This window comes from Actinocorallia aurea (genome assembly GCF_054783995.1).
Window position 1 is genome coordinate 1 of record NZ_BAAGPQ010000025.1, and the last position, 49,360, is coordinate 49,360.

Genomic DNA, 49,360 nt, shown 5'->3' on the forward strand with positions numbered 1-49,360 from the left:
TCACACCCCCACACCAAGATCCACCTCAGCCGAACACCAAGATTCACAGGACACGGCCTAGCGCCGCTCCGGCGCTGGGCGTATCGTCGCCGTACGGGCTTCGGCCCGCCCTGGCAGGGTTGAGCCCCCCGCACCTAGCTTGTGCGGGGGGGCTTCTGTGTGCGGCGGGTCGTGCATGATCGTCAGCCGCCGGTCGGGGCCGTCCTGACACCATCGACACTGCCAGGTCCGGTGCCCTCCGGTCTCGCGGGCGCCGTCACAGCGGCACGGCTTCCAGCCGACGAGCACCCGGACGGGAACCAGCCGGTGGCCGTATGGGCAGGTCAGGGGCGGGTTCACCCGGCCAGAGTATAGAACGGGTTTTCGATCACTCCTCTCGGAGTAGCCCGTACGCCCGCTCCGTGATCCCGATCCATCCGTCGAACGGCACTTCGGTCGGCTCCAGGCCGTCGGAGCGGGCGATCTCATGGAGCAGATCCTTCATCGCCTCCGTGAACACGCGCTCGGACCGAGCGACCCGGCCCGGCCACTCCCCCTCCGGCCGCGAGAGGTCCGGGAACTCCCAGCCGACCGCCGCGAGCTCGCGGCGGAGCGTCCCTGCGGCAGCGCGCGCACGGGCGACCGCCGCCTTGTCGATCGCCGCCGCGCTCATCCCCGGCCCTCCTGGAGCCGCCGGAGCCGCGCCTTGTCGAGTTCGAACTGGGCGGCCAGGAGCCGCTCCAGGTCGTCAATGCGGTCGGCGGTGAGGGTGGCGTGGAAGCCAGCTTCGAGGTCTTCGTCGAAGAGGTCGCGGTCCATGCGGGTCGCGATGAAGCACCCGGCCGAGTGGCGGATGTTCCACGTCGGGTACTTCGTCTTCAGGTCGTCGAGCGTCACGTCGCGCACCACTGCGTCTCCCGGTTTCGGTAGCGATTCGGTTGCGACCAGTGAACTTCCAGACGCGCAGACGCCTCTAGACGACAATGCGAGCCAGGACCCGACATTCGCGGATGTCGGAACTTGTCGGTAGGACGCGAAGGACCCTCATGGTCGACCTCACCCCATCCGTCGCCGAACGGCTCCGCGCCGAGCGCAAGCGCCGTGGCTGGGACCTCCAGCGCATGGCCTCGGAACTACGCCGAGCCTCTGACCAGCCGCAACAGATGCCTAGCCCGGTTTCACTCCAGCGGAACATCGAGCGGTGGGAGTCCGGACAGGTCAAGAAATTGACCGAGCGGTACAGGCTTCTGTACGCGAAGGCGTTCGACATCCCCGACATCGAGCTGTTCCCGCCGCTCGCGCCTGCGCCAGCATCGCCAAGTGCGGGTGACGATGAAGACGTGGAAAGACGTCACCTCCTCCAGTCCCTCGCCGCGCTCGGTGCCGTGTCGAGCCCCGCTCTCGACGCGCTCGCCGACATCCAGGCGAGCCTCGACCGCGCCGTCGGCGGCGGCCCCGAAGCCCACCTGGACGACTGGGAAGAGAACGTCGCCGAGTACGGGTACACCGTGCTCACCACGCCTCCGCACGAGCTCATCCCCCAGCTCGCCAGGGACCTCGTCACGGTGCGGACGACCATGTCCCGCGCCGCGAAGGAGACTCCTGCGTGGCGGGGGTGGTGCCGGATCGTGGGCGGCCTGTCGATGGTGTTGGCGAAGGCACTCTCCAGCGCCCAGCGGGGTCGTGAGGCCCGCACCTGGTGGACGACCGCCCAGCAGGCCGCGGACTCCAGCGGCGACGTCGGCCTGTCCCTGTGGGTCAGCGGGGAGCAACTCATCCACGGCCTGTACGAGCGCCGGCCGACACCGATCCTGCTGCGCCGCGCGGACGCTCTCGTTGAGCGCGTCGGTGAGAGCGACCACCGCGGCTATGTGACGGTCTTGGCTGCCCGCGCGCAGTTGCATGCGCTCTCGGGGCCGGGGCACGAAGCCGATGCGGCCGAGGCGATCGAGCGGACCGCAAGCCTTTTCGCCCGTCTGCCGACCTCCATCACCTCGGAGCGGCGCTCCATCGTCGGCTGGGGGGAGGAGCGGCTCCGGTATGCCGAGACGTTCGTCGCCGCCCATCTGGGCGATCTGGACCGGCTCGATTCGGCCGCCGCCCGGACCCTCACGCTGATCCCCTTGGACCAGACGCGGTTCCGGACCCAGCTGAAGCTCCTCCACGGGTTCGGGCTCGTCCGCGGAGGGGACCTCCGCCGCGGGATCGACTGCGCCACCGCGGCGGTCGAGGCGGACCCGGGCGCGCGGGACTCGCTCATGTCCGCGGCCATCGCGGGCGACATCTTGCGCGAGCTGCCTGCTTCGCCGACTCCGGAGATCGCGGGCTACCGCGAGCTGGTGGCGGGCAGCTCCAGTACGTAGAGGTCGTACCAGGGCTGGGTCTCGCCGGGCCCGCCGGGGGCGCGGCCGACCTTCTTCCATCCCCAGCGTTCCCACATGGCCTGAACCTCGGGCCGGGCAGGGTTCGTTGCGAGGGTCGCGCGCGCCTCGGGCCGTTCGGCCAGGAGCGCGTTCACGAGCCGACGCCCGACGCCCTCGCCGCGGTGGGTGGGGAGCACCGCGACATCGATGAGAGCGAATGTGCGGCTGCCTGTCTCGGTCGCCCAGCCGTCGGCCGGCGCAGGTTCCAGGCCGTGCCACCACGACGTCCCGGCGCTTAGGGGCAGCCCGTAGACGACGCCGACGAGGTGTCCGTCGTCGTGGGCGAGGACCGCGGCGAAACCTGGTGCGGAGGCCTGGCTGGTGGTGCGGGCGCGGTGGTCGTTGAGGTCGTATCCGGGGAACGCGGCGCTATAGACGGCCTGGATCTCGGGGAGGTGTTCGAGGGTCTGTGGTCCGTCGGCAAGGGTGAGGGCGGTCATGGACTTGCCCCTACCCCGTGAACAGGTGAAGACGCCCCTCCGGGTTTCTCGCGGCGGGGCGTCTCTCGTTTCCGCAGGTCAGTGCTTAGTGCTGTGGCCAAGGTGCTGGACCCGACCTTCGGCCCCAGCCAGGAGTTCATCAAGGTCGGCCCGCGGGCGAACGCGTCCCCGGCGGAGGGCGCCCAGTTCTTCGGGCACGTGGCCCTCAACGCCAAGACCAAGGCCCTCACCGTCGAGCTCATAGACCTGAACGGGGCGGTCCTCTACACCAGGACCCTCGCCGCCTGACCCCGACCCGGTGGGCCCGCCCCGGCAGGCGGGCCCACCGGGGACCTGCGCCGCCCTCACGCCGACCTGCGGTGAGGGCGCCGCGTCCGGATGCTTCGCGGATGGGTCAGGCGGGGAGCAGGCCCAGGTGGTGGGCGGTGGTGGCGGCCTCGGTGCGGGTGGTGGCATGCAGCTTGGCGAGGATGTTGCTGACGTGGACGCTGACGGTCTTGGCGGAGATGAAGAGGTGCTCGGCGATCTCGCGGTTGGAGCGGCCCGTGGCGAGTTCGCGGAGGACCTCGAGTTCACGGGGCGTGAGGCCGTGGGCGGGGGTGGCGGTGCCCAGCCGGGAGCGGAGGGCGGTGACCTCGGCGGCGAGCGGCGCGGCGCGCAGGGACTCGGCGAGAGAGGCTGCTTCGGCGAGGAAGCAGAGGGCCTCGTCGCGGTCTCCGGAGGCCGCGGCGTGCTCGGCGGAGCGGTACAGGGCCTTCGCCAGGTCGTAGGGGCGCGACAGGCTCCGCCACGCTTCCCGGACGGCCGCCCAGTCCTCCGGCTCGCGGCGGACCCTCGCCGCGTGGGCGTCGAAGGTGAGACGGTGCGCGCGCTGGAGCTCGCCGCGGACCTCCAGCGTCTCCGCTCGGGCGGCGAAGGGCGCGATCTCCTCCGGTGTCGCGGACGCCACTGCGGCGGCGACCAGGGCCGGCCAGGTGTAGCGGGCCTCGTCGGCCATGTCGGCGCGCTCGGTGAGCGGCGCGGCGGCGGCGAGGGCCAGGTCGGGGCGGCCCTCGGCCAGGCGGAGCGTCACCTCCATCTGGACCACCGGCAGATAGTCCTCGGCGCGGCGCAGCGGACCGTCCGTCGTCGTCGTCCACGCCGCGGCCAGCAGCGCCGCCGCGACGTCGAGATCACCGCGGGCCGTGTGCACCGCGCCCGCCATGAACCGCAACCCTGCCTGGTGGCGGCGCAGCGGACGGCGTTCGATGGCCCGCTCGATGACGGCGAGGGCCTCGTCCCACCGGCCGAGCGCGATCATCGGCTCGGCCACGTTGATGCCGAGGACGGTGCCGGTGGTGCGGATCAGCCCGTACGTCTCGGCCTTGGCGATGCCGAGCCGGGCCACCCGGATCGCGTCCTCGTGCCGGCCCATGCCCTCCAGGACGTGCGAGCGGGCGAGTTCCAGGCGCAGGACGTCGTCGTAGTCGTCGCTGCGCGGCAGGAGGGGCTCGATCTCGTCGAACATGGCAAGGCGCTCGGTGTCGGGGCCGGGGTGGCGGAGGCCCTTCGTGATCAGGGCGCTGACGACGGGCGTCATGTCGTCGTGCGCCCTGCCGATCCGCAGCGCCTCCTCGACCGCCGCGTGCGTCTCGGCCATGCCGCCCGACAGCTTGTTCAGGCGGACGGCGTACTGCGCCAGGGCCCGTGCCTTGACCCTGCCCTCGGGCAGCGCGGCGATCGCCTCGCGCATGTCGTCCATGCCCTCGATGCGGGCCTGGGCGAGCGACAGCAGGCCGCGCATCGCCAGCAGCTTGGCCCGCTCCGCCGGGGTCTCGGCCTCCTTCAGGGCCTCGGTGGCGAACTGCGCGCCGCGTTCCTCCTCGCCGCCCAACTGGGCGGAGTCTGCGGCGCGCATCAGCACGTCCATGTGGCGGACGGCGAGGCGCTGCCCGTCGGGCACCCTCTCCCACAGTTCCAGGACGCGTTCCAGCATGTGCAGCGCCTCGGCGTGCGCGAACTGCCGCTCGGCCTCGTCGGCGGCCTCCCAGGCGCTCTGCAGCGCCTTGGCCGGCTCGTGCGCGGCGTACCAGTGGTAGGCCCGCTCACCCGCGGCCCGGCCCGGCGCGACGAGCGACGGCCGCTCCGTCAGCGCCTCGGCGTACCTGACGTGCAGGCCGTTCAGCTCGCCCGGCAGCAGCTCCTCATAGACGGCCTCGCGGATGAGCGAGTGCCGGAAGGCGTAGCCCTCGCTGTCGGCGACGAGGATGTTCGCGGCCACGGCCGGGCGCAGCGCGCGACTCAGCTCGGCGTCCCCCAGCCCGGCGACGGCGCTGAGCAGCCCGTGCTCGAACCGGGTGCCGCCCGCCGCCGCGACCCGCAGCAGCTCCTGCGACTCCTCCGGCAGCCGCTGGAACCCGATGAGCAGCAGATCCCGCAGCGAGTCGGGCAGCATCCTGCCGTCGATCCCGGCGAGCGCCTCGGCGAACAGCGGATTGCCCTCGCTCCGCCGGAACACCTGCTCGACGACCAGCTCGTCGGGCTCCCGTCCGAGCGCCTGCTGGAGCAGCCGCCTGGTCTCGGCCCGGGTGAACCGCCGCAGCTCGATCCGCTCCACGACCGGCACCCGCGCCAGCTCCGCCAGCAGCCCCCGCAGCGGATGCCCCCTGTCGAGCGCGTCGCTCCGATACGTCACGACGATCAGGACGCTCCCGCCGAGATTCCGGATGAGGAACTCCAGCAGGTCCCGTGACGACCGATCGGCCCAGTGCGCGTCCTCGATGACCAGCGCGACGGGCCCCAGCCTCTCCAGCAGCGTCAGCACGGACTCGAACATCCGGGCCCTAGACTCGCCCCCGCCTTCCCCCACCTCCCCGAACTCAGGCAGCAACCGCCCCAGCCCCTGCACCTCAGGCAAAAACCCCCGAATCCCCTCGACCCCGACTTCCCTCACAAGTCCCCGCAACGCCGCCGAGAACGGCGCGAACGGCAATCCGTCCGCCCCGAATTCCACGCACCCCCCGCTGAGCACCCGAACCCCGGCCGCCCCCGCGAACTCCCGCACCAACCGGGTCTTCCCGATCCCCGCCTCGCCCCCGACCAGCACCACCGCGGGCGCCTCCCCCAGCGCCTTCCGCAACCTCCGCAGGTCCCTGACCCGCCCCACAAGCCCCCGATTCTCCACCCCCCAAGCATGCCACCCACCCCACCAAGATCCCACTCATTAACCCCGAAGCCCCCCAACAGGTAGAAAACCCCCGAACCCACCTGCTCCGCCACTTCCGTGCAACGCTCACCGGCGACGGCCTGGACGTGGCCGTGGTTTCAGCTCGGCGGCTCCGTGGTCAGCGACCGGGCTCAACGAGGGGCGGGGGCCGGCTCGCTAGCATGGGCTGTCATGGGCGGTGGTGCTGACCGGGGTCAGCGGAGGGCGAGTTTGGCGCAGTCGCGGTCTCGGGAGACCAAGAACGCGCTGCTGCAGTCGGCGATCGCGCTGTGGCGGACGAAGGGGTTCGCCGAGACCACCGTCGCGGACATCTGCCAGGCGGCGGGGGTGTCGAAGGCGCTGTTCTACTTCTATTTTCCGCGCAAGGAGGATGCGCTCCTTGAGGCCGGGTTCCTGTCCACGCGCGATGCGCGGCGGACCTGGCGGGCGATGGTCGAGGGACCCTACGAGCTGGAAGACGTCATCGCCGCGGTGCTCGCCGTCCTTGAAAGGACGATGCGGCGCAACCCGCCCGAGTTGATCATCGAGACGACGCTCGAGGGGTACCGCACCGAGCAGAGAGCGCTCGCCGAAGGGGAATCGGCCGAGCATCGGGCGGCGCGGTTCCTCTTCCTCGAACTGCTGACGCGAGCCCAGGCCGACGGGAAGCTGCCCGGCGGCCTGGACGTCGTGCACCTCGCGCGGGTCGTCCAGGCCGTCGTGGAGGCGGGCACCCGGCACTGGGCCGCAGGCGAGTACGGGGACCGCGGGTTCGCCGAGGTGGTCTCCCGCGACGTCGCCGCGCTCATCTCCGGGTACGCGAAGCCCTCCTGAGGCGAGAGCGGGCCGCCTCGCCTGCGGCCCGCCGCCGGTGCCTCAGGCGATCGCGCGGGTCGCGGCGGCGGTCGCGGCGAGGAGGGCGCTCGTGTAGTGCGCGATCTCCTCAAGGGTGACGGGTTCGGAAGGGCCCCAGAGGGTGAGGGTGAAGGCGATGGCGCCGTCGGGGGCGAAGACGGGGGCGCTCAGGGAGCGGAGTTCCAGGGAGGCGGGGAGGTCTGCGGGGTTGTAGCCGTCGGCGACGCGGGCGATGGCGTCGTGCAGGGTGTCCCGGGACACCTCGGGGGCGCGCTCGTGCAGGAGGGCGCTGACGCGCTCCAGGTTGCTCAGCTCGGAGTGGCCGAGGGCGATGGCGTAGCCGCGGGCGCGGACGGTCTCGGGGACCTCGCGCAGGCGCGCGAGCTGCTCCTCGGTGAGCTGTTCGGCGATCTTCGCGAGCCAGCGCCCACGCAGCGCCTCATCGCCGTGGGCGGCGTAGCAGCTGCCGAGCGGGGCGGCGAAGGGAAGTCGCTGCCCTACCCGGGTGGGGCGGTCGGCGAGTTCGGTCCGGCCGGCCGCGGCGGCGAGGACGAGTTCGTCGCGGACGAGGGTGATGGCGGTGACCTCGGTGCCGAAGAGGTCGGCGAGGCCCTCCATGTGGGGGCGGGCGAGGTCGATGAGGCGGAGCTGGTCGAGGAGGTCGGCGTCGCCCGCGGCGAGGGAGTGCGGCGTGAAGGAGCCGTAGCCGCCGCGGTGGAACAGCAGCGGCTCGCCGTCGCCGAGGTCCAGGTCGAGGACGCGGCCGATGACGAGGTCGTGGTCTCCTGCGTCGTGGACCTGCTCGGTGACGCAGTCGATCCAGGCGACCGCCCCGTCGATGATCGGCATGCCCTGGGGCGACGGGCGCCAGCCGATGTCGTGGAACTTGTCGGTCTTGCGGGTGGCGACGGCCCGGCAGACGTCCTCCTGGGCGGCGCTGAGGACGTTGACGCAGAACCGCTCGCCGGAGGCCCGCAGCGAGGCCCACGAGCTGGAGTTCTTGTCGGGCAGGAACGCCACGAGCGGCGGGTCGAGCGACACCGAGGTGAACGACCCGACCACCATGCCGACGGCGGTGCCTGCCGCGTCCCGCGCCGTCACCACGACGACGCCGGTCGGGTACTGGCCCAGCACGCGCCGGTAGCGGGCCGGTTCGATGGTCCCGGACTTCTGGACGGTCAGTGGCATGACGGGCTCCTCCCTGTAGTGATCGCTACAGAGCAAACCACGTGAACCCCCGATGTGACAACCGTCTCCTGGCAAAAGACCCGAAACCGGGCACCGCGCCCCTGCTCAGCGCGCGGACACCGCCTCCTCGACGATCGCCGTCACCATGGCCACGAAGTCGTCCGGATCGGCCTGCTCCTGGATCTGGTGGGCGAAGAAGAACCCGTCGGTCGCGGCCAGCACGATCCGGGCCAGATCCATCGCGAGCTCCGGCCGGCGGGCGCGCAGCTCGGTGTCGAAGTGCGAGGTGAACCAGGCCGCGATGCTGCTGGTCACCTCATCGCGAGTGGCCAGGAAGTACTGGCGCGCCTCAGGTTCGACGTCCCGGGTCTCCAGCAGCAGCATCAGGCCGATCCGCACGAAGTCGGGCGCGTCCAGCAGGGACCGCACCGAGCGCGAGAGGATCGCGCGCAGCCCCTCGGTGATCGTGCGCTCGTCGCGCGGGTCGCGCTCCCAGCGGGGCTGGCTGGAGATCCAGTGCTCGAAGCTGTGCCGCAGGACCTCGGCCATCAGGTGGTCCTTGTCGCGGAAGAACCAGTAGACGGAGCTGGCCGGCAGGCCGGACCGCTTCGTGACCTTCGAGATCGTGGTGGCCTCGTATCCGCTCTCCGAGGCGATCTCGGCCGCCGCCCGGATGATCCGCATCCGCGAGACCTCCTGGTCGGCGGGGCGCTGCCCGGGCTTCTCCCTCGTGCTCACGCGGCCTCTCCCAGCCACGTCAGGGCCTGCGCGTGCACGCCCGCGGAGACGAGATCGACCAGGCGGTCGAGCTTCCAGCCCCGGTCGGAGCGGACGCCCAGGTACAGCCCGTCCATGACGGCAAGATGGAAGCGGGCGAGCCGGGCGGCGACCGCGCGCCGGGCCTCGGGGTCGCCGGCCGGGAGGATCTGCTCCCACCACTGCGCGATGGCGGTCTCGGTCTCGCCGCGGACCTCCAGGTACCGCAGCCGCGCGGCCGGGACGTTCTGCCGGTTGAGCAGGCCGAGCATGAGGCCGAGCCGCCAGAACTCGGGCCGGTCGACGATGGCCTTGGACGCGCGCTGGAGCCTGTCGCGGACCTCTTCGGCAGGGTCGGCGATCCCGACGCGGTCCTGCCAGGTCGGGGCGGTCTCGCGCCAGCGCCGGTAGCTGTACTCGAGGGTCTCGGCCAGCAGCTCGTCCTTGTTGCGGAAATGCCAGTAGACCGAGCTCGGCGGCAGGCCGGTGGCCTCGGTGACCAGGGCGATCGAAGTGCCGTCGTAACCCCGTTCGGCGGCTATGGCGAGGGTCGCCTCAAGGATCCGCAGCCTCGATTCCTCGCCCTGCTGGTGGCGCCTCGTCGTCTTCCTCATCCGCCCATCCTTCCGCAACCCGCCGGGTGCCCCACCAAAACTCCACCCCTTCGGGGCTTGTGGCAGCCATCACATTGTGGGTACCTTCACAAACCGCGTCTCTGTAGCGATCGCTCCAATCACTGTAGCGATCAATACGGAATCCGCGCTTGGTTCCTGGTCACGCGCACCGCGTCGGTCAGCGAAACGGAGAAGGAACTATGCCCACCCCACGCACCACTCCCCTGCGGCGACGCCTGCTCGCCCCCGCCCTCGCCCTCACCACGGCGCTCGCCCTGTCCGCCTGCGGGTCCGGCGCCGACGGCGTCAGCGAGGCGGACGCCAAAAGCCAGGCCGCCGACCTGGTGAACATCCTCGGCATCACCGGCGACCTGGGCGCCGACGTCGAGTTCAAGCTCGGCGCGGCGCTCACCCTCTCGGGCCCGTCCGCCGCCAACGGCGCCTCGATGCAGAACGCGATCGAACTCGCCGTCGAGCAGATCAAGGCCGCCGGAGGACCCGCGCTCCAGCTCAGTGTGAAGGACGTCAAGGGGCCCGACCCCGTCGCCGCCAAGCAGGCCGCGTCGGAGCTCGCCGCCGAAGGCGTCCCCGCGAAGATCACCACGATGGGCGACGGCCTCGGCGCGATGCTCGCCGACACCGACAAGGACAAGATCCTCAGCCTCGACGGCGTCGGCGGCGCCCAGGTCTTCACCCAAGGCACCCAGTACTTCTACGGCACCCGCGAGGTCGCCCCCTCCGACGCCGCCCCGGGCGCGCTGGAGTGGTTCAAGAAGGCCCACCCCGAGGGCAAGACCGTCGGTCTCGTCGGCGTCGACCTCGGCCCGCTCAACAAGGCGATCCAGGCCGACATGACGGCGAAGATCGAGGCCGCGGGCCTGACCTTCAACGGCCTGTGGGAGACCGTCGCGGCGACCTCCCAGGACTACGCGAGCATGATCGCGAAGGTCAAGAAGAACGAGCCCGACCTCCTGTGGGTCGCCTTCGGCGGCGCCGCCCCCGGCGCGTTCGTCGCCCAGGCCAAGGCCGCGGGCGTCGCCGGCGAGCTCGTCGGCATCGAGTTCACCGACGAGGCCACCAAGGCGTCCAAGGGCGTGTTCGACAGCGACGGCTTCAAGTTCGCGATGGACTACTTCGACCCCGCGAACCCGGCCAACCCGCTGGCGAAGCTCTTCACCGACGCCTACCGCAAGGCCTACGACGCCGAGCCCGACTTCTACGCCGCCAACGCCTACGAGGAGACCCTCATGGTGTGGGACCTGATCCGGCGCGTCACCGCCGCGGGCGGCGACCCGAACGACAGCGTCCAGCTCAAGGCGGCGCTGGAGAAGGACCCGAAGTTCGCCTCCGTCTACGGCGGCGACGCCTCCACCGTCGGCTCCCTGGAGATCGACCCGAAGACGCACGGGGTCGCCAGCCGGCCGATGGGCGTCTTCGAGTACAAGGCCGGCGAGGTCAACCCGCTGGCCACCTACGACATCGGCGCGCAGGACTTCCGCCTCGCGGAGTGACGCGCACCTGAAGTCCGGGGGACGGCCCGCGCGGAGCCGTCCCCCAACCCTCGATCCGGAGGATCCATGCACGACCTGCTAGACGCCGACCTCTGGCAGCTGACGGCCAACGGCCTGATCCGGGGCGCGTTCTACGCCGCCCTCGGCGCGGGCCTCGCGCTCGTCATCGGGGTCACCACGCGTTTCCACTTCGCCTACGCGCTCACCTACACCGTCGCCCCCTACGCCGCCTTCTGGGTGATGGACGCGGCCGGCATGCCGTTCTGGCCGTCCGCGCTGATCGGGCTGCTGACCGCCGTCGCCGTCAGCGTGCTGCTCGAACTCGGCGTCTACGAGCCGGTCGCGCGGCGCGCCGCCGACCGGGCCATGCTCGCCGTGCTGGTGACCTCGATCGGGGTCAGCACCGCGGGCGTCGCGCTGCTCCAGCTGATGCTCGGGACGAGCAGCCTGCCGTTCTACGGGCCCTCGGTCGCGCTGCACGACATCGGGCCGGTGCGGATCTCGACGTTCGAGATCCAGGAGGCGGCCACCTGCCTTCTGCTCGTCCTCGGGCTCGCCGCCTTCCTCGCGTTCACGCCGCTCGGCCGCTCGGTGAAGGCGGTCCGCAGCAACCCGGGGCTGGCCGCCGTGCTGGGGATCGGGGTGCGCCGGGTCAACCTCGTGTGCTTCGCGATCGCCGGGCTCATCTCCGGCGCGTGCGCGCTCTGGTACGGGCTGCTCTACACCGTCCAGCCGACGATGGGCGACTCGACCGTCATCTACGGGTTCGTCGTCGCGTTCCTGGCGGGCACCCGGTCGTCGCCACTGCGGGCGCTGCCCGTCGGGATCGGGCTCGGGCTGCTGGAGCAGTGGGCGTCGATCTGGCTGTCGGTGCAGTGGGCGCAGACCGCGGTCTTCACCGTCCTGGCCGTCTACCTCGCCTTCCTCGCCGGGAAGGGCCGCATGCCCCGACTCCGGCCCGTCCGAACCGCCGCACCGCAGAAGGCCTGACGCCATGTGGATCAACTACCTCGACCAGGCGCTGCTGCTCGCGGCGCTCGCCGTCACCGTCAACCTGCTCGTCGGCTACGCCGGGCAGGTGTCCGTCGCGCACGCGGCCTTCGCGGGCGTCGGCGGCTACACCATCTGCTTCCTCGCCGGCGTGCACGGCTGGCCCTATCTCGCGGCGCTGGGCGTCGCCATCGCCCTCGCGACGCTGTTCGGGATCGTCGTCGGGCTGATCGCGCTCGGGCTGCCCGAGGAGTTCCTCATCCTGATGACGCTGGCGTTCTCGCTCGCGATCATCGGCATCTTCGCCACGTTCGACGCGCTCGGCGGCGTCATGGGGCTGACCGGCGTCGAAGGGCTGCGGCTGTTCGGGCTCTCCCTCGACGGGCCGAAGGACTGGCTGCTGCCTTCCGCGCTCGTGCTCGCGCTGGTGTTCGCCGTGTCGTGGCGGCTCGGCGAGTCCCCGTACGGGCGGGTGCTGAAGGGCCTGCGCGAGGACGCGGTCGCGACGCGGGCGCTCGGCAAGAACACCTTCGGATACAAGATCGGCGTCTTCGCGATCACCAGCGGGCTGGCCGGGCTCGTCGGCGGGCTGTACTCGGGCTGGCTCGGGCAGGCCACGCCGTCGGCGTTCGGGTTCCCGCTGGCCATGGCGGTGTTCGCGATGGTGATCGTCGGCGGGAACGCCAACCTCATCGGGTCGGTCGTCGCGGGCGTGGCGCTGACGATGATCGAACCCGCGCTGCGCGAGGGGCTCGGGCTGCAGAGCACCCAGGCCTCGCTGGTGCAGCTCGTGCTCTACGGGGTGCTGCTGGTGCTCGTCATGATCCTCCGGCCGCAGGGCCTGTTCGCGGAGCGGTTCCGGCGGGTCGCGCCGCCCGCCGCGCGGGCCCACGTGGTCGTGACGCCCCGCGAGCCCGTCGCCTACGCGGACGCCGAAGTCGTGCTGCGGGCCGAGGGGCTGTCGAAGCGGTTCGGCGGCATCACCGCGGCCAAGGACATCAGCCTGGAGCTGCGGCGCGGCACCATCACCGCGCTCGTCGGACCGAACGGGGCCGGGAAGACCACCGCGTTCAACCTGCTCACCGGCACCGTCGTGCCCGACACCGGATCGGTGACGTTGAACGGCGCCGAACTCGTCGGGATGCGGCCTGATCGGATCGTCCGGGCAGGGCTGGTCCGGACGTTCCAGGACGTGCGGCTGCTGGGCCGGCTCACGTGCCTGGAGAACGTGATGCTGGCCGTGCCGGACCAGGCCGGGGAGAAGGTCGGGCGGCTGTTCGCGCCGGGCGTCGGGCGGGCGGACCGGAAGGTCGCCGCCGAGGCGATGGAATGGCTCGACTTCGTCGGCCTCGCCGACCAGGCCGCGACGCCGGCCGACGCCCTGTCGTACGGGCAGTCGAAGCTGGTGTCGCTGGCGCGGGCGCTGGCCACCCGCGGCGACGTCCTGCTCCTCGACGAGCCCGCCTCCGGCGTCGACGCGACCTGGGTCGAGACGATGCTCCAGATGGTCGCCGCGGTGCGGGCAGAAGGGCGCACCGTCTGCCTCGTCGAGCACAATCTCGACGTCGTCCGGGAACTGGCCGACCACACCTACTTCATGGAACTCGGCGAGATCACCGCGTCCGGCACCATCGCCGAACTGACCGGCTCGGCGCGGCTCGCCGAAGCCTACTTCGGCGCCCAGTGAGGTGGAGAACATGACAAAACATGAAGAAACGCCGCTGCTGGACGTCCAGGAACTCGTCGCGGGCTACGGGCGCAAGCAGGTCCTGCACGGGGTCTCGCTGCGCGTCGAGGCGGGCGAGATCGTCACGCTGATGGGGCACAACGGGGCCGGCAAGACGACGGCGATCCGGAGCATCCTCGGAGCACTCCGCCCGAAATCGGGCACCATCCGCGTCTCAGGGCGGGACATCAGCCGGGCTCCCGTCCGCAAGGCCGTCGCGGCGGGGGTGGCGCTCATCCCGTCCGAGCAGTTCGTGTTCCCCGACCTCTCGGTGCACGACAACCTGATGCTCGGCGCGGCCAACGCCCCCTCCGGCTCCGACGGCGCGGCGCGCCTGGCCACGGTCAAGGAGATGTTCCCGATCCTGGAGGAGCGCGCGAAGCAGGCGGCGGGCTCCATGTCGGGCGGGCAGCAGCGCATGGTCAGCCTCGGCATGGCCCTGATGGCCCGTCCCCGCCTCCTCCTGCTGGACGAGCCCTCGCTGGGCCTGGCCCCGTCCGTTGTCGAGACGATCTTCGCCCGGCTGCGCCACCTCGCCGACACCGAGCACCTCGGCATCCTCCTCCTGGAGCAGAACGTGAAGCAGGCCCTCCAGATCGCCGACCGCGCCTACGTCCTGCGCTCCGGCGAGGTCATCCTCGACGAGACGGCCGAGAAGATGCGCGAACGCCCCGACTTCTGGGACCTCTTCTGACAGGAGCACAAGAAAGGGGGAAGGCCGCTGACTCGGCGGCCTTCCCCCGACATTTCTATGTAAGAGCCATTTTCGGGAGGTCTTTCAACATTTAAGATCCCGTGGACGTGCGTTCCCCGTCGTTTCATCCGCCGAGAGGAACCTTCCCGCCCATGAAGAACCTGGCATCGGCCGCGTCGACCCTCACCGTGGCCGTCCTCATCCTCGACGGCGTCGCGAGCGGGGCGGTCGCCGCGCCTCGGCCTCCCCAGCGCATTCCGTTCACCGCGGCCACGGTCAAGGCCAACGGCGACGGGTCCTTCACCGTCTCCTGGAAGGCGCCCGGGGTGAAGGGGGTCGCGGTCAAGGCGGCCGGGAGGACCGTGGCGCGCGGGGCCGGGGCCGCGACCGTCACCGTCAGGGGGCTGCCCGCCTCGGACCGGCGGTGGTTCGACCTCGTCCCCGACCGGGGCGGCTCGCTGCGGCTCGCCGACCGGCTCGTGAAGCTGTCCGGCACCGTCAACTTCCGCGACGTCGGCGGCTACCGCACCGCGAACGGCAAGTGGGTGCGCATGGGGAAGGTCTACCGGACCGACGCGCTCAACAAGCTCACCGCCGCCGACCGGGCGAAGCTGAAGCGCCTCGGCATCCGGCTCGCCTACGACCTGCGCACCGGCTTCGAGCGCGCCCTCGCCCGCGACAGGCTTCCCTCCGGCGTCCGGCTCGTGATCGCGGACGTGTCCGGCGGCGGCTCCGGCCACACCCTGCCGACGAGCGAGAAGGCCGCCGAGCAGATGATGATCGACACCGAGCGGGCGATGGTCGCCTCCCCCAGCGGGCAGGCCGCCTATACCAGCGTCTTCGACGGCCTCGCCGGCACCGGATCCCGCGCCGTCCTCTTCCACTGCACCGCGGGCAAGGACCGCACCGGCTGGGCCGCCGCCGCCCTGCTCACCGCGCTCGGCGTCCCCCGCGCCACGATCATGCGCGACTACCTCGCCAGCAACCACTACCGTGCCGCCTCCGACTCCGCGACCCTCGCCGCCCTCCCGCCGCTGCTGGCCACGATCTACAAGCCCCTCCTGGACGTCCGCCCCGCCTACCTCAACGCGGGCTTCGCCCAGGTCGAGGAGTCCTTCGGCACTTTCGCGGCCTATGAGAAGGACGGCCTCGGCGTCACCGACGCGGAGCTGAGGCGGCTGAAGGCATCGCTCCTGGTCGGCTGACCCGGCGTCCTGTCCGTCACCGCCCCCGACGAGGACGATCGACCGCACGTCCGGCGGTGTGGCGGTTTCCCGGTGGAAGGCGGGTGATCGTCGGTAGCTTGAGAGTTTCGGGCGAGTGCGCGGGACGGGAGCGGGCGGATGGGGTTGCGGGAAGTGCTGGTGGAGCGGCTGGACGCGACCGGGGCGGACGCGGACGTGGCCGCGCTGATCCTCGGCACGTTCGACGGGCAGGGGGCGGCGGGAGGCCCGCGGGAGGGAGGCTTTCCGCGCGCTTATCTGGGGTCGGTCACCGTGGCCGGGTTCCGGGGCATCGGACGCGAGACGCGCCTGCCGCTGCGGCCGGGTCCGGGGTTGACGCTGGTCGTGGGGCGGAACGGATCGGGAAAGTCGAGTTTCGCCGAAGGCGCGGAGATCGCCCTGACCGGGACGAACTTTCGATGGCGGGACCTGCCCGCGGCGTGGAAGGGCGGATGGCGCAACCTGCACGCCGACGGCACGCCGCGCGTCGAGGTGGAGTTGCGGTTCGACGGGCGGTCCGCGCCGGTGACCGTCCGGCGGACCTGGCCGGGCAACTCCCTCGACGGGTCCGTCGTGGAGGTCGCGGACGGCGCGGCGCCCCTCGACGGTCTGGACGACCTCGGCTGGGGCGAGGACCTGACGGTCTGCCGGCCGTTCCTGTCGTACGCCGAGCTCGGCAAGATCCTCACCGGGCGGCCGAAGGACATGCACGACGCGATCGCCGGCATCCTCGGGCTGGAGCGCCTCGCCGCGACGGAGTCCGCCCTGGATGTCGAACGCAAGGCGCTGGAGGCGGCGGCGAAGGAGTCGACCCGCGACCGGACCGCCCTGCTGGCCGACCTCGGGGAAGTCGCCGATCCCCGAGCCGAGCGGGCGCTCGACCTCCTCCAGGCGCGGCGGCCGCAGGTGGCGGCGCTCGCCGAGCTCGCGGTGGCGGGCGGGCCCGTCGGCGACCTCGCGCCGCTGCGCAGGCTCGCCGCGTTGACGCCGCCCGATCGCGCGGCCGTCGCCGAGGCCGTCCGGGAGCTGCGGGAGGTCGCCGCGCTGCCCGATGCCGTCGTGAGCGAGGACGAGATACGGCTCGCCGATCTGCTGGAGAGGGCTCTTCCCCATCAGGGCGCCGACCGGTGCCCCGTCTGCCGGGGCGAGGCGGACCTCGGCGACGGCTGGGCCCGCGAGACCCGCGCCGAGATCGCCGCCCTGCGCGCCCGCGCCGCCGCCACGATCGAGCGCCGTGACCGGGCCGCCCGCGCCGTCGCCGCAGCCCACGCGCTGATCGCGCAGCCTCCCGCCGACCTGCCGGACGACCTGCTCGGCGTCTGGAAGGAATGGGCCCTCGGCCGCTCGCTCGGCGATCCCGCCGCGCTCGCCGGGCACCTCGACGCGCACGCCGCGCCCCTCGCCGCCGCCTGCGCCGCGACCGCCGCGTCGGCCGAGCGGCACCTCGCGGCGTTCGACGACCTGTGGCGTCCGCTCGCGCTGCGCGTCGCCGCATGGGCTGAGCGGGCGGGTCACGTCGAGGAGGAGGCGCCCGTGCTCGCGCGTCTGAAGGCCGCGCGGGCCTGGCTGACGAAGGCCGGGAACGAGCTGCGCACCGAGGAGCTGCGGCCGATGGCCGAGACCGCGGCGGCGATCTGGGAGCAGCTCCGGCAGGAGAGCAACGTGGCTCTCGGCCCCGTCACCCTGGCCGGGACCGGCGCCATGAAACGGGTCGAACTCGACGTCACCGTCGACGGCAGCGAGACGTCCGCGCTGGGCGTGATGAGCCAGGGGGAGCTGCACTCGCTGGCCCTCGCGCTGTTCCTGCCGCGCGTCATGGCGGGGCGGACGCCGTTCGGGTTCGTCCTCATCGACGACCCCGTCCAGTCGATGGACCCCGCGAAGGTGGACGGTCTGGCGAAGGTGCTCGACTCCGTCGCGAGGCATAGGCAAGTCGTCGTCTTCACCCATGACACGAGGCTGCGTGACGCGGTCGCCCGCCTCCGGCTCTCCGCGACCGTCCTGGAGGTGACGCGCGGCGAGCACTCGGCGGTCTCCGTACGCCCGGTGGAGGACGAGGTGTCACGCGCGCTCGCCGACGCCCGCGCCGTCGCGGCGAGCGTCGACCTGCCGACGCAGGCCGCGGCGACCGTCGTGGCGGGGCTGTGCCGGACGGCGCTGGAGGCCGCCTGCGTGCAGGTCGTCCGCCGCAAGCTCCTGGACCGCGGCTGGGCCCACTCCGCCGTCGACGCCCGGGTGCGGGCGAGCCGGTCGCTGACCGAGATCGCCTCCCTCGCGCTGTTCGGCGAGAACCGGCCGCGCGAGGACTTCACCGCCGAGGCCCCTGCCGAACTCCGCGCCGCGATCTCCTTCTGCAACCGGGGCGTCCACGGCGCGCACGGCAGCGGCGGTCTCGCCGAGGCGATCACGCTGGTGCAGCGCGCGGCCAAGGCGGTGCGCCTTGAGCGGTGACCTCCTGCCCCTCGCCGCCGACCTGCTCGGCCGGCCCGGCCAGTCCCGCACCGCGGCCTTCCTCCTGCGCCTCGCCCTGGAGCGGGAGGTCGACGCCTTCTGGCTCCGCGCGGGCCTGCCGACCGTCCCCCGCTCCCCCATGCGCACCCGGCTCCTCTGCCTGACCGCCTACACCGACCGCTCCGCCGCCGCCCGCCTGCACAGCCTCTGGAGCCAGCTCAGCCAGGCCTGCCACTATCACTCCTACGAGCTCTCCCCCACCTCCCGCGAACTCCGCCACTGGCACACCGAACTCACCGCCCTCCTCCCCCTCCCCCTCACCTCCCGAGCCTGACCGACCGAGGGGTCGGCCGGTCGAGAGGTGCCGAAGCCGGGCCGCCGCCCGTCTGCGGCGCTGGCCTCAGGCGTGGGAACCGATGAGTTCGAAGTACGGGTCGAACGTGTCGAGGAGGTTGGTCGGGGTCGCGTGCGCCGGCAGCCCCGTCCTCGCACCTGCTCATGGACGTGGTCGGCCCCGCTGACGAAGACCGCCGCGGCCCTGGACGACTCCCGTGGGCCTGGACGCCCGGTCGACGAGCCCGGGGGCGGAGTTCCGCGCCTACTGGGCGCCGAGGGTCATCCACTTCTCGGGATGCTCGAGGGGAGCGAAGCCGGACTTCGCGTAGATCGTGTGGGCGTCGGCGGTGGCCAGCATGAGGCGGCGCAGGCCGAAGGAGGCCACGTGGGCGCAGACCGCGTCGACGAGGGCGTGGCCCAGGCCCTTGCCGCGGCCGGCGCGGTCGATGTAGACGTCGCACAGCCATCCGAACGTGGCCTTGTCGGTGACGACACGGGCGTAGCCGACCTGGGCGCCGGTCTCCGTCTCGTACACGCCGAAGTTCAGGGAGCCGGCGATGGCGGCGTCCTGCGTCTCCCGGGATCGGCCCAACGCCCAGTACGCGTCCTCGGAGAGCCAGCGGTGGACGAGCTCCCGGTCGAGCCGCGCCGTGTCCATCGAGATCTCGTAGCCGTCCGGGAATTCACCGCTCATGGCAGCAAAGCGTATGAGCGGCAGAATTATCCGGCAAATCGCCTGGCCATGGCCGAGCGGGCCCCGGGGCGTGCCCCGGGGCCTGGCGGTGCGCGCGGTGGTCAGCGGAAGGTGTGGGTGAGTTCGCCCAGGCCTTCGACCCAGGTGTGCAGGGTCTCGCCGGGCTGGAGGAAGCGCTGGGGGGTCATGCCCAGGCCCACGCCGTCGGGGGTGCCGGTGAAGATGACGTCGCCGGGCATCAGGGTGATGACCTCGGTGAGCTTGGCGATGGTCTTCGGGATGGAGAAGATCAGCTTGGAGGTGCGGCCGCTCTGGACGGTCTCGCCGTTGATGGAGCAGCCCAAGGCCAGGTCGTCCTTGTTCGGGATCTCATCCAGGGTGGTGAGCCAGGGGCCGATGGGGGCGAAGCCCGGGTAGGACTTGGCGAAGCCGAACTGGGGGGCCTGCCCGACGAACTGGAGGACGCGTTCGGACAGGTCCTGGCCCACGGTCAGGCCCGCGACGTAAGACCAGGCGTCGGCTTCGGAGACCTTGTGGGCCTGCTTGCCGATGACCGCGACGACCTCGACCTCCCAGTCGGTGTGGCCGCCCGGCGGGAGGTCGATCTCGCCGTACGGGCCGGTGACGGAGGAGGCGAACTTGGTGAAGACCGGCGGAAGGTCCTTCGGGGGCTCGAATCCCGTCTCGGCGGCGTGGTCGGCGTAGTTCAGGCCGATCGCGACGATCTGGGACGGACGCGGCGAGGGCGACTCCAGCTTCGCCTTGTCCAACTCCACGTCCGCGACGGGGTCGGCGGTGGCGGCCCAGGCGGTGAACTCGGACCAGCGGTCGTAGATGCCCTGGATGCGGGGGCTGAACAGGCCCGCGGAGGCGGTGGCGATGTCGGCGGCCTTGTCGTCGGACAGGACGAGGACGGCGCGGCCGGCGTGGTTGGCGATGCGCATGGGATGGGTTCCTTACGGGCGGCCGTTGATCAGGCGCAGGAGGAGCCGCTCGAACTTCTCCGGGTGCTCGATCTGGGTCCAGTGGCCGCACTCGGCGAGCACACAGAGGTCGGCGTTGGGGAGGTGGTCGGCGAAGTACCGGCTCGCGTCCACCGGGATGATGCGGTCGTCGCGGCCGTGGACGCACAGGACGTCGTGGGTGACGGTCGCGAGTTCCTCCGGCGTGAAGAACCGGCGTGCCCCGGCGGGGTCGAACGACGCCTCGTGGGAGCGGCGGACGTCCTCGCGGGTCACGTACGCCATCCGCTCCTTGACCACCCGGTCGACGGTGTCGCGCAGCGGCTCAAGGTCGTAGACGAACTCCGTCAGCAGTCCTTCGAGGGACGCGGCGGAGGGGTCGGCGTAGAACTCGCGCAGGTGGGTGAGGCCGGGGCTGACCGGCATGTCCGGCGCTCCCCCGCTGCCCATCAGCAGGATCCTGCCGATGAGGGACGGCCGCGCCAGCGCCATGATCAGCGCGAGCTGGCCGCCCATCGAGTTGCCGACCAGATGGACCTTGGTGAGGCCCAGCGCGTCGACCAGGGCGAGCAGCGCGTCGGCGCGCAGCTCGTTGAACGGGCCCATGCCGCGTGGGGCGTCCAGCGGGTGGGAGGAGTCGCCGAACCCGATCTGGTCGGGGGCCAGGCACCAGAAGCGGTCGCCGAGGTCGGCGATGACGCGCTCCCAGTTCGACAGGCCGGTCGCGCCGGGGCCCGAGCCGTGCAGGAACAGCACGGCCTCGGAGCCCCGCGCGCCGGACTCGTGCAGCCGGAACACCAGGTCCCGGCCGCCGACCGACACCGCGACGTCGGACGAGGTGATCTCGGCGGTCACAGGTGCACCGCCTGGAGCTTCTCCGCGCCGAGGTGGCGGCCCGCCCAGGCCTTGGCCAGCGGGTCGCCGAGCAGGAAGGCGTGGCTGCTCGCGGCCATCGCGTCCTGGAACTTCGCCTGGAGGGGGTGGTCGATGAACGCCGACCGGCCCGAGGAGACCCGCATCAGCTCCTGCACGGCGTCGGTCGCCGCGTTCGCCGCGCGGGCGACATCCCAGCGCCAGAAGGCGCGCTGCTCCAGCGACGGGATCTCGCTCCCGGACGCCGCCTCCATCATCTCGTCCGCCGCGCGCCGCACCTTGAGGACCGCCGCGTCGAGCTGCCAGGCGGCCTCGGCCAGGTGGTTCTGGACGACGTGCTCCTCGCGCAGGAGCTGGCCGTAGTTGGTGCGGCGGGTGCGGGTCTCGGCGACCCACTGGTCGTAGAACCCGAGGGACGCGCCGACGGACCCTGCTGCGATGATCAGGTTGAAGACGACCGCCCAGGGCGTCCGGTAGAGGGCGCCGTCGTTCTTCTCCTGGCCGGGCAGCGGGATGCCGAGGCCGTGCGTGTAGTAGACGTGGGACTGACCGCGGTGCTCGGGCACGAAGAGCTCGTCGACGACGATGTCGTTGGAGCCCGTCCCGCGCAGTCCGGCGACCTTCCAGGTCTCCTCGATCCGGTAGTCGGGCCGGTCGAGGATGACCGAGGTGAAGTCGGGGTACTCGACGCCGTTCACCTCGCGCCGTCCGGCGATGCCGCCGAGGATGACGCCGTCGCAGATGCCGGAGCCGGAGGAGAAGCTCCACCGCCCGGAGACCCGGTACCCGCCGGGCGCCTTCTCGATCTTCCCGGTCGGGGTGTAGGAGGAGGCGATCTTGCGCGCCGGGTCGGCGCCCCAGATCTCCTCCTGCGTCTCCTCGGGGAAGAGGGCGATCTGCCAGGGGTGCACTCCGACGACCGAGGAGACCCAGCCCGCGGAGGCGGAGCTGCGGCCGATCTCGATCACCGTGTCGGCGTAGTCGGCGAGATGGACCTCGCCGCCGCCCCAGCGGGCGGGCTGGAGCGCGCGCAGCACCCCGATCGCGTCGAGGGCCGCGACCGCCTCGTCGGTGAGGCGGCCCTGCTCGGCGCTCTCGGTGTCGGCGGCGGCGAGGGTCGGCGCGGCCGCCCGCGCCTTGTCGATCATGCTCATGGTTCTGCTCCTAGCGCGCGGTCGCGAGGAAGTCCCGGAGGATCCCCTGGAAGCGCGCGGCCTGCTCGATCTGGGTCCAGTGGCCGCACTTGTCGATGACGTAGAGGTCCGCCTGCGGCAGGTGCTCGGCCAGGTAGTAGCTGCATTCGAGGGGCACGATGACGTCCTGGCGCCCGTGCACCACGAGCGTCGGCATGTCGATCTTGGCGAGGTCCTCGGGCGTGAAGGAGAGCATCTCCGGCCCGAACATGGCCCGGTGCCCTTCCTCGATCCACGGCCGCCGGACGATCTCCATCCGCTCGGCCGCGACGGCCTCGACCTTGTCGCCGAAGGCACTCTTGTCGTGCACGAACTCGATGAGCAGCTCGGCCATCGCCTCGACGGTGGGGTCGTCGAAGTAGGTGATGAGCTTGATGAGGCCGGGCGCGGGGGCGAGGCCGGGCATGCCGCCGGAGCCCATCAGGATGATCCGGTCCACCAGCTCCGGCCGGAGCTGGGCGATGCGCAGCGAGTACATGCCGCCCATCGAGTTGCCGACGAGCACGACCTTGTCCAGGCCGAGCGCGTCGACGAGTTCCAGCAGCGCCTCGATCCTGACCTCGGCCTGGGCGGTGAAGCCCTGCGGCTGCGGGTCGGGGTAGGAGGAGTCGCCGAACCCGAGGATGTCGGGGGCGACGCAGTGGAACGTGTCGCCGAGGCCCTGCATGACCTCGCGCCAGTTCGACGCCGCGGTGACGCCGGGCCCGGAGCCGTGCAGGAACAGCAGGGCGGGCTGCCCCGGCGTGCCGCTCTGGATGACCCGGAGGTGGCGGCCGCCGCCGATGGCGACGTCGCCGGAGCGCAGTTCGGCGGTCACTTGCCCTCCTCCGCGGTTTCGAGCGTGCGGAAGATCCCGGGAGGGCCGTCGAGGTAGGCCTGGGAGCGGTGGTGGCCCCAGATCGAGGGCAGGTCGTGCGTTCCGGCGACCCAGGTGAGGTCGTCGACGGTGATGCCGCCGTGGCCGTACTCGATCTGCAGCGAACTCGGCGTCTGCACGTAGATCGAGGTCATCAGGTCGTTGGTGTGGCGGCCCAGCGACAGGAGGATCTCGCGGTCGGGGTCCGCGGCGAACAGGTCGATGGCGGTGCCGAGGTCGTCGAACGACTCGACCTCCAGCATCAGGTGGTTGATGCCGGTCAGGCCGGGGATCTCGGCGACGGCCAGCGAGTGGTGGCGGCCGTTGCAGTGGTAGAAGCGCAGGTTGAAGATGTCGCTCTTCACCCGGTCGGAGAGGCGGAAGCCGAGGACGCCCGCGTAGAACTCGTCGGCGGCGCGGAGGTCGGGGACGATGAGGACGACGTGGCCGAGGCCCTGGTCGCCGGTGACGAAGCGGCCGCGCATCGGGCGGGCGGGGAAGAAGGAGTTGGGGGTGGAGTACTGGCCCCACACCAGCTCGTGCCGGTTGCCGAACGGGTCGGCGAACCAGTACAGCTCGGCGACCTGGCGCTCCTTGAGCACGGCCTCGTCGCCCTCGTGGAGCTCGACGCCCTTGCCGCGCAGCTCTTCGACGAAGGAGCGCAGCGACGTCTCGTTGTTGCAGGCCCAGCCGACGTAGCGGAGCTCGTCCTGCTCGGCCGGGTGGACGGCGATGCGGTAGCCGGCGTCGTCGACCTTGACGCGCACCGCGCCGTCGGAGCCGTCCTCGGCGATGACCGCGCCGAGGAGGCGGGTGGCGTAGTCGCGCCACTGCTCGGCGTTCGGGGAGGCGATTCCCAGGTAGGCGAGTTGCGAAATCACAGCATGACCTCCGGAGCGGAAGAACCGAGAAGGGCTGCGCCGTAGTACTGGCCGCAGGCGTCCGAGACGAGGAAGGCGTGACCGAGTTCGGCGGTCACGTCCTGGTAGAGGCGGTGCAGGGGGTGGTCGGTGAAGACCGTCCGGCCCGAGGCGACCCGCATCAGCTTGTTGATCGAGAAGCCGACTTCCTGGCAGCCCTTGGTGATGTTCCAGCGCATCCGGGCGCGCTCCTGGCGCTCCAGGTAGACGCCGGCCTCGGCGGCCTGGGTGATCGTGTCGATCGCGTTGTACATCTTGCCGACGGCCGCGTCGTGGATCCACTCGGCCTCGGCGAGATGCATCTGCATGAGGGCGTCGTCGGCGTAGGAGCCGCCCCAGTTGGCCTTGCGGGTGGTGGTCTCGGCGGTCCACTCGTCGAGGAAGCGGCGGCCGAGGCCGAGCATCGGGGCGACGAGCACCAGGTTGAACATGACGGCCCAAGGCAGCTTGTAGAGGCTGCCGGTGTTGGTCAGCATGCCGGGCGCGGGGCGCTCCGGGTTGTACTCGTACAGCGGGCTCGACAGGAACCGGCGCTCGGGGATGAAGGCGCCGGAGACGACGATGTCCTTGCTGCCGGTGCCGCGCGAGCCGCGCACGTGCCAGGTGTCGTCGATCTCGTACTCGTCGCGGTAGAGCAGCGCGGAGCCGTAGTTCGGCACCTCGACGCCCGGCGCGACCTCGACCTTTCCGGCGAACCCGCCGAGGATGACGCCCTGGGCGTGGTCGCTGCCGGACGAGAACGACCAGCGGCCGGAGACCTTGTAGCCGCCGTCGACGGGCTCGATCTTGCCGGTCGGGGCGTACGAGGAGGAGGCGTTCCAGTCGGGGTCGTCCGACCAGATCTCGGCCTGGGTCTCCTCGGGGAACAGCGCGAGCTGCCACGGGTGCGAGCCCATGACGCCCGCGACCCAGCCGGCGGACGGGGCGATGCGGCCCAGTTCGTACACGGACGTGAGGTGCTCGCGCAGCGAGAGCTCGGCGCCGCCCCAGCGCTTCGGCAGCAGGCCGCGCATGAGGCCGGTCTCCTGCATGTGCTTGAACGTGCGGTCGGTCAGCGAGCGCTGCTCGGCCGAGAGCTCCTCCTCGGCGCGGAGCTCGGGTTCGAGCCGGCGGATCTCGTCCAAGACGGTCATCGGCGTTGTCCTTCGGGGTGGTGAGACGACTTGCGTTCATGAGTGACATGGATCTCTGTAGCAGTCACTACATGGAACAGTAGAGCGATCACTCCAGGGATTGCAAGGGGCAGTCCCGAATTTCTGTGACTGCGACCACAAGCCCTCTGATCAGAACGCGCAGGGTTGCCAACCGCCGGTGACTGCTGTCACAGTTCAGTCCTGTAGCGATCGCTACATGGAGGAGCCTGCAAGATGGAAAAGCCTGGAGTGCACGTGCCGCACACCCACCCCTGGGACCCGAGCCTGACCGCGTCGTTGACCGGCGTCGGCCCCGGCCCGAGCGCCCGCGACAAGCGCCTCGCGCTGCGCGCCGCGCTGGCCGGCGCCGCCGCGCGTCCGGGGCAGCCGATCGAGCCGCTGGTGCTGCCCGGAGCCACCGACGCGCTGGGCGCCCGCCTCGTCGAACAGGCCGGATTCGCCGCCGTCTACGCAACCGGCGCCGGTCTGGCCAACGCCGTCTACGGCCTGCCGGACCTCGGGCTGATCTCGCAGACCGAGGTCGCCGACCACGCCGGGCGGCTCTGCGAGGCGACCGCCATCCCGCTGATCTGCGACGCCGACACCGGCTACGGCGGCCCGCTCGCGGCGATGCGCACGGTCCGCCTGCTGGAGCGCGCCGGGGTGGCCGGCCTCCAGGTGGAGGACCAGGAGATGCCCAAGCGGTGCGGCCACTTCGACGCGCACACGCTGATCCCGTCCGGGCACATGCAGACCAAGATCGCCGCCGCGGCCGAGGCGCGCACCGACGACGCGCTGGTGATCATCGCCCGCACCGACGCGCGGTCCGCCTACGGCATCGACGAGGCGATCGAGCGCGGCAGGGCCTATGTCGCGGCAGGGGCCGACGCCCTGTTCATCGAAGCGCCCCGGACCGTCGAGGAACTCGCGCTGGTCGGCCGGGAGCTGGCCGGGACCCCCCTGATCGTCAACGTGGTCGAGGGCGGCAAGACGCCCCAGCTTGAGCTCAAGGAGTACGCCGAGCTGGGCTTCGGCGTCGTGCTGTTCGCCAACTACCTGATGCGGTCGATGCACCTGGCCGGGCGCGAGGCGCTCGCCCACCTGCGCGAGCACGGCGAGACCGGCTCGCGCGCCGACCGGATGGCGAGCTGGCAAGAGCGCCAGAGCCTGTTCAACCTGCCCGCGTTCAGCGCCGCCGAGACGGCGCTCGACGCGCCGCTCGGGGAGATCAAGTGAGCATGATCCCGGGACTGCCCGTGGACACCGAGCTGCCCGAGCGCGTCGGCGTCCTGGTGCTCGGCGCGGGCCTGGCGGGCTGCGCGGCGCTGCTGGCCGCGGCCGAGGCCGGGCAGTACGCCGTGCTGCTGGAGAAGACCGGCGAGATCGGCGGCTCCACGGTGAAGTCGGCCGGCCTGTCGGCCTTCGCGGGCACCGATGAGCAGGCCGAGCAGGGCATCGCGGACTCCGTCGAGCTGCTCCGCAAGGACCTGCTCGACGTCGGCAGGCACCGGAACGACCCCGAACTGGTCGATCTCTACTGCGCGCACCAGCTGGAGACGTACCGCTGGCTGAAGGGCCACGGCGTCGTCTACGGCGAGATCCACGCGGCGTCCGGCCAGTCCGCCCCGCGCAGCCACCCCACCGACACCACGCGGATGCTCGTCCAGTTGCTCAAGGCGGCAGGGGAGCTCGGCGCGCGGATCGTGTTCGACGCGCCCGCCGCGCGGCTGCTGCACGACGGCGCGCGGGTGACCGGCGTCCGGCTCGCCGACGGGCGCGAGGTGCTCGCCGACGCGGTCGTGCTCGGCACCGGCGGGTTCTCCATGGACCCCGAGCTGCTCGCGACGTTCGCGCCGCAGATGGCGCACGCGCTGCGCCAGGGCGGGGAGGGCAACCAGGGCGACGGGCTGAAGATGGCGATGGCGCTCGGCGCCGGAATCCGCGACACCCCTTACATCAAGGGCACCTACGGCCATTTCCACACCGAGCACCCCGACGAGGACGGCACCGGCATCCTCGCCGTCTACAAGGGCGCGATCGCCGTCAACCGGGAGGGCCGGAGGTTCGTCGACGAGTCCCGGAACTACAAGGAGATCGGCGACGCGGCGCTCGTCCAGCCCGGCGTGACGACCTGGCAGGTCTTCGACGCCCGCACCATGGCGCTGTCGAACGACGAGGTGCCGATCTACGAGTTCGCGGGCCGCGAGCGGGCCGGGATGCTCCACAAGGCCGACACGATCGCCGAGCTGGAAACCGCCATCGGGCTCCCCGAGGGCTCGCTCCAGACGACGGTCGCGCAGTACAACGCGGCGATCGCGAACGGCGCCGACGAGTTCGGCAGGGCGCACCTGTCCGGCGGCGTCGGGGAGCCGACCCCGATCGACCGGGCGCCCTTCTACGCCCACGCGTCCGGCACCGTCGTGCTCGCCACCTACTGCGGGCTCACCGTGGACACCCGCATGCGCGTCCTCGACTGGTGGGGCGCGCCGATCGAGCGGCTGTACGCCGCGGGCGAGATCACCGGCGGGTTCCACGGGGCCGGATACATGACCGGCACGTCCATCGGAAAGTCCGGAGTCTTCGGACGGATCGCCGGAGTCCACGCTGCGGCGGAGGAGAGTGAGCTGGAATGGTGACCTCGATGTTCGACCTGTCGGGCAAGGTGGCGCTGGTCGTCGGCGCGGCGGCCGGAGGGCTCGGCGAGCGGGCGGCGAAGGCGCTGGCCGAGGCGGGGGCCGTCGTGGCCGTCGCCGACCTCGCCGAGCGCAAGGACGCCCTGACGACGACGGCGCGGGCCACCTGGACGGGCGGGCACCAGGCCGTCGAGAACCAGGCGAGCCTGCACCGCGTCGACGTGACCGACGAGCGGTCGGTGCAGACGCTGTTCGAGCACGTGGTCGCCGCGCACGGGCGGCTCGACATCGTCGTCAACGCCGCCGGGGTCATGCTGCGCAAGGCCTACGACGAGACCACGCTGGAGGAGTTCGAGCGGGTCGTGCGGGTGAACCTCACCGGGACATGGCTGGTCGGCCGCGAGGCGGGCAAGACGCTGACGCGGCAGGGCACCGGCGGCCGGATCGTCAACCTCACGACCGTCTACGCCGAGCGGGTCGGGCCGCTGCCGGAGTCGGCCTACTACTCGTCCAAGGCCGGGGTCGTGAACGTCACCCGCGCGCTGGCCGGCGAACTCGGCCCGCACGGCATCACCGTCAACTGCCTCGCGCCCGGCGTCTTCTACCCGACCGAGATGACGGCCCCGCTCGGCGCGCAGCCCGACCAGCTCCGCTGGTTCGGCGAGCGCACGATGCTCGGCAGGCTCGGCGACCCCGAGACCGACTTCGCGGGGCCCCTGCTCCTGCTGGCGGGCCCCGGCTCGGCCTACATGACCGGCCAGGTCGTGTACGTCGACGGCGGCTGGTCCGCCTGGTGACCCTTTCCACCCCGAACCTCCACCCCGAACCGACTCTGAGGACATTCGCCATGACGGCTCCCGTTAAGAAGGCCCTGCTCATGCTCGACTACCAGGTCGCGCTGTGCGAGGAGGGCCCCTACCTCCGCATGCCCCCGCTCGCCGCGCAGATCGCCGAGCGCGGGGTGCTCGCCACCGCCGAGAAGGTGCTGGCCGCCGCCCGCGCCGCCGGGACGCTCGTCGTCCACGTGCGGCTGGCGTTCGACCCGTCGTACCGGCTGCGCACCAACCGGCTGCCGCGCTTCGCCCCGTACGAGGCGAACCGGGCGATGCTGACCGACTCCCCCGAGGCCCAGATCGTCAAGGCGCTCGCGCCGATCGACGGGGAGCCCGTCATCGACAAGGGCTGCGTGGACCCGTTCGTCGGGACGCCGCTGCGCGAGGTGCTGGCCGCCGAGGGGATCACCGAGGTGGTCCTGGGCGGGGTCGCGACCAACCTCGTCGTGGAGTCCGCCGCGCGGCACGCCTCCGACTCCGGCCTCCAGGTGACCGTGGTGGAGGACATGTGCGCGTCGTTCCGCGCGGACTTCCACGCGTTCTCCGTCGAGAACATGCTGCCGCTGTTCGGCGCCGTCGTCGGCTCCGCCGAGCTGAAGTTCTAGGAGGAAGACCATGACCCAGCAGACTCACCGCTATGACGTGGTCGTGGTCGGCGGCGGCGTCGCGGGCCTGTCCGCGGCGGTCGCGGCGGCCGAGAAGGGCGCGCGCGTCGCGATCCTGGAGCGCTCCACCGAGGCCGAGACCGGCGGGAACACCCGGCACACCGAGGCGTTCCTGCGGATGAGGTCCGTCGAGGAGGTCGCGGAGGGCTTCGAGGACGTCCTCGTCGATGACTTCATGGGGCATCCCGACCCGTCGGTGATCAACGACGCGGCGCTGCCCCCGCACCGGCGCGGCCCGCTCTACCGGGCGACGCACACCGTCGACCCCGACTACGTGTCGACGCTCGCCGAGCAGGCCCCGCAGGCGCTGGCCTGGATGAGCGGGCACGGCGTCCGGTTCGACTTCGTGCCGACCCCGTTCCTCACCCAGTCGACGACCCGGATGGCGCCCGTCGGCGGCGGCCTCGCCATCATCGAGACGATGGGCAAGGCCGCGCGCGGGCTCGGCGTCGAGTTCCACTTCGAGACGACGGCCCGGCGGCTGACCTTCTCCGACGACGGCGTCGACGGCGTCTTCGCGCACACCCCGGACGGCCCCGCCGTCTTCCACGGCGCGGTCGTGCTCGCCAGCGGCGGCTACCAGGGCAACTTCGAGCTGATGGCCCGCTACCACGGGGAGCGGGCGCTGACCTGCCGTCCCGTCGCGAAGGGCGGCAACTACAACAAGGGCGAGGGCCTGGAGATGGCTTTGGCGCTCGGCGCGGCCACCGCCGGGAACTTCGCGCTCTTCCACGCCGAACCCGTCGACCCGCGCAGCGGCGAGGCCGAGGCGGCGATCTTCTGCTTCCCGTACGGGGTGCTGGTCAACGCCTCCGGCGAGCGGTTCGTGGACGAGGCGCGCGGGACCGTCGACGCCTGGTACGAGCGGACGACCCGGGCGATCCAGGACCAGCCGGACGGCATCGCCTGGGTGATCCTCGATCAGAAGGGCCTCGCGGTGCCGAACCTGACGGTCGGCATCCGGACCGACATCGCGCCCGTCACCGGCGCGACGGTCGGGGAACTCGCGGCGAAACTCGGCCTGCCCGTCGAGGCGGTGGAGAAGACCGTCGCGGCCTACAACGCGGCCTGCCCCGACCCGTCCGGCTTCGACCACGCGCGGACCGACGGCCTGGCCACGCGCGGGCTCGTCCCGCCGAAGTCGAACTGGAGCCTGCCCATCGCCGAAGGCCCGTTCGCGGCCTACCCGATCATGGCGGCGAACGTCTTCACGTTCGGCGGGCTCAAGACCACGCCGGACGCCGAGGTCGTCGACCGCGACGGGCGGCCGATGCGCGGCCTGTACGCGGCCGGGGAGCTGACCGGGCTCTACTACTCCAACTACACCGGCTCCACCTCGGTCCTGCGCGGCGCGACGTTCGGGCGGATCGCCGGATCCGAGGCGGCTGCCGCTGCCGCCGCGAAGGAGGCGTGATGCGGATCTGGCACCAGTCGTTCACCGTCCTGGACGACGTCCCGCACTACCGGGACGCCCTCGCCAGGCACCTGCGGGCGCAGGCCGCGCCCGGCACCGAGATCGACTTCCACGGGATGAAGCAGGGCACCTACCCGTCGGACTACCCGGGCACCCACATCGGCTACGCCTACCTGTCCGGGCTGCACCGGGAGCAGTTCGTGCACGCGGCGCTCCGGGCCCAGGACGAGGGGTACGACGCGTTCCTCATAGCCACGATCCCGGACACGGCCTACGAGGAGGTCCGCACCGTCGTCGACATCCCGGTCGTCGCGTTCGGGCAGACGTCCGTGCTGATGGCCGGGGCGCTCGGCGACCGGATCGGGATCGTCAACTTCATCGGGGCGCTGGAGCCGCAGCTGCGCCGGAACCTGCGCAACTACCGGCTCGACTCGCTGGTCGGGCCGATCGTGCAGGTCGAGGCGGAGTTCCACGACGTCATGGGCGCGTACGCCGAACCGCGGCCGCTCATCGAGGCGTTCACCCGGGCGGCGCGGCGGGCCATCGCGGACGGGGCCAACGTCATCGTGCCCGGGGAGGGACCGCTGAACGTGTTCCTCGCCGACCAGGGCGTGTCCCGGGTGGACGACGTGCCGGTGCTCGACTCGCTCGGCACCTGCGTCCGGGTCGCCGAGATGCGGGCCGCGCAGTACCGGGCGACCGGGCTGAAGCCCGCGCGCGCCGGGTTCTACGGCGCGCAGCCCGCCCGGCCGCTGATCGACGCGGCCCGGCGCTTCTACGGCATCGACGGTGCCCTCGGATGAGCGCGGGCTGGGACTCCGAGGTGGACGTCGCGGTCGTGGGCGGCGGAGCCTGCGGCGTCATGACCGCGCTGCGCGCCGCGCGGAACCCCGACCTCATCGTCGCGGTGTTCGAGAAGTCGACCCACGAGGGCTGCAACGCCGCGATCTCGTCGGGGTCGCTCGCGGCCGGGGGCACCCGGTTCCAGGCGGCGGCCGGGATCGAGGACTCGTCCCAGAGGCACGCCGACGACATCATCGCCGCCAACGGCGACGAGGAGTGGCGGCCCGTCATCGAGGCGCTGTGCGCGGCCGCCCCCGAGTTCGTCGAGTGGATCGCCGACAGCGGCTACCCGATGGAGATAGGCACCGACATGCCGCGCGCGGGCATGTCCGTGCCCCGGCTGCACACCGACATCGGACGGCTGGGCGGCGCGCGGCTGATGCGGCATCTGCGCGGGCTGCTCGACGCCCGCGACAACGTCGCGTTCGTGGACGAGGCGCCCGTCATCGACCTCGTGGTCGAAGACGGGGAGGTGGCCGGCGTCGTCGTGGCGCAGAACGGGCAGGTGCAGCGGGTGCGGGCGGACGCCGTCGTGCTGGCCTCGGACGGGTTCGCGAACTCCCCCGACCTGGTCAAGGAGCACCTGGCGCACCTGGGCACGCCGTTCTACGGCGGTGTCTCCACCGCGACCGGCGACGCGCTGGCCTGGGCGCTGCCCCTCGGGGCGAGGCTGCGGAACATGGGCGCGGGCCTGCGCTCCGGTCTCGTCGTCGTCGACCACGGCACCCGGGTCTCGCCCGCGCTGCAGTTCAACGGCGCGGTCCTGGTCAACCTCGACGGGGAGCGCTTCGTCGAGGAGGACACCAAGGGCTACTCGTCCATGGCGGGCGTCCTCCAGCGCCAGCCGGGCGAACGCGCCGCGATGATCTGGGACGCCACCGCCATGGAGGCCACCCGCGAGTCCGAGATGATGCGCGAATGCCTCGCCGCGGGCGCCATCCGCGACCGGGCCACCCTCGCCGACGTCGCCGCCGACCTCGGCCGCACCGTCGCGGAGACCGAACGCCTCCTCGAACCCCTCCCGGGTCGTCGAAGGCTGACCGGGCCCTTCCACCTGGCCTGGGTGACCCACGGGCTCCTCGCCACCCAAGGCGGCCTCGTCATCGACACCGCGGGCCGCGTCCTGGACGCCGAGGGCACCCCGATCCCCCGCCTCCACGCGGGCGGCGGCACCGCCTGCGGCCTCGCGGGCGCCCACTCCGACGGCTACATGTCCGGCAACGGGCTCCTGTCCGCCTTCGGCATGGGCTGGATCATCGGCAACACCCTCGCCGACCCGCGCTGACCGCGGCGCGGCACCGGCTCCGGCCGGCCCGCAGCCGCCGGTCCAGCGTGAGGCCGGGCCGTCCCGGGATCCCGGGACGGCCCGGCCGCCCCCGACCTCACAGGGAGGCGGCTCCGCGGGGAGGTTCCTCGTCGAGGGCGCGGGTGTCGCGCAGCTCGACGTAGGGCTCGGCGTCCTCGGGATGGCCCTCGGCGATGGCCTTGCCGCGTTCGAGCTCGGCGTTGAGCTCGGCCCCCAGCAGGATCGCCAGGTTGGTGAGCCACAGCCACACCAGGAAGACGATGAGCGCCGCGAGGCTGCCGTACGTCTTGTTGTAGGAGCCGAAGTTCGCGACGTAGACGCCGAACCCGGCCGAGGCCGCCAGCCACAGCGCCATGGCGAGCACCCCGCCGGGCGTCACCCAGCGGAACCCCTGGCGGGCGTTCGGCGACGCCCAGTACAGCAGCGCGATCATGAGGCTGACGACGAGGACGAGCACCGGCCACTTCACGACGTCGAACGTCGTCACCGCCGCGTCGCCCAGGCCGACGACGTCGCCCGCCCGCTCGGCGAGGGGACCGGACACCACGACGGCGACCGCCGACAGCGACAGCAACACCAGCGTCACCGCGGTGATCCCGACGCGCAGCGGCACGGTCTTCCACAGCGGCCGCCCCTCCGGCACGTCGTACACCGCGTTGGACGCCCGCATGAACGCCCCCACGTACCCCGACGCCGACCAGAACGCCCCGGCCAGACCGAGCAGGGCGACCAGTCCCGCGCCGCCGCGGCCCTTCTGCAGCTCGGCGAGCGCTTCGGACAGGACCTGGCGCACCGCGCCCGGCGCGAGCGTCGCGACGTTGTCGAGGAACTGCTGGGAGACCGCGTGGCCTCCCAGCCCCACGAGCGAGACGACCACGAGCATCGCCGGGAAGATGGACAGGACGCCGTAGTAGGTGAGGGCGGCGGCCCAGTCCGTCAGACCGTCCTTCTGGAACTCCGCGACCGACCTGCGGACCGCCCCCCACCAGGCGCGGGGCCGCAGATCGGTCGGGCCCTCGGGCGCTCCCTCCGCGCCCTCGCCCGCGGTCGCCTCCGTGCGTGTGCCCATGGCTCAGCGGTCACCCGGCCAGGATCCGGTGACCTTCCTGACGCCCTGGGCGCCGGCCCGCTGGACCGCGGCCCGGGTGAACCCTGCGATCGCGCCCTGCAGCGTGGCCGCGACGAGCACCTGCGCCCAGGTGAAGTCCGTGTCGTCGGGGCGCGGCGGCTCCTTGGCGCCCGCCGCCTTCTGCCAGACGAGGCCGAAGGCCTTGCCGGCGGCGAGCGCGCCCAGCGAGCTGAACAGGAGCGAAAGGCTCCGGTACATCATGGCCGTCTCCCCTCAGCGCCGCGCCAGGACGGCCCGTCCGTAGCCGATCGCCCGGTCGAACGCCCGGCGGGAGGCCAGCACGCTCCTGTCCCAGCGCGTCCGCGGGCGACGGCTGCGGCGCACCGCCCACGCGGCGACGCCGAGCGCGGCGGCCCCGGCCACGGCCACTCCCCCTGCCTTGACCTTCGCGGCGTTCCCCGGGTCCCGGACCCGGTCGGCCGCGTCCTCCGTCCTGGTCTTCGCCGTGGCGTACCCGTCCTGGGCTCCCGACTTCAGCCGGGCCGCCTTCTCGTGGACGGCGGCGCCGACCTCGTGGGCGGTCTCCCGCACCTGGTCGGCGCCCTCACGCACGCGGGCCTTCACGTCGGTCGCGCGCTCTCCCTGCTTCAGCCCGTTGTCCGTCATCGGTGGCTTCGCTCCTTCGATTCGGTGATGTCCTGCCGGGTCGTCGCGACGGCCTGCTCGGGGCTTACTCTGCCCCTCGCCTTCCGTCACGATCCGTATCCGTTCATCCGCTTTTCTGGAGGTTTCCTGGGGTGCCCGGGACCGCGGCTCCCAAACCGGCGGGCTCGCGGGCCGCGTCGGGCCTCCGGACCTGTCCGGGAAGATCTCCGCAGGCAGGGCGCGGGACGGCTCCGGTTCCGCGCGGCCCAAACGAGAGAACCCTCACGCGCCTTCCGGTGAGGCGGAACCGGCGGAAGGCGAGACCCGGGATCACCGCGTGTGCACGGAGCCGTCACCGGGTCTCCGCGACGCGGCCGTCGAGCCAAGGATGGGCAGGCTTCCGGTCAAGATCGCAGCGGAGCACGTCGCGGTGCGGCGCGAGCGGGGAATCTCCATCCGGCCAGGCGGGGCAGGCGGCCCGGGCGGCGTCGGCCGAGGGGCGGGAGCATGCAGGGCTTCGGGTGGAAGCTGCACGGGGACGGGAAGCACCTCGCGGTGGGCGAGGTCGTCAAGCCGGACGAGCGGCTGACGTGGGGGCGCACCGTCGGACTCGGGGCGCAGCACGTGGTGTCGATGATCGGGGCGTGCTTCGTCGCGCCGATCCTCATGGGGCTCAACGCCAACCTCGCGGTGATGGCGTCCGGGGTGGCGACCATCGTGTTCCTGCTCATCACCCGGGGGCGGATCCCGAGCTACCTCGGAAGCAGTCTCTCGTTCGTCGGGGTCGCGGCGGTCATCGCCGCGCAGGGCGGGGACACCGGGACGCTCACGGGGGCGCTGCTGGTCGTGGGCGTCGTGCTGTTCGCGTGCGGGGCCGCGATCCGGGCGCTGGGCGCGCGGGTCGTCCACGCGGTGCTGCCGCCGGTGGTGACGGGCGCGGTGGTGATGCTCATCGGGTTCAACCTCGCGCCGGTCGCGGCCCGGACCTACTGGCCGCAGGACCAGTGGACGGCCCTGCTCACCCTGCTCTTCACCGGCTTCGCGCTCGTGGTGCCGCGCGGCTTCTGGTCCCGGATCGCGATCTTCCTCGGACTGCTGTTCGGCTACCTCATCTCGTGGGTCTTCGACCGCGTCTTCGGCATGATCCACTCGCCCGCGGGCGGCGCGGAAGCTGTCGACCACTGGCGGCTCGACCTCTCCGCGGTGGAGAAGGCCCGGTGGATCGGGCTTCCCGACCTCCACGCGCCGAACTTCTCCCTTTCCGCGATTCTCGTGGCGCTGCCCGTCGTCATCGCGCTCATCGCCGAGAACGCCGGGCACGTCAAGGCCGTCGGCGAGATGACGGGCGACCCCCTCGACGACGAGCTCGGCACCGCGATCATGGCCGACGGCACCGCCACGGTGCTCTCCACCTCGGTGGGCGGCCCCGCCACGACGACGTACGCCGAGAACATCGGCGTCATGGCCGCCACCCGCGTGTACTCGACCGCCGCCTATTGGTGCGCCGCGGGATTCGCGATCCTCTTCGGCCTCTGCCCCAAGTTCGGCACCGTCGTCGCCGCCATCCCCGGCGGCGTCCTCGGCGGCATCACCGTCATCCTCTACGGCATGATCGGCCTGCTCGGCGCCCAGATCTGGGTCCGCGCCCGCACCGACCTCGCCAACCCCCTCCACCTCGTCCCCGTCGCCGCCGGCCTCATCATCGGCATCGGCAACGTCACCCTCACCTTCACCGACACCTTCGAACTCAGCGGCATCGCCCTGGGCACCCTCGTCGTCGTCGCCGGCTACCACGCCCTGCGCACCCTGGCCCCCGCCCACATGAGAACCGAACCCCCGCTCTCCGAACCGGACACACCGGGCTACGATCGGGGCCTCGGCGACACCTGACCCGAATTCCCGCGCCCCCGCCTTTACGCAGTAAGTCTGCCGATCCCGCCGCGTCCGTCATTTCGGTCTGCGGCGCGCCGCGATTACGGCAGCAATTCCGTTTACCGCCGATCGCGTCCTGACCTAGAATCCCGCGAGATTCCGCCGACCCCCGGAGCGAAGCCGCATGCGCCTAAAGGTAGTCGCCGTGGTGTGCCTCGTCGCTTCGCTCGTGCTGACCTCCTGCGACGACGGGCACGACAGCGGCAAACCCGCGCCGAAGCCCGGCGGGAGTGTCTCGGCGCTGAGTACCGCGGGAGGCAAGGGCGGGGGCGGAGAACAGGGCAAAAAAGGCTTCATCGAGTGGATCAAGGACATCGGGCTGACCACCCCGGCGACGGGCAAGGATCCCGAGCGCGTTCACGATCGCGCCTATGCGCTGTTCAAGCTGGCCGGCGATGACTGCGGGGAAGCGGTCTCCGCCGCCGCCGCTCTCGCCGAACCTGCCCGGACGCTCTACCGGGGCGCGGGCCAGGCGTGCCTTGCCGCGCTGCACGGCGAGACCGGGCTCTGGGCCGAAGCCGAGCGCGCCTACACTGCCGAGTCAGACGAGGATCTGGACTGCGTCGACCAAGGCGTGTTCCGGCTGCTGCGAACGCTCGTCGAAGCGCATGGCGCCGACCCCGAGGCCCACTTCGTCCGGGCTGACGACAACGGCGGGGGCGGCGACGCGCTGTGCCCGCGCGTCACCGGGATCACCCCCGACCACGGAACCGCCGGGGAGACGGTGACGATCACCGGCGTCAACCTCTCAGGCGACGTCCCCGTCCTCTGGGGATCCGAGGTGCTGGTCGTCGCGTTCGCCGACGGAACCGGCACCCTCACCGTCCCCCAGCACCTCGAAGAGGGGTCCGTCGACGTCCAGGCGGAGGAACTGCCCGGCGACATCTACTTGGGCGAAGAGGAACAGGTCACCTTCACCTACGACGACGCGCCGGCCGAGCCCCCGCCGACCACCGACGGTCCGCCCGCGTACGAGATCCCGCCGGACGGGGTGCCGGATCTCGACGACCCGCCGACCGCGGAAGCGTCGTGACCACGCCGCAGGAGCCCGGCGCGGCCGAGACACCGCGCTCGGTGTGGAAGGTCGTCACGGAGGTCGGGTCGTCCGTGGCGCTGTTCAGCGCGCTGCTGTTCTACTTCGGCTGGGTGCGCACCAAGGTCGAGGCCGACGCCCTCGGCTACGACGTGACCGTCCTCGGGCTGGGCACCCAGGACTACCTCCTGCGCAGCATCGCCGTGCTCTCGCCCCTGCTCCTCCTCCTCGTCCTGCTCGCGCTGGTCCTGCACTGGATCCACCTGCGGTGGATCGCGCCGCTGGGGCCGGCGGCGGCGGGGCGGTTCCTGCTGGCCTTCAGGGTCGCAGCCGTGCTCGCGACCGCGGGGGCCGTGCTCCTGCTCGCCGGGCCGCTCGGCACCGTCGCGCTGCCGCTCGCCCTCACCCTCGGCGCGCTGTCGGCCGTCTACCACGACAGGCTGCGGCGGCTGGCCGATGGCGAGGCGGGGTGGACGGCGTCGATGCGGGTCCTGGTGCTCGCGCTGCTCGTCATCGCCGTCTTCTGGGACGTCGAACGCGTCGCCCGCTTCATGGGGACCGCCTACGCCGACGACATCGCGGCGCGGCCCGAGCAGTTCGCCGCCGTCACCCTCTACAGCGCCAAGGACCTGCGGCTCTCCGACGTCACGGGCGTCACCGAGACCCGCATCAAGGTCAAGGACTCGGCCTACAAGTACCGCTACTCGGGCCTTCGCCTCCTCCAGCGCGCCCCCGACCGCTTCATCCTCATCAACGACCGGTGGCAGCCCGTCACCGGGCGCGTCATCCTCCTCAAGGACGCCGACGGGTTCCGCGTCGAGCTGTCCTGTTCGGAGGCCGCCGACCGCATCTGCTCGGGCACCGGGCTCTGACGTGCGCCACGGGATCAGCGGTGCGGGAGGGCGTCGAGGACGCGCCTCATCTGGGCCGCGCCGTCGTCGGCCAGGCGGGTGAGGGACGGGCGCAGGAACGGGACGGCGAGGAGGGCGAGGCCCTTGAAGCGGAAGTCGACCTGGTAACGCACGCGGGAGCCCGCGCCGAGAGGCTCGAAGCGGAGGTCGTCGATCGTCGTCACCGTCTTGTTCTCCCCGATGAGCAGCACCCGCTCGCCCTCGACGAGTTCCTCCACCCGGTAGACCAGCGTCGTCTCCTTCCCCCTGAAGCGCGACACGTTCTCGAAGCGGGAACCCACCCGCACCGGCCCCCCGTCCAGCCTCCGGCATCTGACGGTCCCCGGATCCCACTGCTCGGCCGTCGTGAAGTCCGTCAGGAACCCGGCCACCGCCCCCACCGGCGAAGCCGTCCGCACCACTCGCGAAAGAACCGGCATGGTCCCACCTCCTCATTCCCCCGGTATTCGCGCCCCGCCCCCCACCCGGTTGCACGGCTTCGCCGAGGATCACGAGTAGCGGAGGCGGGTGGTGATGGCGCGGACGGCGGCGGGGTCGAGTTTGAGGACTTGGCGGTCTTGGGTGAGGAGGCCGTTCATCTCGTCTTGGACGTCGCTGAGCTGGGTGTAGACGGTGGCGCTGAGGCCTCGGGGGATGGCGGGGATGATCTGGGTCTCGTGGAGGCGGACGAAGGCGCGGGTGGCCTTTTCGGGGGAGCTGTAGCGGCGGTAGCCGAAGACGCGGGCGCTGCTGCGGTGGCCGTCGAGGGGGAGGCTGTAGCCGCCGTACTCGGTGAGGGCGAGGACGCGGGGGTCGCGGCGGCGGGGGACGCGGAAGCGGCGGAAGTAGACGTGGAGGCTGCGGAGGTCGCCGGCGCCCTGGTCGTGCCAGCCGCTGGCGTGGTCGACGGTGCGGGTCGGGTCGAGGGCGGCGAGCCCGGCGGCGATCCGGGCCGCGTCGAACTGGCCCCAGCCCTCGTTGAACGGCACCCAGACGGCCAGGCCCACGACGTTGCGGAGGTGTTCGACGGTGGCGTGCAGCTCGTGCTCGAACCCCGCGCGGGCCGCCGCGTCGGACCTGCCGAACCTGCGGTGCGCGCGGGCCCCCACGTCGCGGAGCCGGACGAACGGGGCGACGGCCGGCACCGTCACGACCGCCGGCCGATAAGGCTCGCCGCCGTTGACGGCGTCCTGCCAGACGAGCATGCCGAGCCTGTCGCAGTGGTGGTACCAGCGCAGCGGCTCGATCTTGGCGTGCTTGCGCAGCATGGTGAAACCGAGGTCCTTCATGGCCTGGATGTCGTGCGCCATGGCCGCGTCGGACGGCGGCGTGTACAGGCCGCCCTCCCAGTAGCCCTGGTCGAGGACGCCCGCGTGGAAGTACGGGCGGCCGTTGAGCAGCAGCCTGGGCAGGCCGGAGGCGTCGGGGCCGACGCCGAACGAGCGCATGCCGAAGTAGGAGCGCACGAGGTCGTCGCCCAGGCGGACTTCGAGGTCGTAGAGGAAGGGGTCCTCGGGCGTCCAGGGGCGGACGTCGGTGATCGGCAGGCGCACGGGCTCGCCCGGCTCGGCCGGCCCGGACGCGATCACTTCCCCGTCGCGCAGCACGTCCACGTGCGCCGGGCCGCCCGCGTCGGTGTGCACGGTGACCTCGACGGAAGCCTCCGCCAGATGCGGGACGATCACTAGATTCCGGATATAGCACTGCGGGACAGACTCGACCCAGACCGTCTGCCAGATGCCCGACTGTGGGGTGTACCAGATCCCGCCGTGCTTCCGGCGCTGCTTGCCGCGCGCGTGGGGCGCGGCGTCGGTGGCGTCCCTGACCTTCACCACGAGGGTGTTCTCACCGGGGACCAGAGCTTCGGTGACGTCGAGGACGAAGGGCAGGTAGCCGCCGGTGTGCCGGCCGACCTCGACCCCGTTGAGCAGCACCGCGCAGGTCTGGTCGACAGCGCCGAAGTGGAGCAGCACCCGGTCGCGGACGAAGCCGTCGGGCAGCGTCAGGGAGCGGCGGTACCAGAGCGCCTCCTCCGGACCGAGGGTGCGCCGCACTCCGGACAGGTCGGACTCGGGCGAGTACGGCACGAGGATCTCGCCGTCGTACGCCGAAGGCTCGGGGGCGTCCGCCGCGGTGATGGCGTAGGCCCAGGGGCCGTTGAGGTTCAGGAAGCTGTCGCGCGCGAGCTGCGGGCGGGGGTACTCGTCGAGGCTCATCGGACTCCCTTGATCCGCCACACCAGCGCGGCACCGGCCAGCGCGCAGAGGGCGGCGACGCCGAACATGAGGGGGTAGCCGCCCGGCGAGGTGACGAGCGGCGCGGCGACCACCGGGCCGAGGACGAAGCCGAGCGCCGTCGCCAGGTTGACCACGCCGAGGTCCTTGCCGCGGTCGGCGTCGGCGGGCAGCAGCCGCGTCACCATGGCCTGGTCGACGGAGACGAAGACGCCGGTGCCCGCGCCGAGCAGCGCCGCCGCGACCAGCGCGGTCGACCAGCCGTTTCCGACGGCGAGGGTGAGGGCGGCGAGCGCCATGACGGCCCCGCCGACGAAGACGACGACGCGGGTCCGGCCGCTGCGGTCGGCGTACCAGCCCGCGGCGAGGCCGGGCAGGACGCTGCTCAGCGAGAAGACGGTCACCATGGTGAGCACGCCCTGCTGGTTCGTCGCGCCGGGGAACAGGCTCTCGTAGCGGAGTTCGTCGCGCAGGTAGTACAGCAGGTAGCCGATGCCCATCGACAGCGCAAGGTTCACCAGGAACCTGCTCAGCCAGGCCCAGCCGAAGTCCGGATGGCGCGTGGGGCTGACCCACAGGCCCGACCAGAGCGGGCGGCGCGGGCCCGGGGGCGGCAGGGCGGGCTCGCGGTAGCGCAGCGGGAACGGCAGGGCGGCGAGCAGCAGCAGCCCGCCCATCGCCGCGTATCCGGCGGGCAGGTCGGTGACCGCGAAGGTCACCACCGCGCCGCCGATGAGCGGGCCGACGAGCACGGCCACTCCGGCCAGCGCCGAGGCCCTGCCGCGCTGGTCGACCGGCACCTGGTCCGGCACCGCGGCGACCGCCGTGCCCTGCACGAGGGTGAAGGCGAGCTGCGCCAGCGACCAGCCGGCGATGAGGCCCGCGATTGAGTGCTGCCCGCCCAGGAACCCCAGGGCCGCCGCGCCCAGGAGCGATCCGCCGACCACCCACGGCCTCCGGCGGCCGAAGCGGGTGCGGGTGCGGTCGGAGAGGGCTCCGGCCAGCGGGCCCGCGACCGCGGTGACGATCGCGCCGACCGCGAGGACCAGGGCCAGCGACGACTCCTTGTGCGCCGCGTCGATGCGTTCGACGTGCGACGGCAGCAGGATCTGCGTCGAGGCGTTCGAAGCCATGATCACGCCGAGCTGGACCAGGGCCAGCAGGGACATCCAGCGCAGGGAGACGGCCGGGGGGCGGTCGCCGTCGAGGGCCGTGGGCCTGGTGGGCTCGGTCACGGCGGTCACCTGTCCTTCGGGGGGAGAAACGTGAGGGGGCGTCATGTTCGAAACATGACGGTTCGCCATGTTATGACTGTGGGGTGGAGAGTCAAGGGGTACGGCGCAGGCCGGTGCAGCGGCGCAGCCGCGAACGCGTCGAACGCGTCCTCGACGCCTGCGCGGAACTCCTCGACGAAGTGGGCTCCGACGGGCTCACCATCGCCGAGGTCGCCCGCCGGGCCGGGGTGCCCACCGGCACCGTCTACCAGTTCTTCGACGGCAGGCTCGGCCTCCTGCGCCAGCTCGCCCTGCGCCACCTGGAGATCCTGCTCGACCGGCTGCGCGCCCGCGCCGCCGAGGAGCCCGGGCTGACGTGGGGGCGCGCGGGCGAGATCGTCATCGACGAGACGGTGCGGATGCGGCGGGTCATCCCCGGCTTCACCGTCGTCGACTTCGGCGAGGCCCGCCCCGGCGGCGAGAAGTACCTGCCCGAGGGCACCACCGAGGCGGGCGGCGACATCATGGCCGAGGCCCTCTACCGCTGCGCGGTCGAAGAAGCGGGCCTCCCCCCGCTCGCCGACCCCTACCGCGTCACGAGCCTCGCCATCCAGGCCGCCGCCGTGGGCATCGACCTGGCTTTCCGCACCTCCCGGGACGGCGACCTCGCCATGATCGAACAGACCCGCCGCCTCCTCGCCGCCTACTTCACCGACGCGGCGGTCCGCTCGGCCGAAGGCGGCGACCCGTGAAGACCCTGACCCCTTCGATGCGAACGAAGTGCGCCGGCGCAATGCGCCGCGTTCGTCGGACCGCGGTCGTCGGCTCGGGCCGCTCCGGGATGCCGGGGCCCGTTGTAGGGTGCGACGGAGGGGTAGGTCATGGGGCGTTTGATCGATGAGGATGTCGCGGACGAGACGCCGCGGACACCGCTGAGCCGGCGGCGGGTGCTGCGGGCGGCCACGGGCGTGGCCGATCGCGAGGGCGTCGACGGGCTGACCATGCGCAAGGTGGCGCAGGAGCTCGGGGTCGAGACGATGTCGCTCTACCACCACGTCGCGAACAAGGAGGCGGTGCTCGACGGGATCGTCGAGGTGCTGCTCGGCGAGGTCTTCGCGGCCGTCGGCGCGGTCGAGGGGCCCGCGCCCGAGGTCGATTGGCGGGGCGCGCTGCGGGGCCGGATCCTCGCCGCGCGGCAGGTGCTGCTGCGGCACCGGTGGGCGCCGGCCGTGCTGGGGTCGCGGCCCACCACGAGTCCGCTGGTCATCGCGTACTACGACGAGGTCGTCGGGACGCTGCGGGCGGGCGGTTTCTCCTACGATCTCGCCCATCGGGCGCTGCACGTGCTGGGCAGCAGGGCGCTCGGGTTCAGCCAGGAGCTGTTCGAGCCCGGGGCGGGCGGCGCGCAGGACGCGGCCGCGATGGAGCAGATGGCCGAGGCGTTCCCGCACCTCGCGGCGATGGTCGCCGAGGCGGCCCACGACGATCCGGACGGGACGCTCGGATTCTGCGACGACCAGTTCGAGTTCGAGTTCGCGCTCGACCTCATCCTCGACGGCCTGGACCGGCGCCGCACCGCCTCCTAGCTGCCTCCCGCACGGCAGGATCCGGCCACCCGCATGCCTTCACCAGCCTTACGCCGCAAGGTAGCCTTACTCACTAAGGGAGCCTTACTCACTAAGGGAGCCTTAGTCGGTAAGGGAGCCTTAGTCGGTAAGGTAGCCTTATCTCATAAGGCTAGGTGCGCCGGAGTTGCCCGGTGCGCTTGGGAGGGAGAGGGACATGAAGGCTTGGACCTGGGATCGGTACGGACCGCCCGAGGTGCTGAAGCTGCGGGACGTGCCCGAGCCGGAGGTCGCGCCCGACGAGGTGCTGGTGCGGGTGCGGGCCGCGTCGGTCAACCCGTACGACTGGCGGTTCCTGCGGGCCGATCCGTTCCTCGCGCGGACCCAGACCGGGCTGCTCCGGCCCAAGGCGGGCACGATCCTCGGCGCGGATCTCGCCGGGGTCGTCGCCGAGGTCGGGGCGGACGTCGAAGGGCTCCGCGTCGGGGACGAGGTGTTCGGGGAGGTGCCGATGGGGGCGTTCGCCGAGGCTGTCGCGGTGTCGCCTTCGCGGCTGGCGGCCAAGCCGGCGGCACTGTCGTTCGCGCAGGCGGCGGCGGTGTCCATGGCCGGGCAGACGGCACTGCAAGGGCTGCGCGACGAAGGCCGGATCGAGGCGGGGCAGCGCGTCCTCGTCAACGGGGCCGCGGGCGGGATCGGCACGTTCGCCGTCCAGATCGCCAAGGCCCTCGGCGCCCGCGTGACGGGCGTGTGCAGCGCCCGCAGCGTGGAACTGGTGCGGTCACTGGGCGCCGACGACGTCGTGGACTACACGAGCGAGGACTTCACCGCCCGCCCGGAGCGCTACGACCTGGTCCTGGACATCGTCGGCAACCGCGCCTTCCGCGAGTTCCGCGGCGTCCTGACCCCGCGGGGCGCACTCGTCCTCATCGGCGGCATCGCCGTGCGCAACCCCCTGCTCGGCCCCATGTCCCAGATCTTCCGCGGCGCCCTCGTCAACCGCTTCGTCCCGCAGCGCATCGCCGCGGTCTCCTGGAAGCCCAACACCGCCGACCTGGAGTTCCTCGCCTCCCTCGCCGAGACCGGCCGCCTCACCCCCGCGATCGAACGCACGCACCCCTTCGCCGAACTCCCCGACGCCCTCCGCCACGTCGAGCGGCGCCACGCCCAGGGCAAGACCGTCATCACCCTCTGAGCCCCGGGCCCCGGCCGGGTCGGGGTGCGGGCGGAGCCGCCACCCCGATCCCGCGGAGCCGTCAGACGGCGTCGAGGCCGAGGTGGTCGCGGAGGGTGGTGCCGATGTACTCGTCACGGAAGAGGCCGCGGCGCTGGAGTTCGGGGACGACGGCGTCGACGAAGTCGTTGAACGCGCCCGGGGTCTGGGCGGCGGAGATCATGAAGCCGTCGGCCTCGGCGCCGGTGAAGGCCGCCTCCAACTGGTCGGCGACGTCCGCGGCGGTGCCGACGAACTGCGGGAGGAGAACGCCCTGGGCGTAGAGCCCGCCGATGTCGCGGAGGGTGAGGTTGTCGCGCTCGCTGAGGCGGCGGGCGACGTCGAAGAGGCCCTGGGTGCCCGGCACCTGGATGTCCTCGACGGGGGCGTCGAGGTCGTGCTGGGAGAAGTCGTGGTCGGTGTGGGTCGACAGGGTGATGAGGCCGGAGATCGGGTCGGCGAGTTCGTTGTGGAACGCCTGCTTCTCCCGGGCGATCGACTCGGTCTCGCCGACGAACGTCATCACCGCCGGGAAGATCAGCACCTTCGCCGGGTCGCGGCCCGCGTCGGACACGCGGGACTTGATGTCGTCGTAGTAGGCGCGGCGGCCTTCGGGCGTCGGGTCGATCTCGAAGATGGCCTCCGCCCAGCGCGCGGCGAAGTCCTTGCCCTTCGCGGACGCGCCGGCCTGGATGAGCACCGGACGTCCCTGCGGCGAGCGCGGCACGTTCAGCGGGCCGCGCGTCCGGTAGAACTTTCCGTCGTGGTCGATCCGGCGGATCTTCGCCGGGTCGGCGAAGACGCCCGACTCCTTGTCGGCGACGATCGCGTCGGCGTCCCAGCTCTCCCAGAGCTTCGCCGCTACCTCGACGAACTCCTGGGCCTTGTCGTAGCGCAGGTCGTGTTCGAGGTGCTCGGCGACGCCGAAGTTGAGCGCCTCGGCCTGGCTGAGCGAGGTGACGATGTTCCACGCGGCCCTGCCGCGGCTCAGGTGGTCGAGCGAGGCGAAGGCGCGGGCGACGTCGTACGGGTGGAAGTACGTCGTGCTCTTGGTGACGGCGACGCCCAGGTGCCGGGTCACCGCGGCGATGCTGGAGGCGACGAGCACCGGGTCGAGCGTCGCCGACGCCTGGGTGCCGCGGCGCAGTCCCTCCTCGATGCCGCCGCCGAACCGGCTCGGGCTGGCCAGGAGGTCGGCGAAGAAGACGAAGTCGAACTTGCCGCGCTCCAGGATCCGGCCGACCCGGTGGTAGTGCTCGTGGTCGAACACCGCGGGGTCAGAGGCGGGGTGCCGCCACGCCGCGTGGGAGTGGGTGACCTGTGAGGCGATCTGGAAACCGCCGAGGTGAATCTGCCGTGCCATGAGCCGTCCTTACGTCCCTAGCCTGCTAATCAGGTAATTACGGTAGCATTAGTAGGAAATAGGGACGACCGGGGCCCGCTGCCCCGCGGGCGGCCGGGTCAGCGGCCGTCGAGGAGGGCGGTGAGGGTGCGGATGACGCCTTGCTCGGTGTTCGCCGGGGCCAGGTGGCGGGCGCGGGCCAGGACGTCGGGGTGCGCGTTGGCCGTGGCGAACGACCAGGTGGCGCGGTCGAGCATGGCGAGGTCGTTGAGGTAGTCGCCGAAGACCATCGTCTGGTCGGGGGTGACGCCGAGCTCGGCCTGGAGGCTGCGCAGGGCCACGCCCTTGTCGACGTGCGGGTCGAGGACGTCCACCCAGTGGTGGCTGGAGACGACGACCTGCTGGTCCGGGCAGGCGGCGGCGATGGCCGGGTAGGTGGTCTCCTCGGACGGGCCGAAGCTGAAGACGGCGACCTTGATCGCGTCGTCCTCCACGCGGGTGGCGTCCTCGACGACGCGGTAGGCGTGGTAATAGCGGGCGACCTCGGCGAGAAAGCGCTCGTCGGAGCGCTCGATGTAGGCGGCGCGCTTGCCGCAGACGACCGCGCCGACGTCCGCCCCGTCCTTGGCCAGCCGCCGCGTCGCCTCGACCGCCCGCGTGATGACGTCGGGGGCCAGGCAGACGGAGCTCAGCTCGACGCCGTCGCGGACCACGTAGGCCCCGTTCTCCGCGATGTAGGCCATGCCGTCGTCGACGCCGGAGAACTCGTGGGCCAGCGTCGCGTACTGGCGGCCGCTCGCCGGGCTGAACACGATCCCGTGGGAGCGGAGCCGGGGCAGCAGGGCCCACAGGTCGGCCGGGACACGACCCTCGCCGTCGAGGAGGGTGCCGTCCATGTCCGTGACGACGAGCCGGATCTCGGCCGGAGAGGGCAGGACGACCTGCGAAGATGCCATAATCCGCGAATCTAGGCCACATCGCGAACGCCGCCAAATCGCCCGAGTGACGTACGACACCCTACGGGTCACCACGAGCGGGCCGGCGCGGCCAAATCGTCCGCGTGACACACGGCACCCTCCGCGTCACCACCAGCGGGCCGGGTCGGGGCCCCTCGCCGTCTCGACGGCGCGGGCCAGGCGGAGCAGGCCGCGCGAGGCGGTGGCGGCGGCCTCGTCGAGGAGGGTGCCGGGATCGCCGCCCGCGGCGCGCAGGACCCGGGCGAGGGCGACGCGGGAGTGAGCCGCCCAGACGGTGAGGCCCGTCACGTCCTCCAGGGCGAGTGCGGAGCGCAGATGGGCCTCGGCCTCGGCGAGGTCGCCGCGGCGTTCGGCGAGGAGGCCGAGCAGGCGGGCGACCGCGCCCCGGCACAGCACGCCGGTCCCGGCCAGCGCGACGCGACCCGCGTGCGGGGCGAGGACGCGTTCTGCCTCGGCGACCTGGGCCGGGGAGCCCACGGCGGCGCAGACCTCCGCGCGGACCGCCCACGAGTGCACCAGGCCCCACGCGGGCAGCGGAGGATCGGCGAAGGCGCGGTCCAGGGCGGCGCGGGCGGCGGTCTCATCGCCCGCGCGCAGCAGGCCGAGCGCGGCGCCCTCGATCATGCCGGGCATTCCGGCGTCGGCGACGGCGGTGAGCGCCGGGACGAGTTCGGGAAGGCGGTCCTGTTCGTCGCGCAAGGCGAACAGCTGGCTCGCGACCGACTCTTCCGCACCCCACATGCCGGTGCTGCGGTGCAGGGCTGCGGCCGCGTCCGTCGCCGCCTCGGCCGCCGCGAGGTCGCCTTCGGCGAAGCGCTCCATGGCGGCGAACCAGCCCTGCTGGGCGAGGAGGGCGGGCAGGCCGAGGCGTTCGGCGAGCCTGCCGCTGCGCTCGACCTCGACGCGGCTCTCCCCGCGACGTCCGGCCTCCAGCAGGGAGACGCCCGCGAACCAGCGGCCGAGCGCTTCGGCGGCGGGGCCGGCGGGCAGGGCGGCGAGCTCGCGCGACCACTCGATCCGCTGCTCGACGGTGTCGGCGGCCCAGGTCGTCACGAGGTGGGCGCCGAGGATGCGCGCGAGGAGAGCAACGTCGCCGGCCGCGCGCGCACGGGCGACGGCCTGCCCTGAGACGGCTCGGGTGGCTGCGACGTCCCCCGTTTTGGCGGTCTCGGCGGCGAGGCAGGCGAGGAGGAGGCCGCCCAGCCCGTCGTCGAGGGCGTCGCGGCCCCGGACGCTGGCCTCCAGGCGGTGCAGCACGACGGGGTCGGGGAAGGGGCCCGGCCAGACGGGGGCGGTCGCCGCGCCGTAGGCGACGAGGGCTTCGGCGACGCCCTTCTCGTCGCGGAGCTCCTCGGCGAGGGCGACCGCGGCGAGCATCGCCTCGCGTGCGCCCGCGACATCGGAGGCGTCGCGGCGGGCGGCGGCGAGCGCGACGAGCAGACCGTGCCGGCGCGCGTCGGGAAGGTCGCGGTCGGTCTCGGCGAGGCGCAGCGCGCGCTCGCGCCAGCGCGCCGCCTCGTAGGGGGCGTTGCGGCGGGTCGCCTCTTCGGCGGCGGCCTCGGCCGCCTCGACGGCCCGCCCCGCCAGGCGCGGCATCCGCGCCGCCGCCGCGTCGAGATGGGCCGCGAGCGCGGCGACGGGGCCGCCGTCCTCGGCGAGCGCGTCGGCGGCCTTCAGGTGCAGCGCGGCCCGGCGGCCCGGCCGCATCTCGGCGAGGATCGCGTCCCGCACCAGGGCGTGGCCGAACCTCACCTGACCGATCCCCTCCGGATCCTCCTCGAGGACGCGATGGATGACGGCCAGGTCGACGAGGTCGAGCGCCTCGTCGGGATCCAGACCGCACACCCGTCCGAGGAGCTCCACATCGACGCGCCGACCGAGGACGGCCGCCGCGGCGAGCATCGCGCGCACGTCTTCGGGAAGCGCGGCCACCCGGACCCGGACGACGTCGCGGATGCCGTCGGGGACCTGCGCGAGGAGGGCCCGCACGTCGCCCGGCAGCCCGGCCCGCGCTCCGCCCGGAGTCTCGGCGAGCAGGCGGGTCATCTCGCGGAGGAACAGCGGGTTGCCGCCGGTCCGCTCGTGCAGGGCCGCGACCTGGTCTTCGGGCACCGCGCCGCCGCCGACCGCCCGCACGTAGCGCCGGGTCTCGGCGAGCGTGAACCTGCCGAGCCCCACCCGCACGGCCCCCGCCCGCGTCAGCGCGGCCAACACCGCCGCGAACGGCCCGTCCGCGTCGGGCGCCGTGTCCCGCACCGTCGCCAGCACGCAGCACGGCAGGTCCGCGACCGATTCGGCGAGCGCCGCCAGCACCTGAAGCGACGGACTGTCCAGCCACTGCAGGTCATCGAACACCAGCACGACAGGCCCGCCCGCCCCCGCCAACGCCGCCCTGACGGCCCGCACCACACTCCACCGAGCCGCATCAGCATCACTTACGGAAATATCCGGCAACCTCCCCCCAAGCCCCTCCAAAACCACCCGCCACCCATGCCAAGCCCCCACCCCCTCCGAATCCCCCGCCACCACGGCCACCCGCCCCGACCGACCC

The 49,360-nt window shown here is 72.3% G+C and carries 46 protein-coding genes; 23 read left to right on the forward strand and 23 right to left on the reverse strand.

The features are described from left to right. Positions 1-367: 367 nt before the first annotated feature. Together ACYVOM_RS28540 and ACYVOM_RS28545 are read right to left on the reverse strand one after the other, a co-directional pair. Positions 368-652, reverse strand: coding sequence for a hypothetical protein (locus tag ACYVOM_RS28540; protein WP_460306617.1), 285 nt, complete (start codon positions 650-652; stop codon positions 368-370). After that, positions 649-888, reverse strand: a complete 240-nt coding sequence (locus tag ACYVOM_RS28545) for a hypothetical protein (protein ID WP_460306618.1) — start codon at positions 886-888, stop codon at positions 649-651. Before ACYVOM_RS28545 ends, ACYVOM_RS28540 begins: the two co-directional genes overlap by 4 nt. Before the next feature lie 431 nt (positions 889-1,319). Here ACYVOM_RS28545 and ACYVOM_RS28550 point away from each other — a divergent pair, with 431 nt between their 5' ends. Beyond that, positions 1,320-2,342 (forward strand): hypothetical protein, encoded by a 1,023-nt coding sequence (locus tag ACYVOM_RS28550; protein ID WP_460306619.1) that lies wholly within the window; start codon positions 1,320-1,322, stop codon positions 2,340-2,342. Here the strand turns inward: ACYVOM_RS28550 and ACYVOM_RS28555 are convergent. Beyond that, on the reverse strand, positions 2,306-2,842 hold the full coding sequence (locus ACYVOM_RS28555; protein WP_460306620.1) for a GNAT family N-acetyltransferase: 537 nt from the start codon (positions 2,840-2,842) through the stop codon (positions 2,306-2,308). The genes ACYVOM_RS28550 and ACYVOM_RS28555 overlap by 37 nt on opposite strands. Before the next feature lie 93 nt (positions 2,843-2,935). On the opposite strand from ACYVOM_RS28555, the gene ACYVOM_RS28560 reads away from it, so the two are divergent. Further along, entirely contained in the window at positions 2,936-3,130 is a 195-nt protein-coding gene (locus tag ACYVOM_RS28560) for a hypothetical protein (protein ID WP_460306621.1), read from the forward strand. A gap of 106 nt (positions 3,131-3,236) precedes the next feature. On the opposite strand, the gene ACYVOM_RS28565 is transcribed toward ACYVOM_RS28560, so the two are convergent. Continuing rightward, positions 3,237-6,041 (reverse strand): ATP-binding protein, encoded by a 2,805-nt coding sequence (locus tag ACYVOM_RS28565; RefSeq protein ID WP_460306622.1) that lies wholly within the window; start codon positions 6,039-6,041, stop codon positions 3,237-3,239. A gap of 216 nt (positions 6,042-6,257) precedes the next feature. Between ACYVOM_RS28565 and ACYVOM_RS28570 the strand changes: the two genes are divergently transcribed. Continuing rightward, on the forward strand, positions 6,258-6,860 hold the full coding sequence (locus ACYVOM_RS28570; RefSeq protein ID WP_460306623.1) for a TetR/AcrR family transcriptional regulator: 603 nt from the start codon (positions 6,258-6,260) through the stop codon (positions 6,858-6,860). 42 nt (positions 6,861-6,902) lie between these two features. Here ACYVOM_RS28570 and ACYVOM_RS28575 read toward each other — a convergent pair whose 3' ends face one another. The 3 genes from ACYVOM_RS28575 to ACYVOM_RS28585 form a co-directional block, all read right to left on the reverse strand. Next, positions 6,903-8,069, reverse strand: a complete 1,167-nt coding sequence (locus tag ACYVOM_RS28575; RefSeq protein WP_460306624.1) for a flavin reductase — start codon at positions 8,067-8,069, stop codon at positions 6,903-6,905. Between the two features lie 105 nt (positions 8,070-8,174). Beyond that, complete coding sequence (locus tag ACYVOM_RS28580) at positions 8,175-8,807, reverse strand: TetR/AcrR family transcriptional regulator (protein WP_460306625.1); 633 nt, start codon at positions 8,805-8,807, stop codon at positions 8,175-8,177. After that, the gene (locus tag ACYVOM_RS28585) at positions 8,804-9,439 is read right to left on the reverse strand and encodes a TetR/AcrR family transcriptional regulator (protein ID WP_460306626.1); all 636 of its coding nucleotides are present in this window, start codon (positions 9,437-9,439) and stop codon (positions 8,804-8,806) included. The genes ACYVOM_RS28580 and ACYVOM_RS28585 overlap by 4 nt, the downstream gene beginning before the upstream one ends. A gap of 200 nt (positions 9,440-9,639) precedes the next feature. Between ACYVOM_RS28585 and ACYVOM_RS28590 the strand changes: the two genes are divergently transcribed. The 7 genes from ACYVOM_RS28590 (at position 9,640) to ACYVOM_RS28620 (ending at position 18,368) form a co-directional block, all read left to right on the forward strand. Then, positions 9,640-10,950: an ABC transporter substrate-binding protein gene (locus tag ACYVOM_RS28590; protein WP_460306627.1), complete on the forward strand. Its 1,311-nt coding sequence runs from the start codon at positions 9,640-9,642 to the stop codon at positions 10,948-10,950. Positions 10,951-11,016: 66 nt separating this feature from the next. After that, positions 11,017-11,940 carry a branched-chain amino acid ABC transporter permease gene (locus ACYVOM_RS28595; protein ID WP_460306628.1) on the forward strand — a complete coding sequence of 308 codons (924 nt, stop codon included), beginning with the start codon at positions 11,017-11,019 and terminating at the stop codon, positions 11,938-11,940. 4 nt (positions 11,941-11,944) lie between these two features. Then, the gene (locus tag ACYVOM_RS28600) at positions 11,945-13,627 is read left to right on the forward strand and encodes a branched-chain amino acid ABC transporter ATP-binding protein/permease (RefSeq protein WP_460306629.1); all 1,683 of its coding nucleotides are present in this window, start codon (positions 11,945-11,947) and stop codon (positions 13,625-13,627) included. 10 nt (positions 13,628-13,637) lie between these two features. Further along, entirely contained in the window at positions 13,638-14,360 is a 723-nt protein-coding gene (locus ACYVOM_RS28605; RefSeq protein WP_460306630.1) for an ABC transporter ATP-binding protein, read from the forward strand. 152 nt (positions 14,361-14,512) lie between these two features. Further along, complete coding sequence (locus ACYVOM_RS28610; protein ID WP_460306631.1) at positions 14,513-15,565, forward strand: tyrosine-protein phosphatase; 1,053 nt, start codon at positions 14,513-14,515, stop codon at positions 15,563-15,565. Positions 15,566-15,703: 138 nt separating this feature from the next. After that, the gene (locus ACYVOM_RS28615; protein WP_460306632.1) at positions 15,704-18,034 is read left to right on the forward strand and encodes an AAA family ATPase; all 2,331 of its coding nucleotides are present in this window, start codon (positions 15,704-15,706) and stop codon (positions 18,032-18,034) included. Next, positions 18,024-18,368, forward strand: coding sequence for a hypothetical protein (locus tag ACYVOM_RS28620; RefSeq protein WP_460306633.1), 345 nt, complete (start codon positions 18,024-18,026; stop codon positions 18,366-18,368). Before ACYVOM_RS28615 ends, ACYVOM_RS28620 begins: the two co-directional genes overlap by 11 nt. Before the next feature lie 264 nt (positions 18,369-18,632). On the opposite strand, the gene ACYVOM_RS28625 is transcribed toward ACYVOM_RS28620, so the two are convergent. The 7 genes from ACYVOM_RS28625 to ACYVOM_RS28655 form a co-directional block, all read right to left on the reverse strand. Continuing rightward, on the reverse strand, positions 18,633-19,064 hold the full coding sequence (locus ACYVOM_RS28625; RefSeq protein ID WP_460306634.1) for a GNAT family N-acetyltransferase: 432 nt from the start codon (positions 19,062-19,064) through the stop codon (positions 18,633-18,635). A 101-nt stretch (positions 19,065-19,165) separates the two neighbouring features. Next, positions 19,166-20,008: a fumarylacetoacetate hydrolase family protein gene (locus ACYVOM_RS28630; protein ID WP_460306635.1), complete on the reverse strand. Its 843-nt coding sequence runs from the start codon at positions 20,006-20,008 to the stop codon at positions 19,166-19,168. Positions 20,009-20,020: 12 nt separating this feature from the next. Then, positions 20,021-20,881, reverse strand: coding sequence for an alpha/beta fold hydrolase (locus tag ACYVOM_RS28635; protein ID WP_460306636.1), 861 nt, complete (start codon positions 20,879-20,881; stop codon positions 20,021-20,023). Then, positions 20,878-22,053: an acyl-CoA dehydrogenase family protein gene (locus ACYVOM_RS28640; RefSeq protein WP_460306637.1), complete on the reverse strand. Its 1,176-nt coding sequence runs from the start codon at positions 22,051-22,053 to the stop codon at positions 20,878-20,880. The genes ACYVOM_RS28635 and ACYVOM_RS28640 overlap by 4 nt, the downstream gene beginning before the upstream one ends. Before the next feature lie 10 nt (positions 22,054-22,063). Beyond that, entirely contained in the window at positions 22,064-22,909 is an 846-nt protein-coding gene (locus tag ACYVOM_RS28645; RefSeq protein ID WP_460306638.1) for an alpha/beta fold hydrolase, read from the reverse strand. Further along, positions 22,906-23,829, reverse strand: a complete 924-nt coding sequence (locus ACYVOM_RS28650) for a VOC family protein (RefSeq protein ID WP_460306639.1) — start codon at positions 23,827-23,829, stop codon at positions 22,906-22,908. The genes ACYVOM_RS28645 and ACYVOM_RS28650 overlap by 4 nt, the downstream gene beginning before the upstream one ends. Continuing rightward, a complete protein-coding gene (locus tag ACYVOM_RS28655; protein WP_460306640.1) occupies positions 23,826-25,001 on the reverse strand; it encodes an acyl-CoA dehydrogenase family protein in 1,176 nt (391 codons plus the stop codon). Before ACYVOM_RS28655 ends, ACYVOM_RS28650 begins: the two co-directional genes overlap by 4 nt. A gap of 234 nt (positions 25,002-25,235) precedes the next feature. Here ACYVOM_RS28655 and ACYVOM_RS28660 point away from each other — a divergent pair, with 234 nt between their 5' ends. From ACYVOM_RS28660 to ACYVOM_RS28690, 7 genes are read left to right on the forward strand one after another with little or no spacing between them, the layout of a single operon-like run. Next, a complete protein-coding gene (locus ACYVOM_RS28660; RefSeq protein ID WP_460306641.1) occupies positions 25,236-26,237 on the forward strand; it encodes an isocitrate lyase/PEP mutase family protein in 1,002 nt (333 codons plus the stop codon). A 2-nt stretch (positions 26,238-26,239) separates the two neighbouring features. Then, the gene (locus tag ACYVOM_RS28665; protein WP_460306661.1) at positions 26,240-27,637 is read left to right on the forward strand and encodes an FAD-dependent oxidoreductase; all 1,398 of its coding nucleotides are present in this window, start codon (positions 26,240-26,242) and stop codon (positions 27,635-27,637) included. Next, the gene (locus ACYVOM_RS28670; RefSeq protein ID WP_460306642.1) at positions 27,631-28,431 is read left to right on the forward strand and encodes an SDR family NAD(P)-dependent oxidoreductase; all 801 of its coding nucleotides are present in this window, start codon (positions 27,631-27,633) and stop codon (positions 28,429-28,431) included. Before ACYVOM_RS28665 ends, ACYVOM_RS28670 begins: the two co-directional genes overlap by 7 nt. A gap of 50 nt (positions 28,432-28,481) precedes the next feature. Continuing rightward, positions 28,482-29,072 (forward strand): cysteine hydrolase family protein, encoded by a 591-nt coding sequence (locus ACYVOM_RS28675; RefSeq protein ID WP_460306643.1) that lies wholly within the window; start codon positions 28,482-28,484, stop codon positions 29,070-29,072. A 10-nt stretch (positions 29,073-29,082) separates the two neighbouring features. Further along, on the forward strand, positions 29,083-30,546 hold the full coding sequence (locus ACYVOM_RS28680; protein WP_460306644.1) for an FAD-dependent oxidoreductase: 1,464 nt from the start codon (positions 29,083-29,085) through the stop codon (positions 30,544-30,546). Beyond that, entirely contained in the window at positions 30,546-31,349 is an 804-nt protein-coding gene (locus ACYVOM_RS28685) for an aspartate/glutamate racemase family protein (protein WP_460306645.1), read from the forward strand. Before ACYVOM_RS28680 ends, ACYVOM_RS28685 begins: the two co-directional genes overlap by 1 nt. Further along, a complete protein-coding gene (locus ACYVOM_RS28690; RefSeq protein WP_460306646.1) occupies positions 31,346-32,674 on the forward strand; it encodes an FAD-dependent oxidoreductase in 1,329 nt (442 codons plus the stop codon). Before ACYVOM_RS28685 ends, ACYVOM_RS28690 begins: the two co-directional genes overlap by 4 nt. Positions 32,675-32,771: 97 nt before the next feature. On the opposite strand, the gene ACYVOM_RS28695 is transcribed toward ACYVOM_RS28690, so the two are convergent. Genes ACYVOM_RS28695 through ACYVOM_RS28705 form a run of 3 tightly spaced genes read right to left on the reverse strand, consistent with a single transcriptional unit; the run spans position 32,772 to position 34,430 of the window. After that, positions 32,772-33,764, reverse strand: a complete 993-nt coding sequence (locus tag ACYVOM_RS28695) for a YihY/virulence factor BrkB family protein (RefSeq protein ID WP_460306647.1) — start codon at positions 33,762-33,764, stop codon at positions 32,772-32,774. Positions 33,765-33,767: 3 nt separating this feature from the next. Next, positions 33,768-34,025: a DUF4235 domain-containing protein gene (locus tag ACYVOM_RS28700; protein WP_460306648.1), complete on the reverse strand. Its 258-nt coding sequence runs from the start codon at positions 34,023-34,025 to the stop codon at positions 33,768-33,770. A 12-nt stretch (positions 34,026-34,037) separates the two neighbouring features. Then, entirely contained in the window at positions 34,038-34,430 is a 393-nt protein-coding gene (locus ACYVOM_RS28705; protein WP_460306649.1) for a hypothetical protein, read from the reverse strand. Positions 34,431-34,916: 486 nt separating this feature from the next. Between ACYVOM_RS28705 and ACYVOM_RS28710 the strand changes: the two genes are divergently transcribed. The 3 genes from ACYVOM_RS28710 to ACYVOM_RS28720 all read left to right on the forward strand — a co-directional run bounded on the left by ACYVOM_RS28710 (position 34,917) and on the right by ACYVOM_RS28720 (position 38,246). Continuing rightward, a complete protein-coding gene (locus tag ACYVOM_RS28710) occupies positions 34,917-36,299 on the forward strand; it encodes a uracil-xanthine permease family protein (RefSeq protein WP_460306650.1) in 1,383 nt (460 codons plus the stop codon). A 166-nt stretch (positions 36,300-36,465) separates the two neighbouring features. After that, complete coding sequence (locus ACYVOM_RS28715) at positions 36,466-37,374, forward strand: IPT/TIG domain-containing protein (RefSeq protein WP_460306651.1); 909 nt, start codon at positions 36,466-36,468, stop codon at positions 37,372-37,374. Then, the gene (locus ACYVOM_RS28720) at positions 37,371-38,246 is read left to right on the forward strand and encodes a hypothetical protein (protein WP_460306652.1); all 876 of its coding nucleotides are present in this window, start codon (positions 37,371-37,373) and stop codon (positions 38,244-38,246) included. Before ACYVOM_RS28715 ends, ACYVOM_RS28720 begins: the two co-directional genes overlap by 4 nt. Before the next feature lie 14 nt (positions 38,247-38,260). On the opposite strand, the gene ACYVOM_RS28725 is transcribed toward ACYVOM_RS28720, so the two are convergent. From ACYVOM_RS28725 to ACYVOM_RS28735, 3 genes are all read right to left on the reverse strand, one after another. Next, positions 38,261-38,704 (reverse strand): SRPBCC family protein, encoded by a 444-nt coding sequence (locus ACYVOM_RS28725; protein ID WP_460306653.1) that lies wholly within the window; start codon positions 38,702-38,704, stop codon positions 38,261-38,263. Positions 38,705-38,773: 69 nt separating this feature from the next. Further along, positions 38,774-40,480, reverse strand: a complete 1,707-nt coding sequence (locus tag ACYVOM_RS28730) for a glycoside hydrolase family 2 protein (RefSeq protein ID WP_460306654.1) — start codon at positions 40,478-40,480, stop codon at positions 38,774-38,776. After that, positions 40,477-41,733 carry an MFS transporter gene (locus ACYVOM_RS28735; protein ID WP_460306655.1) on the reverse strand — a complete coding sequence of 419 codons (1,257 nt, stop codon included), beginning with the start codon at positions 41,731-41,733 and terminating at the stop codon, positions 40,477-40,479. The genes ACYVOM_RS28730 and ACYVOM_RS28735 overlap by 4 nt, the downstream gene beginning before the upstream one ends. An 83-nt stretch (positions 41,734-41,816) precedes the next feature. Between ACYVOM_RS28735 and ACYVOM_RS28740 the strand changes: the two genes are divergently transcribed. The 3 genes from ACYVOM_RS28740 (at position 41,817) to ACYVOM_RS28750 (ending at position 44,472) form a co-directional block, all read left to right on the forward strand. After that, positions 41,817-42,464 carry a TetR/AcrR family transcriptional regulator gene (locus ACYVOM_RS28740; protein WP_460306656.1) on the forward strand — a complete coding sequence of 216 codons (648 nt, stop codon included), beginning with the start codon at positions 41,817-41,819 and terminating at the stop codon, positions 42,462-42,464. A gap of 129 nt (positions 42,465-42,593) precedes the next feature. Further along, complete coding sequence (locus ACYVOM_RS28745; RefSeq protein ID WP_460306657.1) at positions 42,594-43,298, forward strand: TetR/AcrR family transcriptional regulator C-terminal domain-containing protein; 705 nt, start codon at positions 42,594-42,596, stop codon at positions 43,296-43,298. Between the two features lie 196 nt (positions 43,299-43,494). After that, a complete protein-coding gene (locus tag ACYVOM_RS28750; protein WP_460306658.1) occupies positions 43,495-44,472 on the forward strand; it encodes an NAD(P)-dependent alcohol dehydrogenase in 978 nt (325 codons plus the stop codon). Positions 44,473-44,533: 61 nt separating this feature from the next. On the opposite strand, the gene ACYVOM_RS28755 is transcribed toward ACYVOM_RS28750, so the two are convergent. From ACYVOM_RS28755 to ACYVOM_RS28765, 3 genes are all read right to left on the reverse strand, one after another. Then, positions 44,534-45,853 (reverse strand): LLM class flavin-dependent oxidoreductase, encoded by a 1,320-nt coding sequence (locus tag ACYVOM_RS28755; protein ID WP_460306659.1) that lies wholly within the window; start codon positions 45,851-45,853, stop codon positions 44,534-44,536. Positions 45,854-45,951: 98 nt separating this feature from the next. Beyond that, positions 45,952-46,788, reverse strand: a complete 837-nt coding sequence (locus tag ACYVOM_RS28760) for a Cof-type HAD-IIB family hydrolase (protein WP_460306660.1) — start codon at positions 46,786-46,788, stop codon at positions 45,952-45,954. 126 nt (positions 46,789-46,914) lie between these two features. Then, positions 46,915-49,344, reverse strand: a complete 2,430-nt coding sequence (locus ACYVOM_RS28765) for an ATP-binding protein (protein WP_460306662.1) — start codon at positions 49,342-49,344, stop codon at positions 46,915-46,917. Positions 49,345-49,360 lie beyond the last annotated feature (16 nt).

Bases quoted from the DNA above. Each gene is read 5' to 3' on its own strand.
- ACYVOM_RS28595 (WP_460306628.1), top strand. From the start codon at position 11,017: ATGCACGACCTGCTAGACGCCGACCTCTGGCAGCTGACGGCCAACGGC.
- ACYVOM_RS28680 (WP_460306644.1), top strand. From the start codon at position 29,083: ATGACCCAGCAGACTCACCGCTATGACGTGGTCGTGGTCGGCGGCGGC.
- ACYVOM_RS28670 (WP_460306642.1), top strand. From the start codon at position 27,631: ATGGTGACCTCGATGTTCGACCTGTCGGGCAAGGTGGCGCTGGTCGTC.
- ACYVOM_RS28665 (WP_460306661.1), top strand. From the start codon at position 26,240: ATGATCCCGGGACTGCCCGTGGACACCGAGCTGCCCGAGCGCGTCGGC.
- ACYVOM_RS28730 (WP_460306654.1), bottom strand. From the start codon at position 40,480: ATGAGCCTCGACGAGTACCCCCGCCCGCAGCTCGCGCGCGACAGCTTC.
- ACYVOM_RS28585 (WP_460306626.1), bottom strand. From the start codon at position 9,439: ATGAGGAAGACGACGAGGCGCCACCAGCAGGGCGAGGAATCGAGGCTG.
- ACYVOM_RS28750 (WP_460306658.1), top strand. From the start codon at position 43,495: ATGAAGGCTTGGACCTGGGATCGGTACGGACCGCCCGAGGTGCTGAAG.
- ACYVOM_RS28690 (WP_460306646.1), top strand. From the start codon at position 31,346: ATGAGCGCGGGCTGGGACTCCGAGGTGGACGTCGCGGTCGTGGGCGGC.
- ACYVOM_RS28700 (WP_460306648.1), bottom strand. From the start codon at position 34,025: ATGATGTACCGGAGCCTTTCGCTCCTGTTCAGCTCGCTGGGCGCGCTC.
- ACYVOM_RS28695 (WP_460306647.1), bottom strand. From the start codon at position 33,764: ATGGGCACACGCACGGAGGCGACCGCGGGCGAGGGCGCGGAGGGAGCG.
- ACYVOM_RS28640 (WP_460306637.1), bottom strand. From the start codon at position 22,053: ATGAGCATGATCGACAAGGCGCGGGCGGCCGCGCCGACCCTCGCCGCC.
- ACYVOM_RS28710 (WP_460306650.1), top strand. From the start codon at position 34,917: ATGCAGGGCTTCGGGTGGAAGCTGCACGGGGACGGGAAGCACCTCGCG.
- ACYVOM_RS28625 (WP_460306634.1), bottom strand. From the start codon at position 19,064: ATGAGCGGTGAATTCCCGGACGGCTACGAGATCTCGATGGACACGGCG.
- ACYVOM_RS28590 (WP_460306627.1), top strand. From the start codon at position 9,640: ATGCCCACCCCACGCACCACTCCCCTGCGGCGACGCCTGCTCGCCCCC.
- ACYVOM_RS28760 (WP_460306660.1), bottom strand. From the start codon at position 46,788: ATGGCATCTTCGCAGGTCGTCCTGCCCTCTCCGGCCGAGATCCGGCTC.
- ACYVOM_RS28745 (WP_460306657.1), top strand. From the start codon at position 42,594: ATGGGGCGTTTGATCGATGAGGATGTCGCGGACGAGACGCCGCGGACA.
- ACYVOM_RS28755 (WP_460306659.1), bottom strand. From the start codon at position 45,853: ATGGCACGGCAGATTCACCTCGGCGGTTTCCAGATCGCCTCACAGGTC.
- ACYVOM_RS28660 (WP_460306641.1), top strand. From the start codon at position 25,236: ATGGAAAAGCCTGGAGTGCACGTGCCGCACACCCACCCCTGGGACCCG.
- ACYVOM_RS28555 (WP_460306620.1), bottom strand. From the start codon at position 2,842: ATGACCGCCCTCACCCTTGCCGACGGACCACAGACCCTCGAACACCTC.
- ACYVOM_RS28675 (WP_460306643.1), top strand. From the start codon at position 28,482: ATGACGGCTCCCGTTAAGAAGGCCCTGCTCATGCTCGACTACCAGGTC.
- ACYVOM_RS28575 (WP_460306624.1), bottom strand. From the start codon at position 8,069: ATGCCACTGACCGTCCAGAAGTCCGGGACCATCGAACCGGCCCGCTAC.
- ACYVOM_RS28725 (WP_460306653.1), bottom strand. From the start codon at position 38,704: ATGCCGGTTCTTTCGCGAGTGGTGCGGACGGCTTCGCCGGTGGGGGCG.
- ACYVOM_RS28610 (WP_460306631.1), top strand. From the start codon at position 14,513: ATGAAGAACCTGGCATCGGCCGCGTCGACCCTCACCGTGGCCGTCCTC.
- ACYVOM_RS28630 (WP_460306635.1), bottom strand. From the start codon at position 20,008: ATGCGCATCGCCAACCACGCCGGCCGCGCCGTCCTCGTCCTGTCCGAC.
- ACYVOM_RS28540 (WP_460306617.1), bottom strand. From the start codon at position 652: ATGAGCGCGGCGGCGATCGACAAGGCGGCGGTCGCCCGTGCGCGCGCT.
- ACYVOM_RS28705 (WP_460306649.1), bottom strand. From the start codon at position 34,430: ATGACGGACAACGGGCTGAAGCAGGGAGAGCGCGCGACCGACGTGAAG.
- ACYVOM_RS28685 (WP_460306645.1), top strand. From the start codon at position 30,546: ATGCGGATCTGGCACCAGTCGTTCACCGTCCTGGACGACGTCCCGCAC.
- ACYVOM_RS28605 (WP_460306630.1), top strand. From the start codon at position 13,638: ATGACAAAACATGAAGAAACGCCGCTGCTGGACGTCCAGGAACTCGTC.
- ACYVOM_RS28715 (WP_460306651.1), top strand. From the start codon at position 36,466: ATGCGCCTAAAGGTAGTCGCCGTGGTGTGCCTCGTCGCTTCGCTCGTG.
- ACYVOM_RS28600 (WP_460306629.1), top strand. From the start codon at position 11,945: ATGTGGATCAACTACCTCGACCAGGCGCTGCTGCTCGCGGCGCTCGCC.
- ACYVOM_RS28655 (WP_460306640.1), bottom strand. From the start codon at position 25,001: ATGACCGTCTTGGACGAGATCCGCCGGCTCGAACCCGAGCTCCGCGCC.
- ACYVOM_RS28615 (WP_460306632.1), top strand. From the start codon at position 15,704: ATGGGGTTGCGGGAAGTGCTGGTGGAGCGGCTGGACGCGACCGGGGCG.